Source organism: Ruegeria sp. O6 (assembly GCF_056535045.1).
The window spans coordinates 1-42,500 of sequence record NZ_JBQERM010000005.1 but is presented as its reverse complement, the minus strand read 5'-3'; the positions used below and the strand labels follow the sequence as shown (position 1 = coordinate 42,500).

The following is a 42,500-nucleotide window of genomic DNA, read 5'->3' as shown; positions in this document are numbered from 1 at the left end:
AAATAGCCCTCCATCAGACCGTACCCTAAACCGACACAGGTGGACTGGTAGAGCATACCAAGGCGCTTGAGAGAACGATGTTGAAGGAACTCGGCAAAATACCTCCGTAAGTTCGCGAGAAGGAGGCCCGGTTCCTAGGCAACTAGGGGCTGGGGGCACAAACCAGGGGGTGGCGACTGTTTATTAAAAACACAGGGCTCTGCGAAGTCGCAAGACGACGTATAGGGTCTGACGCCTGCCCGGTGCCTGAAGGTTAAAAGGAGAGGTGAGAGCCTTGAATTGAAGCCCAGGTAAACGGCGGCCGTAACTATAACGGTCCTAAGGTAGCGAAATTCCTTGTCGGGTAAGTTCCGACCTGCACGAATGGCGTAACGACTTCCCCGCTGTCTCCAACATCGACTCAGCGAAATTGAATTGCCTGTCAAGATGCAGGCTTCCCGCGGTTAGACGGAAAGACCCCGTGCACCTTTACTACAGCTTCGCACTGGCATCAGGATTGTGATGTGCAGGATAGGTGGTAGGCTTTGAAGCGGAAACGCAAGTATCCGTGGAGCCTCCCTTGAGATACCACCCTTCGCACTCTTGATGTCTAACCGCGGTCCGTTATCCGGATCCGGGACCCTGCGTGGCGGGTAGTTTGACTGGGGCGGTCGCCTCCTAAAGCGTAACGGAGGCGCGCGAAGGTTGGCTCAGAGCGGTCGGAAATCGCTCGTTGAGTGCAATGGCAGAAGCCAGCCTGACTGCAAGACTGACAAGTCGAGCAGAGTCGAAAGACGGCCATAGTGATCCGGTGGTCCCGAGTGGAAGGGCCATCGCTCAACGGATAAAAGGTACGCCGGGGATAACAGGCTGATACTGCCCAAGAGTCCATATCGACGGCAGTGTTTGGCACCTCGATGTCGGCTCATCTCATCCTGGGGCTGGAGCAGGTCCCAAGGGTACGGCTGTTCGCCGTTTAAAGAGGTACGTGAGCTGGGTTTAGAACGTCGTGAGACAGTTCGGTCCCTATCTGCCGTGGGTGTAGGAGACTTGAGAGGAGTTGCCCCTAGTACGAGAGGACCGGGGTGAACGATCCACTGGTGGACCAGTTGTCGTGCCAACGGCAGTGCTGGGTAGCTATGATCGGACAGGATAACCGCTGAAGGCATCTAAGCGGGAAGCCCCCCTCAAAACAAGGTCTCCCTGAGGGCCGTGGAAGACCACCACGTCAATAGGCCGGAGATGTAAGCGCAGTAATGCGTTCAGTTGACCGGTACTAATCGCCCGATAGGCTTGATTTGATCCAGTAATGGAAAGACAAATCAAAGACATACACACCCTGAGTTGGACAACGTTGATCTGATTAACACAACCGTGCAGGACCGCGCATCCGCTTCGCGAATACGCTGCCTCCTGCCCGTCGCTTTTTTGCTCCGCAAAAACAGCGACGTGGGGATTTTCCTCGGTTTGGTGGTCATAGCGCAAGTGAAACACCCGGTCCCATCCCGAACCCGGAAGTTAAGCACTGCCGCGCCAATGGTACTTGGGCTTAAGCCCCGGGAGAGTAGGTCACCGCCAAACCTAGCAAAATCCCCAAATCTCTCTAAAACGATGAAAACAAATCTGACTCTGACGCGGGATGGAGCAGCCCGGTAGCTCGTCAGGCTCATAACCTGAAGGTCGCAGGTTCAAATCCTGCTCCCGCAACCACTTCGGTCGAACAGAGTCTCGAACAAGCCGCCTCAGGGCGGCTTTGTTCATTCTGGGCCAACCCAATCATCGCTGCCAGGACACCCTCCAGTTCGATCTGGACGCCATCCCGTTCATGTTTGATCGTAACACGTTCAATCAGGCCCCGGATAATCTCCAAGGCCCCGGTGCGGATCGACGGATCCGATAGCGCCTGTGCCAGATCTGCTGAGCAGCCTCATCTGACTGGTCCAAGTTGATTGTTAGTGCATCATCGGCCTGTGATTCATCGGGATGATGGTTTCAGGTGCCGGCGGGTGATAGCCCAGTGCACTGTGGGGGCGTTTTGTATTGTAGTGTCTCCTCCATTGTTCGATCAGGATTTGTGCTTCGCGCAGGCTGTAGAAGATTTCGCCGTTGAGTAGTTCGTCCCTGAACCGGCCATTGAAACTTTCACAGTATCCGTTCTCCCACGGGCTGCCAGGTTCGATGTAAGCCGTCTTGGCGCCGACGGCGGCGATCCAGTCTCGGACGGCCTGGGCGACAAATTCCGGCCCGTTATCCGAACGTATGAAACCGGGTGCGCCACGAAGGATGAACAGATCCGTCAGGGCGTCGATCACGTCGACCGAGTTCAGCTTGCGCTTCACTCTAATCGCCAGGCACTCCCGGCTGTGCTCATCAAGGATGTTCAGCGTCCGAAAAGCTTTGCCATCGTCGGTTCGACAATGGACGAAATCATAGCTCCATACATGATTGCGATACTCCGGCCTCAGCCGAACACACGACCCATCCACTGCCCGGCAGTCGATACGCAGTATCGATGAGAGGGGTTCAGCCAAAGCCGTCCTTTCTTCGGTTGTTTCACTGGCACTTTCAGCCCCTCTCGTCGCCAAAGCCGTTCAATTCGCCCATCGCTGACAGACCATCCAGCCTCTCTCAGCAATGCAGCGATCCTGCGATAGCCATATCGGCCGTATTGACGGGTCAGCTCGATCATGTCGGCCACCAATCGGTCTTCGTCTGCGCGACCTTGTGGGACACGCCGTTGCGTGGATCTGTGTTGTCCAAGCACGCGGCAGGCGCGTCTCTCGGAAACGTTCAATTGGTTGCGAACATGGTCAATACAAGCACGACGACGAGCGGGGCTCAGTAGTTTCCCTTCGCGGCTTCCGTCAGGATCAGCTTGTCCAACGTCAGATCGGATACCGCACGTCGCAGTCGCTCATTCTCTTTCTGAAGCCGTTTCAGTTCTTTCAACTGATCTACGCCCATTCCGCCGTACTTCTTGCGCCAGCGGTAATAGGTTTGTTCAACAACGCCGATCTGCCTGATCGCATCAAGACGGGACATGCCTTGCCCCATCAGAACTTCAACCTGCCGTAACTTCGAGACAATCTCTTCGGGCTTCGGTCGCTTGTTTGCCATTCGTGGTCCTCCGTTTCCTAAACATAGCGGTGGACCAGTTCAGTTGGGGAGGCTCACTCATTCTAGCTGGATGTGGAGGGATGGTAGCTGGAGCAACACCTATCGCGCATTTGGTGCCGATGAAGAGTTGTCTGAGTTAAACGCCAATCTCACAAAGTTGGCGGATGAAATAACTCAGCAGGTATTGTTGATTGACCAGTTGGAGGAAAGGGTAAGAACGCAAACTGGAACTGAAAATGCAATGCAAACCCTCCTCGAATAGTTTGAATGCTCCCTCGAATAGGATGCTAGATTTACTGCTTTGGCGTTAGTGCTCATTCTCCGGCCAAGTCCGATCCCTGGCAACAGCGCCAGTCGCTGCGTTATAGTAACCCGAAAGCAGATATCCGTCGGGTCAGCAAACCGGATTGTTCGTCAAGTTCAGACGCGCGCACAGCCTACCACTAGGCGTATCATTCTTTCCGCCAGCGACTTATCACATCCCCAAAAGTAAATTCGCGCCAAGGTTCCTGCCATTCTTTGTGGAAGCGAACGCCTTGGGATTGTGGCTCGGGATTCTGCATCGGCATCTGCACAATCGCTGGCAGCAACACAGCATCTCCGACAACGACACATTCACCAGGGGCAAGATTGGGTAAGATGTCCGTAATGCCGCTGGAGTTGTCCGGAAAGAGCCGCTTCACATAGTTTTGGTCGGTATTGTTGGTCAGCCGAAGCGCCAAAAAATTGTTGCATTGCGCGAAGATAGTCTCCGAAACCTCTGACGGTCGCTTGCTCACAACCATCAAACTGAGCCCGTACTTTCTTCCTTCTTTTGCAATGCGCTCCAACGATTTTCTAGAAGAACGATATGCAGCGTCGTCTCTCTGAGGGATGTAGTTATGAGCTTCCTCGCAGACAAGCATGACTGGTACATCATTCAGTAATTCTTGTCTTTGTAGCAGCTTCGAGTAGTGAAAACAGAAATCGAAGATCAGTCGAGAAACTAGGCTCACCGTAATACTCAACACCTCAAATGGTATGCCACTTAGGTCGACAATGGTGACATTGGATCGATTGAGGTAACCGATGAATTGCTTCATGATTTGTTCAAAGTCATCAGTCTGGAAACACTTCCCATCATCTTTCTTGGCTTGTAGCAAGAAGCGTAGGCGCTTGTCGGAGAGTTTGGTTTCAAGACGTGAGAGGAAGCGATTGAATTCTCCATAAAACGGACCGCTGGTTGCCTTATCCGCTTTGGCCGTGGATGTCGGGACGAAAGTACATGAGTTTTCGAAGTAATGAAGTTTTCGATCTTCTATTAGTGTTCCATCAGAAAGCTTGGGTTTGTTCTCGCCGTCCAGTCGACCGATGACCTCACGGTTCATGTTGTCGATGTACCGGTGTACCTCCGTGATCGAAAAGTAGACCGGTGTGTCGTAGGGTCAGGATTCATAACCAATAGATGACGGTTGCGTTGCTTTCGACCTGGGATGCAGGCGCTTATTCCTTTGTCTTTCAACGCGTCTCGGAACCGGTCTGCATCATAGCCGCGATCCCCGAGCAGCCAGTCGACTTCTGGTATGCTGCTCATTAGCGCTCGCGCACCGATGTAGTCACTGACTTGGCCAGCGGTGACAAAAAGGCTGATCGGTCGCCCTTGGCTGTCACAGATAGCATGCAGTTTAGTATTCATGCCGCCCTTGGTTCGGCCAATCAGGCGGCCACGCCCCCCTTTTTCGCGGCCCTGCTGGTCGCGGTGCGATGTGCTTTCAGATAGGTCGCGTCCACTGCCCGGCAGGGCATTGCGGAGCAATGTCCCGAGAGGGGATCATCACGGTCTTTTCCTCGCCGTGTTCGGCGGCCAGGCCGGTCATCATCCGCGCGAAGATGCCTTTCTCACTCCAACGCTTCCACCGGCTATAAAGCGTCTTGTGCGGTCCGTATTCTTTGGGAGCGTCTCGCCACCGCAACCCATTGCGATTGATGAAGATAATCCCGCTCAGCACCCTCTTGTCATCGACCCGTGGCTTGCCGTGCGACCGCGGGAAGAAAGGGGAAAATTTGGCCATCTGCTCGTCGGTCAGCCAGAAAAGGTCGCTCATATCACCACTCCATTTTTCGAGCCGTGAATCATGCAGCGCCTTGAGAATCAATGCATCCTGACCCTAATCGGGAAGAAAACGACAGCTGTCAAATCAAGACCCGCCAACCGCTGAAGCCGAGTTCCGCAAAACATGGAAAGCAACGCGGCAACACCTCATTGCCCAAGGCCTAAATTGGATCACCAGGTCTTTTTAAGTGATGGATATTTGAAACTCTCATTCCTCGGACCCGGACAATCGGCCGGAAAATCATCAGACCTAAGCCCGATGTAGCGAAGCCGGGCCCGGGATATTCTGCCTCCAATACAGGATAACGCCTCGAACAGGATTGGAGACGAGAATGAATAACCGGAAAAGAACTGGTCAGCTTCTCAGCACGGTAGCGCTGGCGTCGCTGATTGTGATGACACCCTATGTGCCGGCTTTTGACGCAGACGGTCATCTGCGGTTGGAACCTGCTTACGCGTTTGCAAAGAGCGGGAAAGGGAGTGACGGCAACGGCGGGGATGATGACCATGACAGCAATTCCGGGTCGGGCAGCGGCGGTGATCGTGACGACAATTCCGGATCGGGTAAAGGTGGTCACGATGATGATGACGACGACGATGATGATGATGCCGATGGTTCGTCACGCTCGGGCCGGGGCGATAAGAAGGACCGGTCCCAGTCTGGGGGGCAGTCATCGGGGTCGGCTGGAATAACAAAGGTCGAGACAAGCGCGAGCGGCATAGAAGTACGCTATGCTGACGGCACCAAGGAAGAGATTGAAAACGGCCGGTACGAAAGAAAGAACGCGCAGAACCGAACAGTCGAGGAACGACCGGCCACCGGTGCCGACGTTTCGCGCCTTCGGTCACTGGCAAACGGTATCTCAATCGACAGCGTGCGCTCGCCCGGGCAGAGTGGTGGCGCTGGAAGTAACCCGGCAAAAATCGAAATTCAGGGCAACAATATCGAAGTCAGTTACGCAAACGGCTGGAAAGAAGAGATCGAGGGCGGGCGTTACGAGTTGAAAGACCCGTTCAACCGGACCGTCGTAGAAAGAACCGCAACTGCGGCGGATCGCAGCAGACTTCAGGCGATTGCCAACTGAGTAACTAATTTTGACGATTGTGCGGGGCGGTTTCTTTTCTTGAGAGACCGCCCCGGTCTTTGAGCGCCTGACCCCTAGTCTTTCTTGTTCCAGGCCTCATGCGCGATAAGAGCGGCCTCCACCCGGTTTCGCGCATGGAGCTTGGACAGGATCGCCGTCATGTAATGCTTGACGGTTTTCTCCTGTATTCCCAACTCATCGGCTATTTCCCGATTGCTCAGCCCTTTGGCGACGCGTCTTAGGATTTCTTCTTCGCGATGGGTAAGATCATCTATGGCGTCAGCTTCTTGCTGCGACCCGTTTCTGCGATTGATCTGAAGCAGCATACGCGAAGCAAGACCCGGCGAGACGAACCCTTCGCCCGAGGCGATACTGCGCAGCGAAGCTGTCAATTCGCGTGCTGTCACGCCCTTGACGATATAGCCAATGGCACCCGCCTCCAAAGCGTCTGCAACGTCACTGCTGTTTTCAGAGACCGTCAATATCGCAATGAAAGGCGGGTTTGCCATTTCAGCAATTCGACGGGTCGCGCTAATGCCGCCACCGGGCATCGACAGGTCGAGGATGGCGATGTCAGGCTGATGGGTTCGGACAAGGGAAACGGCCTCATCCGCATTTGATCCGGCGGCGAGAACCTTGAAGCCGTCGGCTTCCTCTAAAGTGCGGTGCAAACCGTCCCTGAAAATCGGGTGATCATCTGCGATAACGACGGATGTTGTCATGATGCACTCATCTTTCTGGGAAACAATGTCATAGCAACGGTGGTGCCCTCGCCCGGGGTTGATGTCACCTCGAACCGGCCACCGATGCTTTCGACCCGGTCACGCAAGCCGACAAGGCCCTGGCCCCCGTCCTCACGCAGAACCGTCTCGCCGGAGGGGGCGAACCCGGGGCCGTCGTCGCTGACCTGAACGGTGATGCGATCACCTTGTACGTTGCAGGTGACAGTGCACTGGGACGCGGGCGCATATCTTGCGGCATTGGAAAGCGTTTCCTGCAGGAACCGGAAAACGCACAACTTGCCCGAGATCGACAAGTCGGGCGACGGATTGCCCTGAAAGGAAATACCGGGGCGAAAAGGGCTGTGTTCCGCGTGGTCCTCGACAGCTCTTTTCACGACATCAACGAGCGCCAGGTTTTCGATGTCTGGCGCGAACAACCCCCGTGACAGGGCGCGAATTTCTGCCAAAGACTTCTGCAACGACTGTTGAATTTCTTCGGCCTCGGTGGGCATCTCCGGCCTGTCGCCGAATGCGGCCTCCAATCGAAGGGCAGCGAGCGATAGGTATTGGGCAGGACCGTCATGCAGTTCCGCGCCGAGTTTCCTGAGGAACCTGTCCGTTTGCGCAGCATATCTTTCTGATGCATCAATGACGCGCGACCGCAGCATGGCATTCTGCGCGGCCATCTTTTCACTTTCGGCAAGGCGGTCGTTCAGAAGGCGCCCCTGCCGTCGAATGGTATTGTCGCCGATTGCGACAATGGAAAACAGAACAATCGTGCTTGCCGCAAAAGCCGAGCCAACGATCAACCAGCTTGTTCTTCGGGCTCTGGCCATGTCCAGTTCCAACTGATCGGCTTTTTCATAGAACTCGGCGACCGCGATGATTTTCCCCGACCAGATTTCGCGAATAGGGCTGTAGACTTCCAGCAATGGAATGCCAAGCGCAGCCTCTGCCGCGCTTTCTTCGTCGTCCAGCTCTTCAAATGAGCCCGAGATTTCTCCAGCCCATGCGCGTTTCAGGTCATCTGTCGGCTCGAACCGACGACCGATGATGGCGGAATCCGATGCGTATGCAATCTCGCCATCCTGTTTCCAGAACTTGTACGAGGCAATGCGTTCGCGCATCGGCTGGGTCATGAAAATCTCGTCCAGCGCCCGGCTGGCCTGTTCGGAAAGGCGGTCTCCATGCGCCAGCTCCTGGCTGAGAGGAGACAGAATGCTTTCCATGTACAGTGCGGCCGAGTTGGCGGAGTTCTGTACAACCGCGTTTTCGATCCGGTTCGACACCCAGTGACCAACAAACACCGTAGCAGTCCCCATTACGACTATGCTGGCCGCGAGAAAAACGCGCGACAAAGACCAGTTGCCAATTGTCAGGTCGGTAATTTTGGGTCTCATTTCGCAATCGACTATGAACGACAATTGTTTGACGCGCTACAGACCATGGTCTGATGCGCTTCTCCAATGTTCCAAACCTGATGCGCAGATCGGGACTTGGCCCTTTTGGGTGCACCCCGGCAGGTTTCCGCGTCCCGATCCCAGTCCCGGTTCAACGGGTTTTCAAACACTCCGACAGGGTTTGCGCCATGTTACGAATGACTTGCGGGTACAGAGACGGCCCGGGTTCCAGAGCCGAGCCCAGTGGATCGATCACACCGGATTGTGCCGATGTTCCATCCAACACGGTTTCGACGATGCCCGGATTGAACTGTGGTTCAGACAATACGCAGTTGATGCCTTCGGCGTGAATGCGACCTTGAATGGCGGCAACTCGCGCGGGGCTTGGGTCGGACGCGTCGCTCAGGGAAATCGCGCCCGATGCAGGGAAACCAAACGCAACCTCAAAATACTGGTAGGCATCATGAAACACGATGAAGCTGCCGCCGCGAACCGGTTCAAGCAACTCTTCCACTTCTGCGGAAAGCACGTTCATTTCTTCGCGCGCCGCTTCGGCATTTGCTAAATACGCAGCGGCGTTGTCGGGATCCGCTGACGACAGTTGATCCGCGATCAGGGTCAGCCAGGCTTTGGCATTCGTTGGCGAAAGCCAGGCATGTGGGTCATGAGAGTCATGATCATCATGGCCTTCGTGATCGCCATGGTCGTCATGGTCTTCGTGACCCGCATCGTCCGCGTGATCATGCGCCTCAAACAATGCGTCTTCCCGGAACTCAAGAAGCCCCGTACCCTTTGCGTCCAATAGGGCTGTGGCGGTCGCACCTTGGGCAAGAGTTTCTATCGCACTTTCCAGCCAGGGTGTCAGGTCTTCTCCTACCCAGAACACCAGATCGGCGTTTTGCAACGCGGCTGCCTCGGACGGGCGCAGATTGTATTCATGCGGCGAGGCACCCGGTGCGACGATCAGGGCAGGTGTTCCCACACCCGCCATGACACGGGCCACCAGCGAATGAACCGGGGCAATGTCCGCGGCAACGTTTGGCGCATCTGCGCGGGCCGGTCCACCCAGCAGTGCAACTGTGATAGATAATGGAAGAAGAAGCGTTCTGGACATCGGGCCCTCTGTGTGATTTTATAACATTTCAAGCGGCAATACATGATATGTAATAACATGACAAGTGATGTGCACCCAGTTATTGGCAAAGACGCGGCTCCGGTCGGGTTTCAGGAACATGACCACCAGAGCTGCGTCGCAACGGCTCTGACATCCGCCGAAGTCCGGTGCAAAGCGGAAGGGCTGCGGCTGACGCCGGTTCGGCGCAAGGTTCTTGAGATGTTATTGCAGGAACATCGCGCCCTTGGTGCCTATGCAATCCTTGACCGGTTGCGCGACGAAGGGTTCGGGTCCCAGCCTCCGGTCGCTTATCGGGCGCTGGAGTTTCTTGTACAAAACGGCTTTGTCCACAAGATCGAGCGGCTGAACGCGTTTGTCGCCTGCTCTCATCCCGGTGCGGCGCATTCACCTGCTTTCATGATCTGCCGAAAATGCGACGCCGTAGCCGAGGCGCAATCTGCCCCGTCCAAAGGTGTTCTTGGCGCTGCCGCGCGCGCGGCGGGTTTCGAGATCGAGCGAACGGTTGTAGAGGCTGAAGGTCTCTGCCCCGACTGCACCGAAAAGGCATAAAGATGGCCCTGATCACCGTCGAGAAACTCAGCGTCCGCTATGGCGCGCATACCGTGCTGCATCATGTGGATATGGTCATTGAACCGGGTGAAATCGTGACCATCGTTGGCCCGAACGGATCAGGCAAGACCAGCCTGCTGCGCGCCATTATCGGTGCGACACGGCCTTCCGCCGGTCAAGTGTCACTGAAGCCCGGATTGAAAATCGGCTATGTGCCGCAGAAACTGCATGTCGATCCGACACTACCGATTTCTGTCGAACGGTTCATGCGTCTGACCGATCCTGTGTCGCGCAGGCAATGTGTCGAGGCGCTTGAATCGGCGGGTGTGCCGGATCTGTTGAAACGCCAGATGTCGCAACTGTCCGGTGGACAGTTCCAGCGGGTGCTGCTGGCTCGGGCTTTGATCAACCGCCCGGATATTCTGTTGCTGGACGAAGCGACACAGGGGTTGGACCAACGGGGGTCGGCCAGCTTTTACCAGCAGATCGAGGCTGTCCGGCGCGAGACCGGATGCGCCATTCTGATGATCAGCCACGAACTGCACGTGGTCATGAGTGCGTCGGACCGGGTGATATGCCTCAATGGGCATGTCTGTTGCGAAGGATCACCGGCCGTGGTCGCCTCGGCGCCCGAATATCGGGCCTTGTTCGGAACCGGAACAGGTGGCGCGCTTGCCCTTTATCGTCATGAACATGATCACCATCATGATCATGACCATGATGCAAACCCACAGGAAGCGGCGGAATAATGCTGGATGATTTCATGATGCGGGCAACGCTCGCCGGTATTGGCGTGGCGTTTGCGGCGGCCCCCCTTGGGTGTTTTGTCGTGTGGCGCCGCATGGCGTATTTTGGCGATGCAACCGCACATGCCGCGATTTTGGGCGTGGCCCTGTCCCTGACGTTTCAGATGTCGATCTTCACGGGTGCGCTGGCCGTCGCTTTGGTCATGGCGCTGACCGTTTCGCTTTTGGCCGGTCGCGGTTATGCGATGGACACGCTGCTGGGGGTTCTGGCGCATTCTGCGCTGGCCTTCGGACTGGTTGCAGTTTCATTCCTGTCCGGAGTCCGGATTGACCTGATGGCATATCTGTTTGGGGATATTCTGGCGGTCTCCCGTTCGGATCTGGTCGTGATCTGGGGCGGTGCGGCGCTTGTCGTGGCGCTGATTGTCTGGCGTTGGTCGCAACTTCTGACCGCGACACTGAACGAAGAACTGGCCTATGCCAGCGGCTTCGATCCAAGGCGAGAACAACTGATCCTGACCCTGTCACTTGCCGTGACCGTAGCGGTGGCGATCAAGGTTGTGGGCGTATTGCTGATCGCCGCAATGCTGATCATTCCGGCGGCCGCTGCGCGAAACCTCGCGCGGTCACCAGAATCAATGGCCCTGATTGCTGCGGGAATTGGTGCGCTTTCAGCCATCACGGGGTTAAGGGCTGCGTATGTTTTCGACACTCCGGCAGGGCCTTCGATCGTCTGCGTTGCCGCGATCGTGTTTGCGTGCCTTAGCCTGATTGGATGGCGAACACAGGATAGGGCTTAAAGGTTCCGTAGGTCTTCGCGGCCGTAGCATCCCGGTCATCCGGTAATGTGACCAAAGCGAAAACGCCACGAAAAAAGGCCCGCAAACCCGCGGGCCTTGATGCATTTCTACCCGCGTCGTTTACTGCGGGATATCGCCTTCCAGCCCTTCAACATAGAAGTTCATGCCAGCCAGCGTACCGTCGTCGGCCACTTCGCCCTCGGCCAGCCAGTCGCTGCCGTCCTGCTTCTTCAGCGGTCCGGTAAAGGCATGATAGCTGCCATCGGCCAGCGCGGCTTTCAGGGCCAGTGCCTCTTCCTTGATGTCCGCCGGAACCGCGTCCGAAATCTCACCGATTTCTACCATGCCCGGCCCGATACCGTCCCAGGTGTTGGACGAGGTCCAGGTGCCGTCCATCACAGCTCGCGTGCGCGCAATGTAATAGGGTCCCCAGTTGTCGATGATCGAGGAAACACGCGGTTTGGGGGCGTATTCGCTCATATCCGAAGCCTGACCGAAGGTGATCACGTTGCCCGCCTCTTGTGCGGCGGCCTGCGGTGCGGTCGAGTCAGTGTGCTGCAGGATCACGTCGGCGCCCTGTTCGATCAGAACAGATGCGGCGTCAGCTTCTTTTGCCGGGTCGAACCAGGTATAGGCCCAGACGATCTTGAACTGGACATCCGGGTTCGCTTTCTTGGCGTGGATATAGGCCGAGTTGATACCGCGGATCACCTCGGGGATCGGGTAGGACCCGATATAGCCGATGATGTTCGATTTGGTCATTTTACCCGCGATATGCCCCTGAACCGCGCGGCCTTCGTAGAAACGCGCTGAATAGACCGAGACGTTGTCGGCAGTCTTGTAGCCTGTCGCGTGCTCGAACTTCACGTTCGGGAACTTCTTGGCCACGTTGATGGTAGGATCCATATAGCCGAACGAGGTGGTAAAGATCAGATCCGCGCCTTCCAGTGCCATCTGTGTCATCACGCGTTCGGCGTCCGGGCCTTCCGGCACCGATTCAACGAATACAGTCTCGACCTTGTCGCCGAACTCTTCTTCGATCGCCAGACGGCCCTTGTTGTGTTCATAGGTCCAGCCACCGTCGCCGACAGGGCCGACATAGACAAATCCGACCTTGGTCTTGTCTTGCGCCACTGCGCCGGTCGCAAGACCAAGCGCTATCGCGGCAGTTGTCAGAAGTGATTTGAATTTCATGTAGTTACTCCCCAAGTTGGTTCAGTTGGCCTCTAGTGTGAGGCATGGAAGGTCCGGCCCAGTGAGGCAGGTGCGCTGCTCTTGTCGGCCGAAAGGATCACAAGCACAAGGATCGTGATGAGATAGGGTGACATTGCCAGATACTCGACGGGAATGGCAACGCCCGCTGCCTGCAAATTAAGCTGCAAGACGGTAATGCCGCCGAACAAATATGCACCCAGCAGGACCCGCCATGGTTTCCAGCTGGCAAACACCACCAGCGCCAGCGCGATCCAGCCGACACCTGCGGTCATGCCCTCGGTCCATTGCGGCACACGGATCAGGCTGATGTAAGCCCCACCCAGGCCCGCGCAGGCCCCGCCGAACAGGATCGCCATGATACGGATTTTGATGACCTTGTAGCCAAGCGCATGGACGGCATCGTGGTTTTCCCCAACCGACCACAGGATCAACCCGACGCGGGTGTACTTCAGGACGGCCCAGACCACAGCGGTCAGCGCAATGCCCAGATACAGGATGGGGTCGTGCCGAAACAGGATCGGGCCGATGACCGGAATATCGCTAATCAAAGGGATGTGGATATCGCCCATGCTGGGGGGTTTGACGCCCACATAGCTTTGCCCCATCAAGGCGCTGAACCCCAGTCCAAACAGGGTCAGCGCAAGGCCGCTTGCAACCTGGTTGGCCAATGCAAACTGTGTCAGCAGGACGAACAGCAGCGACAGCACGGCCCCGCCAATGGCGGCAGCAACAAAGCCCAGCCAGGGCGAGCCGGTTTCGACCGAGATCGCAAAACCGCTGATCGCGCCAACGATCATCATGCCCTCGACACCAAGGTTCAGAACGCCTGCCTTTTCCACGACAAGCTCTCCGATCGCGGCCAGCAGAAGGGGGGTTGCGGCCACCATAAGCGAGGCAACCAGAAGAACGGGATTGATTTGACCAAGGTCCATGATCACGCCACCTCGCTACGCGCCGCACGGATGCGGAAGTTTGTCAGAAGATCGAAGGCCAGCAGGAAAAACAGCAGCATTCCCTGAAACACCTGAATGGCAGCGGCAGGCAGACCCAGCTGCGATTGTGCAATTTCGCCGCCAATATAGGTCAGCGCCATCAGGCCCCCGGCCAACAGGATACCCACCGGATGCAGGCGGCCCAGAAACGCGACGATGATCGCGGTAAAGCCATAGCCCACGTTGAAATCGATGCTGATCTGACCGGACGGGCCGGACACCTCGAACATACCGGCCAGCCCGGCCAAAGCGCCCGAAATCCCAAGGCAGAACAGGATCAGGCGCGCCGGATTCACACCTGCAAACTTTGCCGCGCGGGGGGCCTCACCCGTCAGACGGATATGGAAGCCCAGCATGTGACGGTTCAGCAATACATAGGCAAAGATCACCGCGATGAAGGCCGCGACAACACCCCAATGCATCCCGGAACCGGCAATCAGCTCGGCATTATGCGCGCTTTCATAGGATTGCAGGTTGCGCGATCCGGGAAAGCCGAACCCTTCGGGGTTCTTGAGAAGACCTAGCGAGACCGAGGCCAGCATCTGCTCGGCCACGTAGACCAGCATCAGCGACACAAGGATTTCGTTGGTGCCGAAACGCACCTTCAGCAAAGCCGGGATCGTTGCCCACAGCCAACCGCCAAATGCGCCTGCGACCACCATGATCGGGAAGATGTACCAGGCATCAAGCGGATAGAAGGCCAGACCTGCGCCCGCGCCGAATATGGCGCCCATGATGTATTGTCCTTCGGCCCCGATATTCCAGATACCGGCCCGAAAACCCAGCGACAATCCGATTGCGATCAGCACTAGGGGCGCGCCTTTGACCAGCAATTGAGGGCGGTAATAGAATGCGAACTCTCCAAACAGCGGTTCCCAGAAGATGGTACCGATGGCTTCGACCGGATTTTTCCCCAAAATGGCAAACAGCAACCCGCCAAACACCATTGTTGCCAGCACCGCCACAAGGGGGGTCGCGTAAGACCAGGCCCTGGACGGCTGTGGCCGTTTCTCCAACACAATCATCTGCTCATCCCCCCAGATGTTTCATCTTTTCGCAAATACTCTAGCCGAAGGCGGCCCAGCAGATCACACATGTGCCACCTCCATGCCATGGGCGCCGCCCATCATCAGGCCAATCTCATCCACCGTCAGGCCGGTGGTCGGGCGCGGTGCGCTCAGCCGACCTTCGTTCAAGGCCGCAAAACTGTCCGAGATCTCCATCAGCTCATCCAGATCCTGCGAGATGCAGATCACCGCTGTGCCTTTCGCCGCAAGATCGAGTATGGCTTGCCGGATCGACGCGGCCGCCGCGGCATCCACCCCCCAGGTTGGCTGGTTTACCACCAACACATCAGGGTTTTGCAGCACTTCGCGTCCAATCACGAATTTCTGCAGGTTACCGCCGGACAAGGACCGCGCTGCGTTTTCGGGCCCGGGCGTGCGAACGTCGAAGGCTTCGATGATCTTTTCGGCAAAACTCCGGGTTTCGGACCATTTCAAGAAGCCATTTTTCTCAAGCCCTTCCCGCACAGATCCGGTCAGCAAAGCGTTTTCGGTCAGGCTCATGTCGGGTGCCGCTGCGTGGCCTAACCGTTCCTCGGGCGCGGTCAGAACGCCCAGCTTACGGCGCGCTGTCGGGCCGAGCTTGCCGATCGCCTGACCGTTGAACTTGATTGCATCCGCCGATGTCAGGATTTCCCCGGACAACACGCCCAGCAACTCATCCTGCCCGTTTCCGGCAACGCCGCCGATGCCCAGAACCTCGCCCTTGCGGACCGTCATGTGCACATTGCGCAATGCGGTGCCGAATTCCGAAGGCGAGGGGACTGACAGCCCGCTGACATCCAGCGCGACCTCGCCCAGTTCCCGGCCCGAGCGTTCGGGCGTCTGCAAGGTTGACCCGACCATCATCTCGGCCATGTCACGCGCCGAGGTTTCAGCGGGGACACATTCGCCCACGTTCTTGCCCAGACGCAGGATCGTAGCATGGTCGCATAGCGTTCGGATTTCCTCCAGTTTATGCGAGATATACAGGATCGAGGTTCCCTCGGAGCGTAGCTTGTTCAGCGTCTCAAACAGAATATCGACCTCTTGCGGGGTCAGAACCGAGGTCGGTTCGTCCATGATCAGCAGCTTGGGGTCCTGCAACAGGCAGCGGATGATCTCGACCCGCTGGCGTTCGCCTGCGGACAGGTCGCCAACCGTGCGAAACGGGTCCAGCGGAAGGCCATAAGTTTCCGAAACTTCGCGAATGCGCGATGCCAGATCCCCCATCGGGGGCGGGTTCTCCATCCCCAGCGCGATATTCTCGGCCACGTTCAGCGCGTCAAACAGCGAAAAATGCTGGAACACCATCGCGATCCCATCCGCACGGGCCGCGCGGGGTTCGGGCGGCGCAAACGGATTGCCGCGCAGTTTCATGGTGCCGCTGTCCGGCTTCACAAGCCCATAGATCATTTTTACCAGCGTGGATTTCCCCGCGCCGTTTTCACCCAGCAGCGCGTGCACTTCGCCTTCACCGATGTCAAAGGACACCTGATCATTGGCCACAACACCGGGGTAGGCTTTGGTCAGCCCTTGCAAGCTCAAAAGTGGAATGGTCACGCGCTCAGGTCCTTCTTCAACTTGTTTTGCAGGGCCGGGCGCAGCAATTGTGCAGCGACGCCCACGGCGATCATATGCGGATGCTTCCCCATCGACGGGTCACCGATCGGGCAGGTGATCCGGCTAATCCGTTCAGGCGGATGCCCAAGGGCGGCCAGCCGCGACCGGAATCGCGCCCATTTCGTAGCCGAGCCAATCAGCCCCGCAAAGCCAAAATCGTGCAAAAGCAGTCTGTTGCACAGTTCAAAGTCAAGATTATGCGAGTATGTAAGCACAAGATGTTCGGCGTCACATGGGGCATGGCGGACCAGCTCGGCCGGTTTTGCCGCCGGAACAATTGTCACGCCCACTGGCACAGCTGCCGGAAAGCGCTGACGGCTGGTGTCCACCCAGGTGATCGCAAGATCAGGAAGCGGGGACAGCACATCCACCAGCGCCCGGCCGACATGGCCCGCGCCCCAGATCCACAGATTGCGCGTGGGCTTGTGAACGGGTTCAACCATCCAGCCGTCAATCAGCTGCGGTTCAGGCGCAATCCCCTGTCCGCGCGCCGTCGCCAGCATTCGCTTGACCGACAGGGGCATCGCGCCATCCTTGGTCGGGCGCGCGATGACGGCATCGTCCAGATCATTGACGGTTTTTGCGTCGTAAACCTCGCTCAGCAGCGACACGGCACCGCCGCAGCATTGCCCCAACTCGGGTCCAAGCGCATGATGCGTCAGGCGGGTTGGCGTGGTTTGCAACCGCGCGGCATGTGCCGCCTGGTATTCCAGTGTTCCGCCGCCGATTGTGCCGCTTTGCCCGCCGTCCCAGACCAGCATGGCGGCACCAACTTCACGTGGAGACGACCCTTTGATCCCGGCGATGACCACCCGGACCACTTTGCCGTGGGTTTTGACCGCCTCCCTCAAAGCCTCAAGGTCAAATCCCATCAGATGCCTCCCTTCATCCTCTGGACGCCGCGCCAGACTTCTTCGGCGGTGGCGGGCGCATTGAGTGCCGGATAAGTATCCCCGCAGGCCGCCACCGCATTCGAAAGCGCCAGCCAGGCTGATATTCCCAGCATGAACGGGGGTTCCCCCACGGCTTTCGAGCGAAAGATGGTGTCCTCTCGGTTCTCGCCATCCCAAAGTGCGACGTTGAATATGTCGGGCCGGTCGGAACAGGCCGGGATCTTGTAGGTTGAGGGCGCATGCGTGCGCAGGTTGCCGTTTCCGTCCCAGACCAGTTCCTCGGTCGTCAGCCAGCCCGCACCTTGCACGTAACCGCCTTCGACCTGTCCGACATCCAGCGCCGGGTTCAGCGAAGCGCCCGCGTCATGCAGGATATCTGTGCGCAGAATGCGGTTCTCGCCCGTCAATGTGTCCACAGCCACCTCGGTGACCGAAGCACCATAGGCGAAATAGTAAAACGGGCGACCGCGCCCCGCGATCCGGTCCCATTCGATCTTGGGCGTTTTATAAAAGCCGGTGGCCGACAGGCTTATGCGACCCTGATAGGCCAGTGCGGCAGCTTCGGCGAACGTGTACCGTTCTTCACCAACCGAAACGTGGCCATCCGTGAAAGTGACCGCAGAGGGGTCGGCCTGATGCCGTTCAGCCAGATAATCGGCCATCCGGTCGCGGATCGTATCGCAGGCCGCTTTCACCGCCATACCGTTCAGATCGCTGCCTGAAGACGCCGCCGTGGCCGAGGTATTGGGCACTTTTGCCGTATCCGTGGCGGTGATCTTGACCATCTCAAGCGGGATGCCGAAACGCGCCGCGGCCACTTGCGCGACCTTCTGGAACAGACCCTGACCCATCTCGGTGCCACCATGATTCAGGTGGACCGAACCATCCTGATACACATGCACCAGCGCACCGGCCTGATTCAGATGGGTCAGTGTGAAGGAAATACCGAACTTGACCGGAGAAAAGGCGATGCCCTTCTTGATCACGCTGTTTTCGGCATTCCATTTCTCGATGGCCGCTTTGCGCGCGGCATAGTTGCTGGACTTCATCAGCGCTTCGGTCATGCCATGCAGTTCGAAATCGCTGACCTCCATGCCGTAGGGCGTCGTGTTGCCACCAGCGGGCAGGGGGCGGACCGGGGCCGTCCCTGTTTCCACCGCGCCACGGCTGGTCAGGTCTTCGTGCGGGTCGGGATGACCCAGCGGTTTTTCGTGAGGTTGGACTTCGGCAACCTTATGCGCGGGCTCGTAATAGTTGCGACGGCGCAATTCCACCGGGTCCAGCCCAAGTTCATGCGCGGCGTGGTCCATCACACGTTCGATGGCAACCATCCCCTGCGGGCCACCAAACCCGCGATAGGCGGTGGCTGACTGCGTGTTGGTCTTCAACCGATGGCTTTCAATCCGGGCATTGGGCAACAGGTATGCATTGTCAGAATGCAGCATCGCACGGTCGGCGACGGGCAGGGACAGGTCCTGCGCCCAGCCGCAGATTGCGTATTGCAGAAAGGACACGCCCTGAATGTGACCCTGTTCGTCAAATCCCGCGCGATAGGAAATCCGGAAGGCGTGGCGTTTGCCGGTGATGATCATGTCATCATCGCGGTCATAGCGCATCTTGCAGGCTTTGCCGGTTGCCCGTGCAGCCACCGCGCAGGCGACGGCCAGCGCATTCCCCTGGCTTTCCTTGCCGCCGAATCCGCCACCCATGCGCCGGGTTTCGACGCGGATCGCATGCATGGGCAGGCCCAGAGCGTCCGCCACCTTGTGCTGTATCTCGGTCGGGTGCTGGGTCGAGCTGTGGACCAGCATGTCGCCGCCTTCATTCGGCACGGCAAGCGCAGCCTGACCTTCCAGATAGAAATGCTCCTGACCGCCGATCTCGAACGTCCCGTCGATGACGTGGGCGGCGCTTTCAATCGCGGCGTCCGCATCGCCCTTGGCATAGATGCGGGGCCCGTCTTCAAATCGGCTGTCTGCGGCCAGAGCTTCTTCAACCGTCAGGATCGGTGTTTCCTCGGCATAGTCGATCTTGCCCAACCGAACCGCCTTGCGGGCGGCCAGATGGCTGGTGGCAACCACAAGGAAAACAGGCTGGCCGATATAGTGAACCGTCCCGTCGGACAGCAAAGGCTCGTCATGGATCGAGGGCGAAACATCGTTGGCAAAGGGCAGGTCCTGTGCCGTCATGACCCTGACGACCCCGGGTGCCGCTTTCACGGCAGACAGGTCCATCGCGGTAATCGTGCCCTTGGCGATCGGGCTCAGGCCAAAGGCCAGATGCAATGTGCCCTTTGGCGTCGGGATGTCGTCCACATACCGGGCGGAACCGGATACGTGTAGCGGTGCCGCGTCATGGGGAAGGGGTTTGGATACGCTCATGCCGATACCTCCAGCACGTTGGTCACTTGGCCCTGATCCTCAAGGAAGTACCGTTCCAGCATCGCTTTGGCGGTCTCAAGCCTGTACGTGGCCGAGGCGCGCATATCCGTAAGCGGTGAATAATCGTCGGCAAAAGCGGGCAGAGCGGCGTCAATCGCCTCGCGCGCCCACGGTTTGCCGATCAGCGCGGCCTCGACATGGGTTGCCCGTTTCGGAATGCCAGCCATACCGCCAAACGCGATGCGCGCATCTGTCACCTGTCCGTCCGAAATGGTAACGTTGAAACATCCGCACACCGCCGAGATATCCTGATCGAACCGTTTGCTCAGCTTGTAGCATTTCAGCCGGTCCGCCTGACGCAGGAAGCTGACGGCTTCGACAAACTCACCCGGTGCGCGGTCCTGTTTCCCGTAATCGATGAAGAAGTCTTCCAGCAGGACTGACCGGCGCTCATCACCTTTGCGCAGGTGCAGCGTCGCACCCAATGCGATCAGCGCGGGCGGGTTGTCTCCGATTGGCGAGCCATTGGCGATGTTGCCGCCCACAGTGGCCGCGTGACGGACCTGAACACTGGCATAGCGCCGGATCATTTCTGCATAGGATGGGTGAATGTCCGCCAAGGCTTCGCCCATACGGTTCATATCGACCATGGCACCGAAACGAATTTCTTCGTCGGTGATCGTGATCTCTTTGAGATCGTCACAGCGGTTCAGGAAGATCACCGGATCAAGATCGCGTAGTTGCTTGGTCACCCAAAGCCCAACGTCTGTTGCGCCCGCAACCAAAGTGGCATTCGGGTTCTCGGCATATACGGCAGCCAGCGCGTCGGACGAGCCCGGCAGCATGGGTGAGGTGGCGGGCGTTGCGACAGGCTTGTCTTTAACCCAGACAGGCACGGGCTGTTTCTCGGCCGCTTCGGCTGCGCGAATAATGGGAGCGTAACCCGTGCAACGGCACAGATTACCGGCAAGCTGTGTATCGTGATCCGTCGCGCCATTGGTGTGACCGGCCACCATCGACATGACAAAACCGGGCGTGCAAAAGCCGCATTGCGAACCGTGCAGGTCAACCATGGCCTGCTGAACCGGATGGACCTCGCCATCGGGGCTGCTGGCGCCTTCGACGGTTCGAACCGCCTTGCCATGCAGTTGCGGCAAGAAAAGGATGCACGAGTTCAGGGCCTTTGCACCACCCGCATCCGTCACCATGACAGTGCAGGCACCGCAATCGCCTTCGTTGCAGCCTTCCTTGGTGCCGGTCAGGCCACGATCTTCACGCAGCCAATCCAGCAGAGTGGCTGTCGGATCGATGTCCGTCAGCTCCACTGTCTCTCCGTTCAGAAGAAACGTGATGTCCATTCGAGAAACCCGTCGCCTTACCCGGTTGCGCCCTGGTGGTGCCCTCCTTCGATGCGACGTAGAAAGAGTGGCGGGCGGATAGCTTGCCAATGGATGTTAGAAACAGCATGCGTGATCTGGCAAGAAAAACTGCCTGTATGATGCATCATTACAGCCAATCGGCGTGGAATTGCGCACCCTGTGTAAATATCAGTTGTTTGAAACTAAAGCGTTTTTTTGTCAGTGAAGATGTCGCTTTCCGAAGCACCTTCTGGAAAATCCGAATAATCGAAAATGATTATTTTGCCAAACAACGGCGCAGGTTCCGGCTTTTGCATGCCTCGCGGCTAGGGTAGCCTGCCGTTCATGAGCAGTACCCCCCGATTCATTCACCTACGTGTTCACACCGAATATTCCCTTCTGGAAGGCGCTGTGCGGCTGAAAAAACTGCCCGCCCTGTGCGAGAAGATGGAGATGCCTGCCGTTGCAGTGACTGACACGAATTCCATGTTTTCGGCGCTGGAATTTTCGGTGACAGCCAGTCAGGCTGGTGTCCAGCCGATCATGGGATGTCAGGTTGATCTGACTTATGTGCAGTCGCAACCGGGGGAAAAACAAAAATCGCCCGCGCCGCTTGTTCTGCTGGCACAGTCCGAGGCGGGGTACGAGAACCTGATGAAGCTGAGCACGTGCCTTTACGTGGACAAGGGCGGGCAGTTGCCGCAGGTCACGCTGGACGAGCTTGCGGACCGCGCCGACGGGCTGATCTGCCTGTCCGGAGGGCCTGACGGGCCGGTGGGCCGCCTGTTGCAACAGGGGCAACGTCCGGCGGCCGAGGCGCTGGTGGATCGGTTGGCCGCGATTTTCCCGGATCGTCTGTATATCGAACTCCAGCGTCACCCAGGTGAAGACGGCCAACCCGAGGCCGAACGCCAGACCGAGCGCGGCCATATCGAGATGGCCTATGCCAAGAACCTGCCGCTGGTTGCCACCAATGACGTCTATTTCCCGACCTCGGATATGTACGAGGCCCATGATGCGCTGATCTGTATCGCCGAAGGGGCTTATGTCGACCAGCAGGAAGGTCGCCGCCGCCTGACCGCGCAGCATTATTTCAAGTCGCAGCAGGAAATGGTGACGCTGTTCGCTGATCTGCCCGAGGCCATTAAGAACACGGTCGAGATCGCGCGGCGTTGCGCCTTTATGGCTTATCGCCGCGATCCCATCCTGCCGAAATTCGCCGATGACGAGGTCGCTGAACTGCGCCGCATCGCGAATGAAGGCTTGCAGAAACGTTTGGCGGTAATCCCCCATGCGGTGACGCCCGAGGAGTATCAGGAGCGGTTGGATTTCGAACTTGGCATCATCGAAGGCATGGGCTTTCCTGGTTACTTCCTGATCGTTGCCGACTTTATCCAATGGGCCAAGGATCACGATATTCCGGTTGGACCGGGGCGGGGATCGGGTGCGGGCTCGCTGGTGGCTTATGCGCTGACAATTACCGACCTCGACCCGCTGCGTTATAGCCTGCTGTTTGAACGGTTCCTGAATCCCGAACGGGTTTCGATGCCCGACTTCGATATCGACTTCTGCATGGATCGCCGAGAAGAGGTGATCCGTTACGTGCAGCAGAAATACGGGCGCGACAAGGTGGGGCAGATCATCACTTTTGGTGCCTTGCTGTCAAAGGCCGCCGTGCGCGACATCGGGCGGGTGCTGCAAATGCCGTACGGGCAGGTGGACCGTCTGTCTAAGATGATCCCCGTGGAAGGTGTCAAACCGGTTTCCATCGAAAAAGCCCTGAAGGACGAGCCGCGCCTGCGGGAAGAAGCGCGCAACGAAGAGGTGGTGGATCGTCTGCTGACATACGGCCAGCAGGTCGAAGGGCTGCTGCGCAACGCCTCGACCCACGCGGCTGGGGTTGTGATTGGCGACCGGCCACTGGACGCGCTGGTGCCGATCTATCAGGACCCGCGATCCGACATGCCTGCGACCCAATTCAACATGAAATGGGTGGAACAGGCCGGGCTGGTAAAGTTCGACTTTCTGGGTCTGAAAACCCTGACCGTGATCCAGAACGCGATGGACCTGATCTTCAAGTCCGGACGGAAGCTGCATATCGCCGCCGATGGCACCGAGCTTTACGAACCTGCCGAGGGGGCCGAGAACCAGATCAACGCCATCCCGCTGGATGACGAGGCGACGTATAAGCTCTATTCAGCGGCCAAGACGGTCGCGGTGTTCCAGGTGGAAAGCTCGGGCATGATGGACGCGCTCAAGCGCATGAAACCCACCTGCATCGAGGATATCGTGGCCCTTGTGGCGCTCTACCGCCCCGGCCCGATGGAAAACATCCCGACCTATTGCGAGGTCAAGAACGGGCTGCGCGAGATTACATCCGTTCATCCGCTGATCGACCACATTCTTGAGGAAACTCAAGGCATTATCGTCTATCAGGAACAGGTGATGCAGATCGCGCAGGTTATGGCCGGGTACAGCCTGGGCGGCGCGGACCTGCTGCGCCGCGCGATGGGTAAAAAGATCAAAGAGGCGATGGATGCCGAACGCCCCAAGTTCGAAAAAGGCGCGGCAGAAAACGGGGTGGATGCCAAGAAAGCCAGCGAAGTCTTCGACCTGCTGGAAAAATTCGCCAATTACGGCTTCAACAAATCCCACGCTGCCGCCTATGCGGTGGTCAGCTATCAAACCGGCTGGTTGAAGGCGAACCATCCGGTCGAATTCATGGCGGGTGTCATGAATTGCGATATTCATCTGACCGACAAGCTGGCGATCTATTTCGAAGAGGTCCGAAAAGGGCTGGAACTGCCGTATATTCCACCTTGTGTGAACCGCTCTCAGGCCACGTTCGATGTTGATAACGGACATCTGGTCTATGCGCTGGGCGCGCTCAAGAATGTGGGTGTCGAGGCGATGAACCTGATCGTTGCGGGTCGCGCGGACAAGCCATTTGTCAACCTGTTCGATTTCGCCCGCCGCGTGGATTTGAAAAAAGTGGGCAAACGCCCGCTTGAGATGCTGGCCCGCGCCGGGGCTTTTGATGAGCTGGACCGAAACCGCCGCCGCGTGTTTGAAAGCCTAGATGCGCTGGTGCAGTATTCGGCAGCGATCCATGAACAGAAGAATTCGAACCAGGTGTCGCTGTTTGGCGAGGCCGGAGATGACCTGCCCGAACCACGCCTGTCGCCGACCCCCGACTGGCTGCCGGCTGAACGTCTGAGCGAAGAGTTCAAGGCCATCGGCTTCTACCTCTCTGGTCATCCGCTGGATGACTATATGCCGGCCTTGAAGCGTAAACAGGTTCTGACGCTGGACGAGGTGACCGAGAAAGCCCGTTCTGGCCCGCTGATTGCCAAGATGGCCGGAGTGGTTGCCGGGCGGCAGGAACGGAAATCGGCCAAGGGCAACCGGTTCGCCTTTGCCCAGCTTTCGGACCCGACCGGCGCTTATGAGGTCACGCTGTTTTCCGACACGCTGGAGAAATGCCGCGAGTTTCTGGAAACCGGCGCTCAGGTGGTTCTGACCGTCGAGGCGACGATGGAGTCCGATCAGCTCAAGCTGCTGGGTCGTTCGGTTGGACCAGCGGATTCTGTAGTGGCCGAAGCCGGGGCGACGGGACTGCGCATTTTTGTAGACGAAGCGCGGGCGGTGCCAACGATTGCAACGGTTCTTGAAGAAGCCGCAACCGCCGCCAAGGGTGCGGCCCGCGGCCCGATCCAACTGCTGTTGCTGGACCCCGGCCTGCCCGGCGACGTCGAAATCGACTTGGGGCGTGTGTTCCCGATCAATCCCCAGATCAAGGGCGCGATCAAATCGCTGGAAGGCGTGATGACCGTCGAAGAGATCTGACACCGCTTTGTTGCCAGACGGTTAGCGCACCGCTAGGCTGACCTTGCAAATATGTCTTCTGATCATGCCACGGGAGGGCGTTGATATGACGATTGCAGGTCTCAATTTCAGAACGATTGCATTGGGGGCGGCGGCATCGCTGGCTTTGGTTTCGGCGACAGCCACGCTTGCGGACGACAAGAAGAAAGAGAACACGATCAAAGGTGCTGTGATCGGGGCCGGGGTCGGGGCCTTGATCGGCGACGGCAAAGGCGCTGCCGCTGGGGCAATTGTTGGGGCGCTGATTGGCGCGAACTCGAAATAAGCGGGGGCGGGATGATGCGTTTGAACGCGATAAAAGTGATCACAACCGCCGCGCTGCTTACAGGGCCCGGTTTTGCCCTTGCGGACGAGGAAGCCGAACAGATGGTGCAAGCGGCGCTGCCGCACATGTATCACACCTGCGCGTCGGTCATCGAAGAGGCTGACGGGAATGAAGAATACATTGTCGACGTGGTCGGCAAGATGACGGCGTTGTCACTTTATAACCGTCAGATCGACCTCGAAGCTCATGCCGGTTCGGACGAGGAAAAGGCCGCGCTGCGCGAAACATTTGTGGCGGCTCTGAAAGACGGCTGCGCCGGGGATGAAAACGCCCTGCTGGGTGGCGTCGTCGATAACGCGGTGAAATCAACGCTGGGGCTGTAAGCCGTCAGTAATGTGGCGGACGTTCGTCACCAAGGACAACGCCGCCTGACCCTTCCTGTGCGCGCTCGGCCTCACGGTGCAGCAGCATCTCGACACGGCGGGTCAGCCGGTCAATCTCGGCCTGTTGCCGGGTGACAACCGCGTTCAGATCGTCAACCGTGCGGGTCAGATGGGCAATCTGTTCTTCCAGTTGCTGCATGGGATGCTCCTGTCTTTCAGGCTGCACATAGCGACCCCGTGACGCCTTGGCCAGAGAAAGCGCGCCTTGCCCAGATGCGGGCCATGGGATAGACCGCGCGCGGAACAGGTACACTCCCAAGGACGCCCCACATGGCCAAGCCCAAGAAACAGCCCCGCCCCAAGGCCGAAACGCCGAAAGGGTTCCGTGACTATTTCGGCGAGGAAGTCACGCAGCGCACCGAGATGCTGCGGACGATTGCGGGCGTCTATCATCGGTACGGGTTTGACGCGCTTGAGAGCAGTGCGGTCGAAACCGTCGAGGCGCTAGGCAAGTTCCTGCCCGACGTGGACCGCCCGAACGAAGGCGTCTTTGCGTGGCAGGAGTTTGACGAGGGCGGAAATGGCGACTGGATGGCCCTGCGCTATGACCTGACCGCGCCACTGGCCCGTGTCTATGCCCAGCACCGCAACGACCTGCCGACGCCTTACCGCCGCTATGCAATGGGTCCGGTCTGGCGCAACGAAAAGCCGGGGCCGGGGCGCTTTCGGCAGTTCTACCAGTGCGATGCGGATACGGTTGGAACCGCCTCGATGGCTGCTGACGCCGAGATCTGTGCAATGCTGGCTGACACGCTGGAAGAGGTTGGCATCCCGCGCGGCGACTACCTGATCCGGGTGAACAACCGGAAGGTTTTGAACGGTGTGTTGGAAGTCGCCGGGCTTGCGGGGGATGATCAAGAGGCCGAACGTGGTATCGTTTTACGCGCCATAGACAAACTCGATCGGCTGGGAGCCAACGGAGTGCGAGCTCTCTTGGGAACTGGGCGCAAAGACGAAAGCGGCGATTTCACGAAAGGCGCAGGGCTCAACGAGGTCCAAGTTGAAACCGTCATGAAGTTTGTCTCGGCAAACCAACTGATCGACGAGCGTTTGAAACAGCAAAGTCAAATAGCGAAAGACGTATCCGAAGACTACTCGAGGCAGTTGGACTATGCGTGGATGAGTGGTGACCGAGATTTCCGTTACCTTCTCTCGCTAGAGGAAACTGACGGACCAAGAATCAGGAACAGCAATACGCTAGTTTACTTGGCCGAGCTCATAAAAGGGTCCAAAGTTGGCCGTGAAGGTGTCTACGAGTTGAGGCAGATAGCGGATCTGCTTGCCGCTGCTGGATATGGCCCTGACCGTATCGTGATTGATCCCTCTGTCGTGCGCGGTCTCGGCTACTATACCGGGCCTGTCTACGAGGCTGAATTGACTTTTGATATTCTCGACGAAAAGGGTCGCGAGCGGCAATTCGGCTCGGTTGCGGGCGGCGGGCGCTATGACGATCTGGTCAAGCGGTTCACCGGGCAGGAAGTACCCGCGACCGGTGTGTCCATCGGCGTCGATCGGTTGCTGGCGGCGCTGCGCGAAAAGGGCCGGATCAGCGCCCAGGCCAAAGGCCCCGTCGTCGTCACCGTAATGGACCGCGACCGGATGGCTGATTATCAGGCGATGGTGGCCGAGCTGCGCAATGCGGGCATTCGGGCCGAGGTGTATCTGGGCAATCCCAAGAACTTTGGCAACCAGTTGAAATACGCAGACAAGCGCAACTCTCCGGTTGCGGTGATCGAAGGCGGGGACGAAAAGGCAAAGGGCATCGTGCAGATCAAGGACCTGATCCTTGGGGCCAAGATCGCCGAAAGCGCCACGCTGGAGGAATGGAAAGAACGCCCCAGTCAGTTCGAAGTATCGCGCTCTGATCTGGTCGCGAAAGTGCGTGAAATTCTGGACAGTCAGGACTGACCCATGCCCAACCGTTCCCAGATACAGGCCCGCGCCGCGATGATGCGTGTCCGGTTCGAGGCTGCGGGCGCGCAAGTGGTGGATACGCCCCTGTTGCAACCCGCTGAAATGTTGCTGGACCTTTATGGCGAGGATATCCGCGCCCGCGCCTACGTCACCTCGGACGCGTTGCGGGGCGAGCAGATGCTGCGCCCGGACTTCACCCTACCCGTTGTTCAGATGCACATGCGGGACGGGGCCGAGCCTGCGCGCTATACCTATTCAGGTGAGGTGTTCCGCCGTCAGGAACACGACCCGGACCGGTCGAACGAGTATATTCAGGTGGGGTACGAGGTGTTTGACCGCGATGATCCCGCTGGTGCCGATGCCGAAGTGTTTTCGCTGATGGCGTTGCAACTGCGCGGGCTGCCCCTGCGTGCAGCAACCGGGGATATCGGCATCCTGACCGCCGCTGTCGAAGGGCTTCGGACCACAGACCGCCGCAAGGCGGCGCTGATGCGGCACCTGTGGCGGCCGCGCCGGTTCCGTGCGCTGCTGGACCGGTTTGCAGGGCGTAAACCGGGGCCCGAAGGCCGTGACGCGCTTTTGGACGCGGACGACCCGATGGCGGTTGATGTTCCGATGATCGGCAAGCGCCGCGGGCCCGAGATTGCCGACCGGATCAAAGCCCTGCGTGAAGATCGCGCTGCGCCGCCGATCTCTGACAATGAACTGGCCGGGTTGGAAACGCTGCTGAATGTGCGTGAAACCATGCCCTTCGCGTTGGAACAGCTGAGGGATGTGGCAGTGGATCTGCCGCAGATCACCCCGGCACTGGACCGATTGGAGGCGCGGATCGCAGCCCTGCAAGCGCGTGGCGTCGACGTCGCCCGGCTGGATTTCGAAGCGTCTTATGGCCGGACATCGATGGAATATTACGACGGGTTTGTCTTTGGGTTCTACGCCGAAGGCCGTCCCGACCTGCCGCCTGTCGCCACCGGTGGGCGCTATGATGCGCTGACGCGCCGTTTGGGGGATGGGGCCGAAATCCCCGCGATCGGCGGAGTGATCCGCCCGGACCTGATGCTTGAAATCGAGGAGGCCGCGCAATGAGTGTGAAACTGGGCGTGCCCTCGAAGGGCCGGTTGATGGAAAAGACCGTCTCATGGTTCGAAAAACATGGCATCATGCTGTCCCGCAACGGCTCGGACAGGGAATATGCGGGTAGGGTTGACGGGATTGACGGCGTCTCGCTGGTTCTGTTGTCGGCGGGTGAGATTCCGCGCGAACTTGCGTCGGGCCGTATTCATCTGGGCGTCACCGGCATCGATCTGGTGCATGAGAAGCTGCCACGCTGGGAACAGCAGGTCGAAGAGATTGCGCAGCTGGGCTTTGGCAAAGCCGATCTGATCATTGCCACACCCGCCTGCTGGGTCGATGTGGACACGCTGGACGATCTCGATGCGGCGGCAGCAGCATTTCGCAACACCCACGGCCACCGGCTGCGGATCGCCACCAAATATCACCGACTGGTGCGGGAGTTCCTGACCGACGCGGGCGTGGCCGACTACACTCTGGTCGACAGCCAGGGAGCGACCGAAGGTACGGTCATGAACGAAACAGCCGAAGCAATTGCCGATATCACCTCCTCAGGTGAAACCCTGCGGGCAAACCACCTCAAGATCCTGTCGGACGGTCTGATCCTGCAATCGCAGGCCACGTTGTGGCGCAGCCGGGTTGCAAAGGTCGACGCGGCGGATAAGGCGGTTCTGACGGAAATGCTGGATCGGCTGCGGTAACTACAGCACACCGATATCCGCAAGGGCGCGGTTCAGATCATCGGGCAGGGTGTCATCCTGCGCGCGCCCTTTCGGAAGGTCGGCTGGTGTATCTTCGGGCTTCAGGTATCGCCAACCCTGAAACGGGCGTTTCAAGGCGTTCTGGGTCCGATGTACGTTAGGGTCGAGAACGATGGCGCAGCGGCGGATACCGTCCTCGCCGATCACCTCATCCAGGCGCAGAATGCGCTGACGGCACTGTACGACACCTTTGATGACCCAATAGATTGATCCGCCATTCAGAATCTCGGCATCACGTTTGGGCCACATGCGGGTTACGTGGCGCGGATATCCGTCCTCATAAAGCGGCATTCGGCTGTCCTGCCACGCGATCAGAGAGTCCACGCTTTCCGAACCAACCGAAAGTTTGATGAGGTTCACGTATTTATCCACAGCTTTCCCACAGAGTCGTCCCTTTGCTATCTATCCATTGTAGCTCAGGATTGGCTTTCATCAAGGTGTAGTGGGTGTTAGTCTGGATACCTCTTTCAGCACAGGGAATCACCAATGAGCCGCTTTGCCGCCCCCATCGCCGAGCAGATCTGGGACATGAAATACCGCTTCAAACAGGCGGATGGCACGCCCATCGATCAGACGGTTGAAGACAGCTGGCGACGCATCGCCCGTGACCTCGCGCGGGTCGAGGACGACCCGGATCATTGGGAAGACAGGTTCTACGAGGCACTGGAAGATTTCAAATATCTGCCCGCCGGGCGCATCACTGCTGGCGCAGGCACCGCGCGGCAGGTGACACTGTTCAACTGCTTCGTTATGGGCACCATCCCCGACAGCATGGGCGGCATCTTTGACATGCTGAAAGAGGCCGCGCTGACCATGCAGCAGGGGGGCGGGATCGGCTATGATTTCTCGACCATCCGCCCGCGTGGCGCGGATGTGAAAGGTGTGGCGGCAGATGCCTCTGGCCCGCTCAGCTTCATGGATGTGTGGGACGCAATGTGCCGCACAATCATGTCCGCGGGCTCGCGCCGGGGGGCGATGATGGCCACCATGCGCTGTGATCACCCTGATATCGAACAGTTCATCACCGCCAAATCCGACCCGGCCCGCCTGCGCATGTTCAACATGTCGGTGCTGGTGACCGATCCCTTCATGGAGGCGGTCAAGGCCGACGGCCCGTGGGAGTTGCAGTTTGACGGCAAGATCTATCATACCGTTCAGGCGCGCGATCTGTGGAACAAGATCATGCAGGCCACATATGATTATGCTGAACCGGGCGTGATCTTCATCGACCGCATCAATCAGGCCAACAACCTGAGCTATGTTGAAACCATCGCCGCGACGAACCCCTGTGGCGAACAGCCTCTGCCGCCGTACGGGGCTTGCCTGCTGGGCTCGATCAATCTGGCGCGGCTGGTTGCCGAACCATTTGGGGATGCCGCGCATCTGGATGAACCGGCGTTGCAGGAACTGGTCGCGACAGCCGTGCGCATGATGGATAACGTCGTGGACGCCTCGAAATTCCCGCTGGCCGAGCAAGAGGCGGAAGCGCAGGACAAGCGCCGCATCGGGCTGGGCGTGACGGGTCTTGCGGATGCGCTGCTGATGCTGGGCCTGCGCTATGGGTCCGACGAGGCGGCGCGCCAGACGGAACGCTGGTTGCACGCAATCGCCCGCGCCGCATATCTGGCCTCGGTCGATCTGGCTAAGGAGAAAGGCGCGTTCCCCCTGTTCGACGCCGAGAAATATCTGGCCAGCGGCACAATGCAGCAAATGGATGACGACGTCCGCGATGCGATCCGCGAACATGGTATCCGCAACGCTCTGCTGACCTCGATTGCGCCCACGGGCACGATTTCGCTTTATGCCGGGAACGTGTCGTCAGGGATTGAACCGGTCTTTGCCTATGCCTACACCCGCAAGGTTCTGCAAAAAGACGGCTCGCGCACCGAAGAAGAGGTCGTGGATTACGCCGTTCAGATGTGGCGCGACAAGTTTGGCGACGCAGCTCTGCCGGACTATTTCGTCAATGCCCAGACCCTGACGCCGTCGGATCACGTCAAGATGCAGGCGGCAGCGCAGAAATGGATCGACAGCTCGATCTCCAAGACCATCAACTGCCCGGAAGATATCAGCTTTGACGCATTCAAGGATGTCTACATGCAGGCCTGGGATCAGGGCTGCAAAGGGTGCACGACCTATCGCCCCAACGATGTGACCGGCTCGGTTCTGACCGTTTCGGAAAGCGATGACAAGGTGCCGGGGGAAAGCGCGAATGCGCCTCATGAAATTGAAGGCGGCGACGTCATCTACATGTCCGAACCGCTGGATCGCCCGCAATCGCTGGAGGGGTCGACCTACAAGCTGAAATGGCCCGATAGCGAGCACGCGATTTATCTGACCATCAACGACATCATCATCTCGGGCCGCCGCCGCCCGTTCGAAGTGTTCATCAACTCCAAGAACATGGAACATTACGCCTGGACACTGGCGCTGACGCGGATGATCTCGGCCGTGTTCCGTCGGGGTGGGGACGTGTCCTTTGTGGTCGAAGAGCTGAAAGCCGTTTTCGACCCGCGCGGCGGGGCGTGGGTCAAAGGCAAGTATATCCCATCGATCCTGGCCGCGATCGGGGGCGTGATCGAACAGCACATGGTCGCCATCGGCTTTCTGGAAGGCGAAGGGATGGGGTTGAAATCCGATCCCCAGGCGCAAGTGGTGAACCTGGACGCGCCACGTGGCAAAGCCTGCCCGTCCTGCGGTCAGTACGACATGGTCATGATCGAAGGCTGCATGACCTGCCGCAGCTGCGGTCATTCCAAATGCGGATAGGTATGAAGCGCTGCACAAATTGTGTGGGTGGGCATAAATAGCCCATAAGGTTGATTTTTGCGCCCATTTGAACGGTCTTTAATGCCCGCAGATTCTTAAGACTTTGAAATAAAATAAAAAAGATTCCTGTAGAGTTCTGAGATTGTTCTGCGTTAGGCGACAGTCGATAACATTCGCGCTATTGACCAAGACCAGAAAATCTCAAGACTGTGGCCATGGAACCAAATCGTCTCATACGCGTCACACGCAAAAGCTGACCAGAATGTTGTACTTGCCCAGCAAAACCGCTCGGGCAGTTCCATGGCTATCGGATACCGAATTGATGAAAAACAATCGCCTATCGAGGAGTCCCCTCAGTACTCCGAATTGAACGCTCGATTTTCCCGTTTTCTGCTGGACTTCCGAAAGGAAAAACTCGCGCAGCAACTCGCCGGAGACGACAAAAACCGTGACGAGATTACTCGCGGAGACTTTCAATCATTCAAAGCGCGGATGACTGAGGGATTAGAACTAACCGATTACGATCTAGATCGTATTCACCGCCGAGTATTGTCTGTACTTCTCCGCCCCGAAGCGGGCTCTGAGCTACAAGACGAATGAGGCCGGAAGGCGTGAAACTGGCGTGTAGACCAATCTGACGTTCACACAATCAAGTAAACCAGTTCTCGGTTCAGTGTGACGCTCTGTGGCGTGGTCGAAGATTCCGTATGTCGATGCCAAAACAAAACGTTAGAACGGTCGACGCGAAAGGCCAACCAACAGACAGCTTTTACTTGTGGGCAGTGCAGCATGAAAGTATCACTGCGACATTTGCTGCGGAGTTTGAATGTGACTAAAATTAATAGAAGCGACATTTACGACAAAAACCTGAACTTTCTTATCGGCTCAGGTGCCTCACACGGGTTGTTGCCGACACTTGAACTTGAAATTTTAGAAGCAGATACCTTTGAAAAGCACTCTCTAGAAAGTTTGGCAACATACTTTGCAGACAACGAAGAGATTCACGCACTGCTTTTCTCTTACTACGTTAGAAACGTGATCGAACCGGCATCAGCATTTAACGCCAGAGATATCTCTAAGCTAAACGACAAAGGTAAATTGGTTGTAGAAAACTATGAACGCTTTCTTGGGTCCATTTTAGAGTTGCTTGGAAAAAAGGACGCATTCAACAGAGCGAATATTTTCACGACCAATTACGACGGCATGGTTGCACATGTTGCAGAGCGACTGATGCATTCACCGCAGACTGATTTTGTTCTCAATGATGGTGCCGTTGGGTTTGTCAAAAAGGTACTACAAACTCGTAACTTCAATCGATACGTCAAAGATCAAGGTGTGTTCGATAGGCACGAAAAAAGTATACCTCAAATCAATCTGATCCAGTTGCACGGCTCAGTGTATTGGTACAAGGATCGGGACAAAATTGAAGTATCCTACAACCGCATCCGCGCGGTTCGCCGGATGAAATCGGTTCTTGAAATAGTTGAGGAAGAATTTGACGAGGCCCTGCTGAACGAGCTTCTTAATGAAAATGACTTAGAGGAAATTGAGGTCGAAGTAACGCCGGAGCAGATCGAAGAGTTTTGGGAAAAGTATAAAACGCTTCCGATAGTTAATCCGACAAAATGGAAGTTCCACGAAACCGTATTCGAGGAGCATTACTACCAATCACTCAGAATGCTGAGTTACGAGCTCGAAAAACCGAACTCGGTTTTTATTGTGTTTGGGTTTTCGTTCGCTGATGAGCACATACTAAGTTTGGTGAAGCGGTCACTTTCGAACCCGTCCTTGCAAGTATTTATCTGTTGTTTTTCGGACGGTACGAAGGCTGACCTTGAGAAGAAATTCGAAGGATTTGGAAACGTAGAGCTCATAAGAGTTGACGGCAGGTTAGATTTTACGGCTTTCAACAATGAAGTATTCTCGACTTCACCCGCAACGACTGAGGGCGATCCGGATGATTGAGATCGGCGAAGTCATAGCGGTAGTTGGCGTCGAGATTACAATTCGGGCCAACGAGAGTTCCAACCTTGAGACACATTTCTATAAGGGTGAAGCCTTCAAAGGTGTGTCTATCCGGGAGTTCATCAGCATCGGCCACGGGTTTCGCGAAATCGTTTGCATCGTCGAAGGTGAATACCTCGATGAAAAGTTTGTCGACGGCGACGGACCCAGCGCCCAGCATGTACGCAAGCTAAAAGCTCGCCCTATTGGATACTTTGAGGATGACTCTTTTTTCGATGGCATCAAGTTTCTGCCAAAGATCGGCGACCTTGCGAAGCTTGTTCCCCAAAGAAAAGTTGAAACCATCTTTGAAAGGCGACAGCACGAAGGCATTGTAATCGGGAAGCTTCTGAAAGAAGACTTGCCAATTTATTTGCCGTGGCAAGACATTTTTAATACTCACATTGGGATATTCGGCAATACAGGCAGCGGGAAATCCAACACTTTAGCCAAGCTATTCACAACTCTGTTCGACGAGAAAGTTGATGCAATGCAAGGCAAGAGTAGATTTGTATTCTTGGATTTTAACGGGGAATACACCGGCGATCAGCTTGTCGGAGCCCCGTACAAGACAGTGGTGAGATTGAGGACCAAGGGCGAACCTCTGGACTACTTCACGTTGCGAAGCGAGGAATTCTGGGACGCTGAAACTCTAGGAATACTGTTTCAGGCGACCGCAAATACTCAAAAACCGTTCTTACGCCGTGTAGTATCGGGTCGAAACAAGTACGCCAACATCGAAGACAGTCTTTCGCGATACTTGCGAGCGACCTTTGAACGGGTGCTAAAATCAAAGGACCCGAGCCTTGAGGCCCTTGAGCAACTGAAGCACCTAGCTCGAACAATCGACCCAGACGGTGAACTCACGGAGTCGCTCGAAAAAGTTGGTTTGCAGAGGGGCTCCAACATTGAAACCTTTCATTTTATTGTCGGGCCACAGAACTGGCAGTTTCTGAGTAGCAATGAGGAGTTTGTGGAATCCGAGTTCTTGACCAAGGTCGATGATTTGGATGTTGACCTACTAGAAGGGTTTGATGAATTGCAGGTTCGGGCATCGCTCCAAATTATTAGAGACGTGCTAAGCGGTTCCGCGCAATACGACCATATTCATCCTCTCTTGCGGCGAATTGAATCGCTTAAAGGCGATCTCCGAAAGGTCATAAGTGTAACTGAGGACGCAAATCTACCACAGCAGACCGTCACGGTGATCTCACTCAGGGAGACAAAGCCAGAGATAAAGAAGATCCTGCCAATTTTAATCGCCAAACACTACTACGAAATTCACAAGGATATTCCGAGTTCTCCGCCGACATCGACGGCCCACCTAGTAATCGATGAAGCCCATAACATTCTGTCTACGCAATCTGCCCGAGAAGCCGAAAGCTGGAAGGACTACCGCCTTGAGCTCTTTGAGGAGATTATTAAGGAAGGACGGAAATTTGGTTTCTTTGTTACTCTTGCCAGTCAAAGACCGTCGGATATTTCTCCGACCATAGTCTCGCAGGTTCACAACTATTTCATTCACAGACTTGTAAATGACAGGGATTTAGCCTTGCTGGACAATACGATTTCGACGCTCGACGCAGTGTCCAGAAGCCAGATTCCGACGTTGCCAAAGGGGGCGTGCGTAATAACTGGCACGACATTTGATATCCCCATGCTGCTCCAAGTTGAGAAGCTGAGCAACGAAAGGGAACCTGACAGTAGGGATGTTGATTTGACAAACCTATGGGGATGAGGAACCCAAACCGCTTGCTTTTCGAACTTGCCTCTACCGAACCTCGAGATTAGTAAAATCGTCGGTGCGGGTATGGTGTGAGCGAGCCCCCTGATCCGGGCCGTAACGGATGTTGCCGCCAGTACATTGGCCAACTTCTGCGTTCGATGTTTCGTTTCTTCCTGCGCGTTCAGACAGTTATGAGTTGGCGGTCGACTTTCGCCACCTCACGTTTAAGTGGCTGAACGCGCCTCGGCGCAAGAGTGTACCACGAATGCCGCTTTGGGCTGTCTTTTGACTTTGCAAAGTCAGCTTTCTGTGCTGCGCCGGAATTCGTACAGGTCGCAGCATTCGGTAGGTTTAGAGTCGACTTGGCCATTCTCCGCGGCCTGCATGAATAGCTGGTCGCAGCCCAAAGCGGACCTTCATCACTAAGCTTTGCAATCTCTGAGATGCGGGACGAAGCTGACTTTTCAGGTCCGGCTATGCGTTCCTTTCCTAGCAATAAATTTCGTAGTCTCTATCATGCTGGTTTTGCCCCACTGTCGAAGGAAACAACATGTTGCGTTCAATGCTTATCCCCGCAGTTCTCTTTGCGCCTCATTGTCTGACTGCTGCAGAGAAAGTGTCGGCAACGAACTTCTATGTCGTCAACCAAGAGCAAATTTCCGCGGGCGAGGACGTGTTCTGGAAAGAGGACAACTATGGGACTTATACCGTTGACGAGGGACCAATCGATCCTGGTTTTGTCCGGTGCGTGGGCTCGGGTTTCGGCGGACCCAGCGGTGTCAGCGGCGGTGGCGTCTGTGTTTATGGTGAAGAAGAGGACACGTTCACCATGAGATGGGAGGTTGTTGCCTTCGGCGTCAACAACTGGCGGATTGTTTCCTCCACCGGCAAATATTCGGGGATGACTGGAAGTGGAACGACCAAAACACGTGTGGCGTCAAAACTCCTGGCGCTACCGCACCGTATTTCTGACTGGGAAGGCGAGGTTGCCTTGCCCGCTAGGGATTGAAACTCGAACTGAAATGGTCGGGGATGATGCTGATTTGAAAGGTTGGCAAAGCCCGCATTGGGCTTGTTGTCGCCTTTCGTTACTTTTCACATTAATGACCGGTGGCAGCCCGAAGCGGACATTCTCGAAAGTTGGCACACTACTGCCGAACTTGATAGATTCGAAAAAAGGTTGCTATTGGGAAATGCGCATGACACGCCGACTTGCCGCCATACTTGCCGCCGATATGGTCGGCTACTCACGGCTTATGGCGGCTAACGAGGCGGGAACACTTGCTCGTCTCAAAGACCTACGACGGGACATCATCAATCCAAGTATCGAAAGTGCCGGAGGTGAGATTATCAAGCTTACTGGTGATGGCCTGTTTGCACTTTTTAGCTCGGTCGTTTCTGCCGTTGAGGCCGCAGCGACGCTCCAGAAGGCGCTGCACGCCGCCGAAGCCGAGAGCCCCACCGAAAGCCGGATCAGCTTCCGAATAGGGTTGCACATTGGAGACGTAATCTTGGACGAGGGCGACATTTATGGCGAGGGTGTTAATCTTGCCGCAAGACTCGAAGGCATCGCTGACCCAGGCGGTGTCATACTGTCTGACGACGCATGCCGGCAGGTTCGAGGCAAAATCGAACACGACATCATAGACCTTGGCGAAGTAGCGCTCAAAAACATCTCCGAGCCAGTTCGCGCCTACAAATTGGCGATGGAGGGCAAATCAGATTCCACGCAAAACCAATCTCAACCCACTGACAAACCCTCCATCGCTGTCTTGCCCTTCCAGAACATGTCCAATGATCCAGAACAGGAATACTTCTGTGACGGCGTTTCCGAAGACATCATCACAGAGCTCTCGCGCTTTCCCGAGCTTTTCGTCATCGCCCGCAACTCCTCATTTTCGTTCAGGGGTCGCCCCGTCACCCATATAGATATCGCTCGAGAACTCGGTGTTCGCTACATGCTAGAGGGTAGCCTCCGTCGAGCCCAAAACCGCGTACGCATTACTGCCCAACTCATCGACTGCACAAATGGAGCCCATGTTTGGGCCGAGCGCTACGACCGCACGCTAGACGACATCTTCGCGTTACAGGATGAGATTACACGCAGCGTGGTCGGCGCCATCGCCCCCCAGATATCCATTGCCGAAATAGATCGCGCGTCTGTGGCTCGAGATATCGACTTCAACTCCTACGACCTCTCGCTACGTGCAATGGCGATCTTCTACGCGGGAGGCTTCTACTCTCAGGATAAGTTCGATGAGGTCATATCGGTCTCTGATCGCGCCATTGATCTCGACCCGCGCAACGTCCAGGCCCATTGGATCAAAGCGTTTGCCTACCTGATGCGTTATCTATACCAGTTCGATGAGGACCCCACCGAAAACCTGGGCCTAGCTGATAAAAGCGTTGAACCTCTGTTTCTTGGTGGTCAACTCGACCCGCGCGCCTTATGCGTTCGCGGTATGGTTCGTCATTTCCGTGGAGATTTTGACGGGGCCAACGCCGACTTCAGTTTGGGCTTCACACTGAACCCGAACTTTGCCCGGAACATCTTCTTCATGGCCTGGCATGAATCTTTGGTCGGCCGAACCACACAGGCGCGCGAACATGCCCACCTTGCCCTCCAGCTTTCCCCACGCGACACTGACCTCTGGGTAGGAGACGCCTATCTGGCGCTCGCCCAAGCTGCCTTCGCCGACGCTGATTTTGAAGACGCAATGCGTTGGGGTGAGCACGCCATTCAGATGACGCCGCGTGCGCCGATCCGCCGGGCTCTTATGATCGCCAGTGCCGCCCACCTCGGGCGCGCCGAAGCAGGCCTGCCACATGAGCAGGCGCTGGCGGATTTCGCCCCAGCGTTCCTAGACAGCATTGTCTCCGGAGCTTTGATCCTCTTCCGTCTACCCGAACACAATGCGCTTTTGGTCGAAGGCTTGAAGAAAGCTGGTGTTAAGCCGTAGAGTTGGTCAGGATGCCAAAGCTCGAAACTATCGCAGACAAATCGTGCCAAGGGCCAATCCAATTTTAGCGCAATGTCCTCGAAAGGTTCTAAGCAATCGCTCATTGCTTCAATCGGCGACGATTGTTTCCAGCCCAAAACGGACATTCAACCCAGGACTTTGCAATTCCGGCTTGGCGGGCTTTTTGGTCGAAGAAATTTCTTGCACCAAGGTGCTGAGCCCAAAAAGTTAACAAATAAGACCGTTCCTCTAAGCCGATGTTTTTCCTATGGTTGGTAAGAAGTACCAAGTCGGGAGGTCTTAATGAACAAGCTTATCTCAGTAACGGGTGCCGTCTGCTTTGCTTTCACTGGAGCTTGGGCCGACGAACATACCCCGCCCAACATTCTTGTCATCATGGCAGATGACGTAGGTTGGGCGAGCGTCGGCGTTTACCACGGAGGTGTCAAAAGCATCGAGACGCCGAACTTGGATCGCCTCTCCTCTGAGGGTGCTCGTCTCACAGATTATTATGCCGAGCCAAGTTGTACTGCCGGTCGATCAGCTTTCATGACCGGACAATTGCCAATACGGACTGGTATGCACACGGTTGGACTGCCGGGAGATCCGGTAGGTTTAAACCCAGATGACCCAACGCTTCCGATGTTCCTGAAAAAGTTGGGGTATACGACGGGGCAGTTCGGAAAAAACCATCTAGGCGACCTCAATGAGTTCCTACCGACTGCAAAAGGTTTCGACGAGTATTGGGGTTGGCTCTATCACTTGAATGCTATGGAATATACGTCTGATCCGGATTGGCCAGACGACCCAGAATTCAACGCGCAATTTGCGCCTCGCAACATCATTCATTCATTTGCAACAGAGGAGGTAGACGAAACAGTCGACCCGCGATTTGGAAAAGTCGGGAAGCAGCGCATTATTGATGACGGGCCTGCGCCTCCTGAGCGCCAAAAGACTTTGGATGACGAAGTGACATCTCACACGAAGGACTTCATTTCTCGTGCAGTAGAGTCGGACACTCCGTTTTTTGTCTGGATGGCTCCAGCCCGTGCACACGTCTGGACCCACCTCAGCCCCGAATACGAAGCTATGTTGGGCAATGGGCGCGGACTTCAGGATGTTGTCATGAAGGAGTTGGACAACAGCGTTGGTAACGTTCTCAGCCACCTTGAGGATCTGGGAGTCGCCGATAATACCATAGTGATGTTCACCGCAGACAATGGCCCGGAAACACTGACGTGGCCTGATGGTGGTACGACACCGTTTCATGGGGAAAAGGGTACTACTTGGGAAGGTGGCTTTAGAGTTCCTGCGATTATTCGCTGGCCGGGCAAAATTCCAGAAGGTCAAGTCTTGAATGGCATCTTCAGCGGAATGGACTGGATGCCAACATTTGTAGCTGCGGCTGGAGGTCCGACAGATCTAAGAGAAAAGCTCCTAGAGGGATATGAAGGCTATAAAGTGCATCTCGATGGCTACAATCAACTATCTTACCTGACGGGTGAGGATGAAGAGAGCAATCGCCGCGAGCTGATTTACTATCAGGGTACAGACCTCCAAGCAGTACGCTACAACGATTGGAAAGCGCACTTTGTCGTTCAAAACCACGGCTGGTCAGGCCCGAAGGAAGAATTGGTCGCCCCCTTGCTTTTCAACCTCCGCCGCGATCCCTACGAAAAAGCTGCGGAGGAAAGCGGTATGTACGTCCGCTGGATGGGTGAGAAAATGTGGGCATTCGGCCCAGCCGCCCGGTTAGTGCAGGCACATCTCGCTACTTTCGAGGAGTTCCCTCCGCGCGGGAAGCCGGTCGCCAATCAAGACCATGTTGAAGAACAAACATCAACCGAAGGCGGCATCTCTCAGTAGAGGAAGCGAGGCAACCAATACGCCTTTCCCACCGCAGCGTGGGCATCCGGCTCGGATCATCGGATGCCCAAAATAACCGACTAGGAATTTCGCAAAAAGCGAAACCTCTACGAGAAGGAGTCCTCCATGAGTGCTAGATTAGTCCTTCTGCTTGCTGCCGTCGGCCTCGTGCCAATTGCGTTGTCATACGGTCTGATGCCCGGCCGTTCGATCCCAGTTTTGCTGGGATTTCCAGTGGAAGGGACGAACCTGACGCATGTTTTCCGAGCGATTATGGGTCTTTACATGGCAAACGCTCTGTTTTGGTTGGCGGCTGCTTCGAAACCAGAGTTACAACGCCCCGCGCTGTGGGTTCTATTTTTGTTTATGTCAGGACTGGCCGTTGGGCGCATACTAAGCATCCTTATCGATGGAGTTCCGAACGGGGTACTTCTCTTTTATCTTGCAGCCGAGATAGCTTTTGCAGCTCTGGCGGCGGTTTCTCTGAAAAAAGTACGAGGAAACAGGAAGTGGTAAAATGGTGAGGTCTGGCTTTGTTTTCTCGATGATCGCAACTTTATCAGTTTCGGCATCCGCTTTTGCACAATCTTCATCTGTCCAGACCGCGGTGGACGAAAACTTCTTAGAGCTTGAGACTGCCGTTTCCGAAGCGGGAGCTGCTCCAATCGCATCGATAGATCACGCGCGCCTGGCCAAGGCCGAAGGCGTCGAAATGCCAGCATCTCGTGTACTCGTTTTCTCTGATCCAGAGGTAAACACACCTATACTGGAGGAGAACGTACGTGCAGGTCTGGACCTTCCTTTTCGCGTTCTTTCATTCGATCAGGATGGTCGACCGCAGATCGAATACACAGACTCTCAGTTTCTCAAAGTTCGGCATGGTCTAATCAATACCCAAGCGTTGAATGCATTTGAGAACAAGTTGCTCGAAGTCCTGAACGACTTGGATGCAGCACCAGCGCCGACCAAAGGATTAGTTGCAAACCATGGCATCATCGAATTGCGATCTGAGCTCAGCGTTCCAGAGGCAGTGGAACGTGTCAGGACAGCTGTGATGGGACAGGACGATACAGTCTGGTTTGGGGAGATCGATTTTGCGGCCGAAGCGTCCCAACTGGGGACGGAGCTGCCGGATGCTGTTCTCTTGCTATTCGGCGGACCAGCGCCCGGTGGTGTGGCTATGGCGGACTTTCCGGCAATTGGTTTGGATGCCTTTTGCCAAAAACTATTGGTTTACGCGAATGAAGAAGGCGGCTCCGTAGTCATTTTCAATGACATCGCTGCTTTGGCGGAGTTGCACTACGGTTCTTCAGCCGAACCTCATCACGGTTTGAACAAACGGCTGACGGAGACATTTCGCAAGGCAATTGAGTAGCCGCTGTTAGGAAAACGCAAAAAACCTTTGCCGATTGGCCATCTTTTCGTCGTCCGCTTTGGGTTGATTTCAGCGGTTCTCAACGCAACAGGCCTACCACGCTTTGGGCCGTTCGTAAAACTTTGCAAAGGCCGCTTTCTGCGCATTGCTGTAATTGGAGCTTCGCGCGGCATCAGTCAATTTGAACTCGGTAACGACCGTCGCTGACTTCCGTATATGTGGTTGTCCGCCATCAGCACCCATGGAACAGACTAGGTTGATTGCGTAGCGGAGGATTTCAGGCTCATCGTAACCATCAGAGAGTGGAGATGAGAATGAAATCCGGGAAACA

33 protein-coding genes, 1 tRNA gene, 2 rRNA genes and 2 pseudogenes (1 of these 38 running past the window's edge) are annotated in these 42,500 nt (G+C 56.6%); 22 read left to right on the top strand and 16 right to left on the bottom strand.

The window, feature by feature from the left end; translation table 11 throughout:
• The 3 genes from ACR0DY_RS08405 to ACR0DY_RS08395 all read left to right on the top strand — a co-directional run.
• Nucleotides 1–1,280 (top strand): 23S ribosomal RNA (locus ACR0DY_RS08405); it begins 1,565 nt to the left of the window's first position.
• Nucleotides 1,281–1,445: 165 nt separating this feature from the next.
• Nucleotides 1,446–1,560: ribosomal RNA gene (gene rrf, locus ACR0DY_RS08400) — 5S ribosomal RNA — on the top strand.
• Nucleotides 1,561–1,612: 52 nt separating this feature from the next.
• Nucleotides 1,613–1,689 (top strand) — tRNA-Met (locus ACR0DY_RS08395).
• A 242-nt stretch (nucleotides 1,690–1,931) separates the two neighbouring features.
• Here the strand turns inward: ACR0DY_RS08395 and ACR0DY_RS08390 are convergent.
• The 3 genes and pseudogenes from ACR0DY_RS08390 to ACR0DY_RS08380 all read right to left on the bottom strand — a co-directional run.
• Nucleotides 1,932–3,096: pseudogene (locus ACR0DY_RS08390) on the bottom strand (IS3 family transposase).
• A gap of 452 nt (nucleotides 3,097–3,548) precedes the next feature.
• Nucleotides 3,549–4,463, bottom strand: coding sequence for an ATP-binding protein (locus tag ACR0DY_RS08385; RefSeq protein ID WP_480484836.1), 915 nt, complete (start codon nucleotides 4,461–4,463; stop codon nucleotides 3,549–3,551).
• An 80-nt stretch (nucleotides 4,464–4,543) separates the two neighbouring features.
• Nucleotides 4,544–5,180 (bottom strand): annotated as a pseudogene (locus ACR0DY_RS08380) (IS5 family transposase); the annotation flags it as partial.
• 340 nt (nucleotides 5,181–5,520) lie between these two features.
• On the opposite strand from ACR0DY_RS08380, the gene ACR0DY_RS08375 reads away from it, so the two are divergent.
• Nucleotides 5,521–6,273 carry a hypothetical protein gene (locus ACR0DY_RS08375; protein WP_480484835.1) on the top strand — a complete coding sequence of 251 codons (753 nt, stop codon included), beginning with the start codon at nucleotides 5,521–5,523 and terminating at the stop codon, nucleotides 6,271–6,273.
• 74 nt (nucleotides 6,274–6,347) lie between these two features.
• Here the strand turns inward: ACR0DY_RS08375 and ACR0DY_RS08370 are convergent, their stop codons facing one another.
• From ACR0DY_RS08370 to ACR0DY_RS08360, 3 genes are all read right to left on the bottom strand, one after another.
• Nucleotides 6,348–6,995 (bottom strand): response regulator, encoded by a 648-nt coding sequence (locus ACR0DY_RS08370; protein WP_480484834.1) that lies wholly within the window; start codon nucleotides 6,993–6,995, stop codon nucleotides 6,348–6,350.
• On the bottom strand, nucleotides 6,992–8,395 hold the full coding sequence (locus ACR0DY_RS08365; protein WP_480898108.1) for a sensor histidine kinase: 1,404 nt from the start codon (nucleotides 8,393–8,395) through the stop codon (nucleotides 6,992–6,994). Before ACR0DY_RS08365 ends, ACR0DY_RS08370 begins: the two co-directional genes overlap by 4 nt.
• A 151-nt stretch (nucleotides 8,396–8,546) precedes the next feature.
• The gene (locus tag ACR0DY_RS08360; protein ID WP_480540018.1) at nucleotides 8,547–9,509 is read right to left on the bottom strand and encodes a zinc ABC transporter substrate-binding protein; all 963 of its coding nucleotides are present in this window, start codon (nucleotides 9,507–9,509) and stop codon (nucleotides 8,547–8,549) included.
• Between the two features lie 57 nt (nucleotides 9,510–9,566).
• Between ACR0DY_RS08360 and ACR0DY_RS08355 the strand changes: the two genes are divergently transcribed.
• The 3 genes from ACR0DY_RS08355 to ACR0DY_RS08345 are packed head-to-tail and all read left to right on the top strand — an operon-like array spanning nucleotide 9,567 to nucleotide 11,625.
• The gene (locus ACR0DY_RS08355; protein WP_480547453.1) at nucleotides 9,567–10,079 is read left to right on the top strand and encodes a Fur family transcriptional regulator; all 513 of its coding nucleotides are present in this window, start codon (nucleotides 9,567–9,569) and stop codon (nucleotides 10,077–10,079) included.
• Nucleotides 10,080–10,081: 2 nt separating this feature from the next.
• Entirely contained in the window at nucleotides 10,082–10,828 is a 747-nt protein-coding gene (locus ACR0DY_RS08350) for a metal ABC transporter ATP-binding protein (RefSeq protein ID WP_480547455.1), read from the top strand.
• Nucleotides 10,828–11,625, top strand: a complete 798-nt coding sequence (locus tag ACR0DY_RS08345; protein WP_480547457.1) for a metal ABC transporter permease — start codon at nucleotides 10,828–10,830, stop codon at nucleotides 11,623–11,625. Before ACR0DY_RS08350 ends, ACR0DY_RS08345 begins: the two co-directional genes overlap by 1 nt.
• A gap of 120 nt (nucleotides 11,626–11,745) precedes the next feature.
• Here the strand turns inward: ACR0DY_RS08345 and ACR0DY_RS08340 are convergent, their stop codons facing one another.
• The 7 genes from ACR0DY_RS08340 to xdhA all read right to left on the bottom strand — a co-directional run bounded on the left by ACR0DY_RS08340 (nucleotide 11,746) and on the right by xdhA (nucleotide 21,130).
• The gene (locus ACR0DY_RS08340; protein WP_480547459.1) at nucleotides 11,746–12,819 is read right to left on the bottom strand and encodes a BMP family ABC transporter substrate-binding protein; all 1,074 of its coding nucleotides are present in this window, start codon (nucleotides 12,817–12,819) and stop codon (nucleotides 11,746–11,748) included.
• Nucleotides 12,820–12,851: 32 nt separating this feature from the next.
• Nucleotides 12,852–13,772: an ABC transporter permease gene (locus tag ACR0DY_RS08335; RefSeq protein ID WP_480898105.1), complete on the bottom strand. Its 921-nt coding sequence runs from the start codon at nucleotides 13,770–13,772 to the stop codon at nucleotides 12,852–12,854.
• A 2-nt stretch (nucleotides 13,773–13,774) separates the two neighbouring features.
• Nucleotides 13,775–14,857 carry an ABC transporter permease gene (locus tag ACR0DY_RS08330; RefSeq protein ID WP_267363631.1) on the bottom strand — a complete coding sequence of 361 codons (1,083 nt, stop codon included), beginning with the start codon at nucleotides 14,855–14,857 and terminating at the stop codon, nucleotides 13,775–13,777.
• A 63-nt stretch (nucleotides 14,858–14,920) separates the two neighbouring features.
• Nucleotides 14,921–16,438 (bottom strand): ABC transporter ATP-binding protein, encoded by a 1,518-nt coding sequence (locus tag ACR0DY_RS08325; RefSeq protein ID WP_480488998.1) that lies wholly within the window; start codon nucleotides 16,436–16,438, stop codon nucleotides 14,921–14,923.
• Nucleotides 16,435–17,370 (bottom strand): xanthine dehydrogenase accessory protein XdhC, encoded by a 936-nt coding sequence (gene xdhC / locus ACR0DY_RS08320; RefSeq protein ID WP_480547461.1) that lies wholly within the window; start codon nucleotides 17,368–17,370, stop codon nucleotides 16,435–16,437. Before xdhC ends, ACR0DY_RS08325 begins: the two co-directional genes overlap by 4 nt.
• Entirely contained in the window at nucleotides 17,370–19,772 is a 2,403-nt protein-coding gene (xdhB, locus tag ACR0DY_RS08315) for a xanthine dehydrogenase molybdopterin binding subunit (RefSeq protein ID WP_480547463.1), read from the bottom strand. Before xdhB ends, xdhC begins: the two co-directional genes overlap by 1 nt.
• Entirely contained in the window at nucleotides 19,769–21,130 is a 1,362-nt protein-coding gene (gene xdhA, locus ACR0DY_RS08310) for a xanthine dehydrogenase small subunit (RefSeq protein WP_480540026.1), read from the bottom strand. Before xdhA ends, xdhB begins: the two co-directional genes overlap by 4 nt.
• A 345-nt stretch (nucleotides 21,131–21,475) precedes the next feature.
• Between xdhA and dnaE the strand changes: the two genes are divergently transcribed.
• The 3 genes from dnaE (at nucleotide 21,476) to ACR0DY_RS08295 (ending at nucleotide 25,663) form a co-directional block, all read left to right on the top strand.
• Nucleotides 21,476–24,976 carry a DNA polymerase III subunit alpha gene (gene dnaE, locus ACR0DY_RS08305; protein WP_480540028.1) on the top strand — a complete coding sequence of 1,167 codons (3,501 nt, stop codon included), beginning with the start codon at nucleotides 21,476–21,478 and terminating at the stop codon, nucleotides 24,974–24,976.
• 85 nt (nucleotides 24,977–25,061) lie between these two features.
• Nucleotides 25,062–25,280, top strand: coding sequence for a hypothetical protein (locus tag ACR0DY_RS08300; protein ID WP_209504828.1), 219 nt, complete (start codon nucleotides 25,062–25,064; stop codon nucleotides 25,278–25,280).
• A gap of 11 nt (nucleotides 25,281–25,291) precedes the next feature.
• Entirely contained in the window at nucleotides 25,292–25,663 is a 372-nt protein-coding gene (locus tag ACR0DY_RS08295; RefSeq protein WP_480540030.1) for a hypothetical protein, read from the top strand.
• Nucleotides 25,664–25,667: 4 nt separating this feature from the next.
• Here ACR0DY_RS08295 and ACR0DY_RS08290 read toward each other — a convergent pair whose 3' ends face one another.
• Nucleotides 25,668–25,862, bottom strand: coding sequence for a SlyX family protein (locus ACR0DY_RS08290; protein ID WP_209504826.1), 195 nt, complete (start codon nucleotides 25,860–25,862; stop codon nucleotides 25,668–25,670).
• A gap of 131 nt (nucleotides 25,863–25,993) precedes the next feature.
• Here ACR0DY_RS08290 and hisS point away from each other — a divergent pair, with 131 nt between their 5' ends.
• From hisS to hisG, 3 genes are read left to right on the top strand one after another with little or no spacing between them, the layout of a single operon-like run.
• Complete coding sequence (gene hisS / locus ACR0DY_RS08285; RefSeq protein WP_480547465.1) at nucleotides 25,994–27,631, top strand: histidine--tRNA ligase; 1,638 nt, start codon at nucleotides 25,994–25,996, stop codon at nucleotides 27,629–27,631.
• Between the two features lie 3 nt (nucleotides 27,632–27,634).
• On the top strand, nucleotides 27,635–28,723 hold the full coding sequence (locus tag ACR0DY_RS08280; RefSeq protein WP_480547467.1) for an ATP phosphoribosyltransferase regulatory subunit: 1,089 nt from the start codon (nucleotides 27,635–27,637) through the stop codon (nucleotides 28,721–28,723).
• Complete coding sequence (gene hisG / locus ACR0DY_RS08275; RefSeq protein ID WP_480547469.1) at nucleotides 28,720–29,409, top strand: ATP phosphoribosyltransferase; 690 nt, start codon at nucleotides 28,720–28,722, stop codon at nucleotides 29,407–29,409. Before ACR0DY_RS08280 ends, hisG begins: the two co-directional genes overlap by 4 nt.
• Here the strand turns inward: hisG and ACR0DY_RS08270 are convergent, their stop codons facing one another.
• On the bottom strand, nucleotides 29,410–29,841 hold the full coding sequence (locus tag ACR0DY_RS08270) for a DUF1489 family protein (RefSeq protein WP_480547471.1): 432 nt from the start codon (nucleotides 29,839–29,841) through the stop codon (nucleotides 29,410–29,412). It lies immediately after the preceding gene.
• A 114-nt stretch (nucleotides 29,842–29,955) separates the two neighbouring features.
• Here ACR0DY_RS08270 and ACR0DY_RS08265 point away from each other — a divergent pair, with 114 nt between their 5' ends.
• From ACR0DY_RS08265 to ACR0DY_RS08225, 9 genes are all read left to right on the top strand, one after another.
• Complete coding sequence (locus ACR0DY_RS08265) at nucleotides 29,956–32,238, top strand: adenosylcobalamin-dependent ribonucleoside-diphosphate reductase (RefSeq protein WP_480489016.1); 2,283 nt, start codon at nucleotides 29,956–29,958, stop codon at nucleotides 32,236–32,238.
• 300 nt (nucleotides 32,239–32,538) lie between these two features.
• Complete coding sequence (locus ACR0DY_RS08260; protein WP_480898101.1) at nucleotides 32,539–32,838, top strand: hypothetical protein; 300 nt, start codon at nucleotides 32,539–32,541, stop codon at nucleotides 32,836–32,838.
• 189 nt (nucleotides 32,839–33,027) lie between these two features.
• Nucleotides 33,028–34,203, top strand: a complete 1,176-nt coding sequence (locus tag ACR0DY_RS08255) for a hypothetical protein (RefSeq protein WP_480827081.1) — start codon at nucleotides 33,028–33,030, stop codon at nucleotides 34,201–34,203.
• Nucleotides 34,196–35,980 carry an ATP-binding protein gene (locus ACR0DY_RS08250; RefSeq protein WP_480547475.1) on the top strand — a complete coding sequence of 595 codons (1,785 nt, stop codon included), beginning with the start codon at nucleotides 34,196–34,198 and terminating at the stop codon, nucleotides 35,978–35,980. The genes ACR0DY_RS08255 and ACR0DY_RS08250 overlap by 8 nt, the downstream gene beginning before the upstream one ends.
• A 538-nt stretch (nucleotides 35,981–36,518) precedes the next feature.
• Nucleotides 36,519–36,977 carry a hypothetical protein gene (locus ACR0DY_RS08245; protein WP_480474019.1) on the top strand — a complete coding sequence of 153 codons (459 nt, stop codon included), beginning with the start codon at nucleotides 36,519–36,521 and terminating at the stop codon, nucleotides 36,975–36,977.
• A gap of 190 nt (nucleotides 36,978–37,167) precedes the next feature.
• Nucleotides 37,168–38,928 carry an adenylate/guanylate cyclase domain-containing protein gene (locus ACR0DY_RS08240; protein WP_170556818.1) on the top strand — a complete coding sequence of 587 codons (1,761 nt, stop codon included), beginning with the start codon at nucleotides 37,168–37,170 and terminating at the stop codon, nucleotides 38,926–38,928.
• A 303-nt stretch (nucleotides 38,929–39,231) separates the two neighbouring features.
• Complete coding sequence (locus ACR0DY_RS08235) at nucleotides 39,232–40,794, top strand: arylsulfatase (protein ID WP_480898098.1); 1,563 nt, start codon at nucleotides 39,232–39,234, stop codon at nucleotides 40,792–40,794.
• A gap of 126 nt (nucleotides 40,795–40,920) precedes the next feature.
• Entirely contained in the window at nucleotides 40,921–41,310 is a 390-nt protein-coding gene (locus tag ACR0DY_RS08230) for a DUF4345 domain-containing protein (RefSeq protein WP_170582982.1), read from the top strand.
• Nucleotide 41,311: 1 nt separating this feature from the next.
• Complete coding sequence (locus ACR0DY_RS08225; protein WP_170582983.1) at nucleotides 41,312–42,169, top strand: DUF302 domain-containing protein; 858 nt, start codon at nucleotides 41,312–41,314, stop codon at nucleotides 42,167–42,169.
• Nucleotides 42,170–42,262: 93 nt separating this feature from the next.
• Here the strand turns inward: ACR0DY_RS08225 and ACR0DY_RS08220 are convergent.
• On the bottom strand, nucleotides 42,263–42,500 hold a 238-nt coding region (locus tag ACR0DY_RS08220), incomplete at its 5' end, for a hypothetical protein (protein ID WP_480898095.1).

Bases quoted from the DNA above. Each gene is read 5' to 3' on its own strand.
- ACR0DY_RS08280 (WP_480547467.1), top strand. From the start codon at position 27,635: ATGCCCAACCGTTCCCAGATACAGGCCCGCGCCGCGATGATGCGTGTC.
- ACR0DY_RS08225 (WP_170582983.1), top strand. From the start codon at position 41,312: ATGGTGAGGTCTGGCTTTGTTTTCTCGATGATCGCAACTTTATCAGTT.
- ACR0DY_RS08360 (WP_480540018.1), bottom strand. From the start codon at position 9,509: ATGTCCAGAACGCTTCTTCTTCCATTATCTATCACAGTTGCACTGCTG.
- ACR0DY_RS08235 (WP_480898098.1), top strand. From the start codon at position 39,232: ATGAACAAGCTTATCTCAGTAACGGGTGCCGTCTGCTTTGCTTTCACT.
- ACR0DY_RS08245 (WP_480474019.1), top strand. From the start codon at position 36,519: ATGTTGCGTTCAATGCTTATCCCCGCAGTTCTCTTTGCGCCTCATTGT.
- ACR0DY_RS08290 (WP_209504826.1), bottom strand. From the start codon at position 25,862: ATGCAGCAACTGGAAGAACAGATTGCCCATCTGACCCGCACGGTTGAC.
- ACR0DY_RS08295 (WP_480540030.1), top strand. From the start codon at position 25,292: ATGATGCGTTTGAACGCGATAAAAGTGATCACAACCGCCGCGCTGCTT.
- ACR0DY_RS08250 (WP_480547475.1), top strand. From the start codon at position 34,196: ATGATTGAGATCGGCGAAGTCATAGCGGTAGTTGGCGTCGAGATTACA.
- ACR0DY_RS08240 (WP_170556818.1), top strand. From the start codon at position 37,168: ATGACACGCCGACTTGCCGCCATACTTGCCGCCGATATGGTCGGCTAC.
- ACR0DY_RS08375 (WP_480484835.1), top strand. From the start codon at position 5,521: ATGAATAACCGGAAAAGAACTGGTCAGCTTCTCAGCACGGTAGCGCTG.
- ACR0DY_RS08350 (WP_480547455.1), top strand. From the start codon at position 10,082: ATGGCCCTGATCACCGTCGAGAAACTCAGCGTCCGCTATGGCGCGCAT.
- xdhB (WP_480547463.1), bottom strand. From the start codon at position 19,772: ATGAGCGTATCCAAACCCCTTCCCCATGACGCGGCACCGCTACACGTA.
- ACR0DY_RS08370 (WP_480484834.1), bottom strand. From the start codon at position 6,995: ATGACAACATCCGTCGTTATCGCAGATGATCACCCGATTTTCAGGGAC.
- ACR0DY_RS08365 (WP_480898108.1), bottom strand. From the start codon at position 8,395: ATGAGACCCAAAATTACCGACCTGACAATTGGCAACTGGTCTTTGTCG.
- ACR0DY_RS08335 (WP_480898105.1), bottom strand. From the start codon at position 13,772: ATGGACCTTGGTCAAATCAATCCCGTTCTTCTGGTTGCCTCGCTTATG.
- xdhA (WP_480540026.1), bottom strand. From the start codon at position 21,130: ATGGACATCACGTTTCTTCTGAACGGAGAGACAGTGGAGCTGACGGAC.
- ACR0DY_RS08355 (WP_480547453.1), top strand. From the start codon at position 9,567: ATGACAAGTGATGTGCACCCAGTTATTGGCAAAGACGCGGCTCCGGTC.
- ACR0DY_RS08260 (WP_480898101.1), top strand. From the start codon at position 32,539: ATGGCTATCGGATACCGAATTGATGAAAAACAATCGCCTATCGAGGAG.
- ACR0DY_RS08340 (WP_480547459.1), bottom strand. From the start codon at position 12,819: ATGAAATTCAAATCACTTCTGACAACTGCCGCGATAGCGCTTGGTCTT.
- xdhC (WP_480547461.1), bottom strand. From the start codon at position 17,370: ATGGGATTTGACCTTGAGGCTTTGAGGGAGGCGGTCAAAACCCACGGC.
- ACR0DY_RS08255 (WP_480827081.1), top strand. From the start codon at position 33,028: ATGAAAGTATCACTGCGACATTTGCTGCGGAGTTTGAATGTGACTAAA.
- ACR0DY_RS08385 (WP_480484836.1), bottom strand. From the start codon at position 4,463: ATGAACCGTGAGGTCATCGGTCGACTGGACGGCGAGAACAAACCCAAG.
- ACR0DY_RS08345 (WP_480547457.1), top strand. From the start codon at position 10,828: ATGCTGGATGATTTCATGATGCGGGCAACGCTCGCCGGTATTGGCGTG.
- dnaE (WP_480540028.1), top strand. From the start codon at position 21,476: ATGAGCAGTACCCCCCGATTCATTCACCTACGTGTTCACACCGAATAT.
- ACR0DY_RS08330 (WP_267363631.1), bottom strand. From the start codon at position 14,857: ATGATTGTGTTGGAGAAACGGCCACAGCCGTCCAGGGCCTGGTCTTAC.
- ACR0DY_RS08265 (WP_480489016.1), top strand. From the start codon at position 29,956: ATGAGCCGCTTTGCCGCCCCCATCGCCGAGCAGATCTGGGACATGAAA.
- ACR0DY_RS08230 (WP_170582982.1), top strand. From the start codon at position 40,921: ATGAGTGCTAGATTAGTCCTTCTGCTTGCTGCCGTCGGCCTCGTGCCA.
- hisG (WP_480547469.1), top strand. From the start codon at position 28,720: ATGAGTGTGAAACTGGGCGTGCCCTCGAAGGGCCGGTTGATGGAAAAG.
- ACR0DY_RS08300 (WP_209504828.1), top strand. From the start codon at position 25,062: ATGACGATTGCAGGTCTCAATTTCAGAACGATTGCATTGGGGGCGGCG.
- hisS (WP_480547465.1), top strand. From the start codon at position 25,994: ATGGCCAAGCCCAAGAAACAGCCCCGCCCCAAGGCCGAAACGCCGAAA.